This is a genomic window from Leifsonia sp. LS1 (genome assembly GCF_020521355.1).
In the GTDB taxonomy this organism is placed as follows: Bacteria; Actinomycetota; Actinomycetes; order Actinomycetales; family Microbacteriaceae; genus Leifsonia.
Window position 1 is genome coordinate 561,402 of record NZ_BPER01000001.1, and the last position, 55,865, is coordinate 617,266.

General features: G+C 70.7%; 58 protein-coding genes (2 of these 58 cut by a window edge). 22 read left to right on the plus strand and 36 right to left on the minus strand.

Annotated features, from left to right (window positions below):
* Together LLS1_RS02690 and LLS1_RS02695 are read right to left on the minus strand one after the other, a co-directional pair.
* Positions 1–329: the 5' portion of a DUF4303 domain-containing protein gene (locus LLS1_RS02690; protein ID WP_226653481.1), read on the minus strand. It extends 223 nt beyond the left edge of the window; the window shows 329 of its 552 coding nt (coding positions 1–329); its start codon is at positions 327–329; its stop codon lies beyond the left edge, outside the window.
* Positions 330–333: 4 nt separating this feature from the next.
* Entirely contained in the window at positions 334–1,134 is an 801-nt protein-coding gene (locus tag LLS1_RS02695; protein WP_223358293.1) for an HAD-IIA family hydrolase, read from the minus strand.
* Positions 1,135–1,327: 193 nt separating this feature from the next.
* Here LLS1_RS02695 and LLS1_RS02700 point away from each other — a divergent pair, with 193 nt between their 5' ends.
* Positions 1,328–2,005 carry a TrmH family RNA methyltransferase gene (locus tag LLS1_RS02700; RefSeq protein ID WP_374758229.1) on the plus strand — a complete coding sequence of 226 codons (678 nt, stop codon included), beginning with the start codon at positions 1,328–1,330 and terminating at the stop codon, positions 2,003–2,005.
* Between the two features lie 178 nt (positions 2,006–2,183).
* Here LLS1_RS02700 and LLS1_RS02705 read toward each other — a convergent pair whose 3' ends face one another.
* From LLS1_RS02705 to LLS1_RS02730, 6 genes are all read right to left on the minus strand, one after another.
* A complete protein-coding gene (locus LLS1_RS02705) occupies positions 2,184–2,606 on the minus strand; it encodes a DUF3052 domain-containing protein (RefSeq protein WP_226653483.1) in 423 nt (140 codons plus the stop codon).
* Positions 2,603–3,448, minus strand: a complete 846-nt coding sequence (locus LLS1_RS02710; RefSeq protein ID WP_226653484.1) for a metallophosphoesterase — start codon at positions 3,446–3,448, stop codon at positions 2,603–2,605. Before LLS1_RS02710 ends, LLS1_RS02705 begins: the two co-directional genes overlap by 4 nt.
* Positions 3,449–3,515: 67 nt before the next feature.
* A complete protein-coding gene (locus LLS1_RS02715) occupies positions 3,516–5,369 on the minus strand; it encodes a YhgE/Pip family protein (RefSeq protein ID WP_226653485.1) in 1,854 nt (617 codons plus the stop codon).
* Entirely contained in the window at positions 5,366–6,070 is a 705-nt protein-coding gene (locus tag LLS1_RS02720) for a hypothetical protein (RefSeq protein WP_226653486.1), read from the minus strand. The genes LLS1_RS02715 and LLS1_RS02720 overlap by 4 nt, the downstream gene beginning before the upstream one ends.
* Positions 6,067–6,744, minus strand: coding sequence for a TetR/AcrR family transcriptional regulator (locus LLS1_RS02725; protein WP_226653487.1), 678 nt, complete (start codon positions 6,742–6,744; stop codon positions 6,067–6,069). The genes LLS1_RS02720 and LLS1_RS02725 overlap by 4 nt, the downstream gene beginning before the upstream one ends.
* 167 nt (positions 6,745–6,911) lie before the next feature.
* Positions 6,912–7,889: a LacI family DNA-binding transcriptional regulator gene (locus tag LLS1_RS02730; protein WP_226653488.1), complete on the minus strand. Its 978-nt coding sequence runs from the start codon at positions 7,887–7,889 to the stop codon at positions 6,912–6,914.
* A gap of 133 nt (positions 7,890–8,022) precedes the next feature.
* Here LLS1_RS02730 and LLS1_RS02735 point away from each other — a divergent pair, with 133 nt between their 5' ends.
* The 5 genes from LLS1_RS02735 (at position 8,023) to LLS1_RS02755 (ending at position 14,134) form a co-directional block, all read left to right on the plus strand.
* Complete coding sequence (locus tag LLS1_RS02735; RefSeq protein WP_226653489.1) at positions 8,023–9,531, plus strand: ADP-ribosylglycohydrolase family protein; 1,509 nt, start codon at positions 8,023–8,025, stop codon at positions 9,529–9,531.
* A gap of 45 nt (positions 9,532–9,576) precedes the next feature.
* The gene (locus LLS1_RS02740) at positions 9,577–10,917 is read left to right on the plus strand and encodes an ABC transporter substrate-binding protein (protein ID WP_226653490.1); all 1,341 of its coding nucleotides are present in this window, start codon (positions 9,577–9,579) and stop codon (positions 10,915–10,917) included.
* Positions 10,918–10,977: 60 nt separating this feature from the next.
* Positions 10,978–11,943: a carbohydrate ABC transporter permease gene (locus LLS1_RS02745; RefSeq protein WP_226653491.1), complete on the plus strand. Its 966-nt coding sequence runs from the start codon at positions 10,978–10,980 to the stop codon at positions 11,941–11,943.
* A 1-nt stretch (position 11,944) separates the two neighbouring features.
* Positions 11,945–12,736 carry a carbohydrate ABC transporter permease gene (locus tag LLS1_RS02750; RefSeq protein ID WP_226653492.1) on the plus strand — a complete coding sequence of 264 codons (792 nt, stop codon included), beginning with the start codon at positions 11,945–11,947 and terminating at the stop codon, positions 12,734–12,736.
* Between the two features lie 111 nt (positions 12,737–12,847).
* Positions 12,848–14,134 (plus strand): adenylosuccinate synthase, encoded by a 1,287-nt coding sequence (locus tag LLS1_RS02755; RefSeq protein ID WP_226653493.1) that lies wholly within the window; start codon positions 12,848–12,850, stop codon positions 14,132–14,134.
* A 320-nt stretch (positions 14,135–14,454) separates the two neighbouring features.
* On the opposite strand, the gene LLS1_RS02760 is transcribed toward LLS1_RS02755, so the two are convergent.
* Positions 14,455–15,741 (minus strand): GNAT family N-acetyltransferase, encoded by a 1,287-nt coding sequence (locus LLS1_RS02760; protein ID WP_226653494.1) that lies wholly within the window; start codon positions 15,739–15,741, stop codon positions 14,455–14,457.
* A 148-nt stretch (positions 15,742–15,889) separates the two neighbouring features.
* Here LLS1_RS02760 and LLS1_RS02765 point away from each other — a divergent pair, with 148 nt between their 5' ends.
* The 4 genes from LLS1_RS02765 to LLS1_RS02780 are packed head-to-tail and all read left to right on the plus strand — an operon-like array spanning position 15,890 to position 19,228.
* Positions 15,890–16,627 (plus strand): ABC transporter ATP-binding protein, encoded by a 738-nt coding sequence (locus LLS1_RS02765; RefSeq protein ID WP_223358278.1) that lies wholly within the window; start codon positions 15,890–15,892, stop codon positions 16,625–16,627.
* Positions 16,624–17,937, plus strand: coding sequence for an FtsX-like permease family protein (locus tag LLS1_RS02770; protein ID WP_226653495.1), 1,314 nt, complete (start codon positions 16,624–16,626; stop codon positions 17,935–17,937). Before LLS1_RS02765 ends, LLS1_RS02770 begins: the two co-directional genes overlap by 4 nt.
* 53 nt (positions 17,938–17,990) lie before the next feature.
* Positions 17,991–18,302: a chorismate mutase gene (locus LLS1_RS02775; RefSeq protein ID WP_223358276.1), complete on the plus strand. Its 312-nt coding sequence runs from the start codon at positions 17,991–17,993 to the stop codon at positions 18,300–18,302.
* A 5-nt stretch (positions 18,303–18,307) separates the two neighbouring features.
* The gene (locus LLS1_RS02780; RefSeq protein WP_226653496.1) at positions 18,308–19,228 is read left to right on the plus strand and encodes an SDR family NAD(P)-dependent oxidoreductase; all 921 of its coding nucleotides are present in this window, start codon (positions 18,308–18,310) and stop codon (positions 19,226–19,228) included.
* A 36-nt stretch (positions 19,229–19,264) separates the two neighbouring features.
* On the opposite strand, the gene LLS1_RS02785 is transcribed toward LLS1_RS02780, so the two are convergent.
* Positions 19,265–19,561: a hypothetical protein gene (locus LLS1_RS02785; RefSeq protein WP_226653497.1), complete on the minus strand. Its 297-nt coding sequence runs from the start codon at positions 19,559–19,561 to the stop codon at positions 19,265–19,267.
* Positions 19,562–19,643: 82 nt separating this feature from the next.
* Between LLS1_RS02785 and LLS1_RS02790 the strand changes: the two genes are divergently transcribed.
* The gene (locus LLS1_RS02790) at positions 19,644–20,063 is read left to right on the plus strand and encodes an organic hydroperoxide resistance protein (protein ID WP_226653498.1); all 420 of its coding nucleotides are present in this window, start codon (positions 19,644–19,646) and stop codon (positions 20,061–20,063) included.
* A 91-nt stretch (positions 20,064–20,154) separates the two neighbouring features.
* On the opposite strand, the gene LLS1_RS02795 is transcribed toward LLS1_RS02790, so the two are convergent.
* The 3 genes from LLS1_RS02795 to LLS1_RS02805 all read right to left on the minus strand — a co-directional run bounded on the left by LLS1_RS02795 (position 20,155) and on the right by LLS1_RS02805 (position 23,664).
* Complete coding sequence (locus LLS1_RS02795) at positions 20,155–21,648, minus strand: glycosyltransferase (protein WP_226653499.1); 1,494 nt, start codon at positions 21,646–21,648, stop codon at positions 20,155–20,157.
* 100 nt (positions 21,649–21,748) lie between these two features.
* Entirely contained in the window at positions 21,749–22,441 is a 693-nt protein-coding gene (locus LLS1_RS02800) for a CE1759 family FMN reductase (RefSeq protein ID WP_226653500.1), read from the minus strand.
* Between the two features lie 35 nt (positions 22,442–22,476).
* A complete protein-coding gene (locus LLS1_RS02805) occupies positions 22,477–23,664 on the minus strand; it encodes an LLM class flavin-dependent oxidoreductase (RefSeq protein WP_223358270.1) in 1,188 nt (395 codons plus the stop codon).
* 196 nt (positions 23,665–23,860) lie between these two features.
* Between LLS1_RS02805 and LLS1_RS02810 the strand changes: the two genes are divergently transcribed.
* Positions 23,861–24,775 (plus strand): DMT family transporter, encoded by a 915-nt coding sequence (locus LLS1_RS02810; protein WP_226653501.1) that lies wholly within the window; start codon positions 23,861–23,863, stop codon positions 24,773–24,775.
* A gap of 100 nt (positions 24,776–24,875) precedes the next feature.
* Here LLS1_RS02810 and purL read toward each other — a convergent pair whose 3' ends face one another.
* The 6 genes from purL to ilvD all read right to left on the minus strand — a co-directional run bounded on the left by purL (position 24,876) and on the right by ilvD (position 31,508).
* Positions 24,876–27,194, minus strand: coding sequence for a phosphoribosylformylglycinamidine synthase subunit PurL (gene purL, locus LLS1_RS02815; protein ID WP_226653502.1), 2,319 nt, complete (start codon positions 27,192–27,194; stop codon positions 24,876–24,878).
* A 54-nt stretch (positions 27,195–27,248) separates the two neighbouring features.
* On the minus strand, positions 27,249–28,019 hold the full coding sequence (locus LLS1_RS02820; protein ID WP_226653503.1) for a hypothetical protein: 771 nt from the start codon (positions 28,017–28,019) through the stop codon (positions 27,249–27,251).
* Positions 28,016–28,615 (minus strand): RNA polymerase sigma factor, encoded by a 600-nt coding sequence (locus LLS1_RS02825; RefSeq protein WP_226653504.1) that lies wholly within the window; start codon positions 28,613–28,615, stop codon positions 28,016–28,018. Before LLS1_RS02825 ends, LLS1_RS02820 begins: the two co-directional genes overlap by 4 nt.
* A 275-nt stretch (positions 28,616–28,890) precedes the next feature.
* On the minus strand, positions 28,891–29,073 hold the full coding sequence (locus tag LLS1_RS02830) for a YegP family protein (RefSeq protein WP_226653505.1): 183 nt from the start codon (positions 29,071–29,073) through the stop codon (positions 28,891–28,893).
* A 76-nt stretch (positions 29,074–29,149) separates the two neighbouring features.
* A complete protein-coding gene (locus LLS1_RS02835) occupies positions 29,150–29,608 on the minus strand; it encodes a DUF3817 domain-containing protein (RefSeq protein WP_226653506.1) in 459 nt (152 codons plus the stop codon).
* 34 nt (positions 29,609–29,642) lie between these two features.
* On the minus strand, positions 29,643–31,508 hold the full coding sequence (ilvD, locus tag LLS1_RS02840) for a dihydroxy-acid dehydratase (RefSeq protein WP_226653507.1): 1,866 nt from the start codon (positions 31,506–31,508) through the stop codon (positions 29,643–29,645).
* Between the two features lie 77 nt (positions 31,509–31,585).
* Between ilvD and LLS1_RS02845 the strand changes: the two genes are divergently transcribed.
* The gene (locus LLS1_RS02845) at positions 31,586–32,380 is read left to right on the plus strand and encodes a helix-turn-helix transcriptional regulator (RefSeq protein ID WP_226653508.1); all 795 of its coding nucleotides are present in this window, start codon (positions 31,586–31,588) and stop codon (positions 32,378–32,380) included.
* Positions 32,381–32,463: 83 nt separating this feature from the next.
* Here LLS1_RS02845 and purQ read toward each other — a convergent pair whose 3' ends face one another.
* From purQ to LLS1_RS02885, 8 genes are all read right to left on the minus strand, one after another.
* Positions 32,464–33,162, minus strand: coding sequence for a phosphoribosylformylglycinamidine synthase subunit PurQ (purQ, locus tag LLS1_RS02850; protein WP_223358263.1), 699 nt, complete (start codon positions 33,160–33,162; stop codon positions 32,464–32,466).
* Positions 33,162–33,422, minus strand: a complete 261-nt coding sequence (gene purS / locus LLS1_RS02855; RefSeq protein WP_226653509.1) for a phosphoribosylformylglycinamidine synthase subunit PurS — start codon at positions 33,420–33,422, stop codon at positions 33,162–33,164. Before purS ends, purQ begins: the two co-directional genes overlap by 1 nt.
* Positions 33,423–33,467: 45 nt before the next feature.
* A complete protein-coding gene (locus LLS1_RS02860; RefSeq protein ID WP_226653510.1) occupies positions 33,468–34,325 on the minus strand; it encodes a PaaX family transcriptional regulator C-terminal domain-containing protein in 858 nt (285 codons plus the stop codon).
* Entirely contained in the window at positions 34,318–35,583 is a 1,266-nt protein-coding gene (locus LLS1_RS02865; protein ID WP_226653511.1) for a kynureninase, read from the minus strand. Before LLS1_RS02865 ends, LLS1_RS02860 begins: the two co-directional genes overlap by 8 nt.
* Positions 35,580–36,722 carry an amidohydrolase family protein gene (locus tag LLS1_RS02870; protein ID WP_226653512.1) on the minus strand — a complete coding sequence of 381 codons (1,143 nt, stop codon included), beginning with the start codon at positions 36,720–36,722 and terminating at the stop codon, positions 35,580–35,582. Before LLS1_RS02870 ends, LLS1_RS02865 begins: the two co-directional genes overlap by 4 nt.
* A complete protein-coding gene (gene kynA / locus LLS1_RS02875) occupies positions 36,719–37,579 on the minus strand; it encodes a tryptophan 2,3-dioxygenase (protein ID WP_226653513.1) in 861 nt (286 codons plus the stop codon). Before kynA ends, LLS1_RS02870 begins: the two co-directional genes overlap by 4 nt.
* 70 nt (positions 37,580–37,649) lie before the next feature.
* A complete protein-coding gene (locus LLS1_RS02880) occupies positions 37,650–38,555 on the minus strand; it encodes an alpha/beta fold hydrolase (RefSeq protein ID WP_226653514.1) in 906 nt (301 codons plus the stop codon).
* On the minus strand, positions 38,548–38,967 hold the full coding sequence (locus LLS1_RS02885; RefSeq protein ID WP_226653515.1) for a helix-turn-helix domain-containing protein: 420 nt from the start codon (positions 38,965–38,967) through the stop codon (positions 38,548–38,550). Before LLS1_RS02885 ends, LLS1_RS02880 begins: the two co-directional genes overlap by 8 nt.
* Before the next feature lie 230 nt (positions 38,968–39,197).
* On the opposite strand from LLS1_RS02885, the gene LLS1_RS02890 reads away from it, so the two are divergent.
* The 5 genes from LLS1_RS02890 to LLS1_RS02910 all read left to right on the plus strand — a co-directional run bounded on the left by LLS1_RS02890 (position 39,198) and on the right by LLS1_RS02910 (position 45,455).
* Positions 39,198–41,420: a sigma-70 family RNA polymerase sigma factor gene (locus tag LLS1_RS02890; protein ID WP_226653516.1), complete on the plus strand. Its 2,223-nt coding sequence runs from the start codon at positions 39,198–39,200 to the stop codon at positions 41,418–41,420.
* Between the two features lie 131 nt (positions 41,421–41,551).
* The gene (locus LLS1_RS02895) at positions 41,552–42,706 is read left to right on the plus strand and encodes a TIGR03364 family FAD-dependent oxidoreductase (protein WP_226653517.1); all 1,155 of its coding nucleotides are present in this window, start codon (positions 41,552–41,554) and stop codon (positions 42,704–42,706) included.
* A gap of 33 nt (positions 42,707–42,739) precedes the next feature.
* Positions 42,740–43,567, plus strand: coding sequence for a phosphonatase-like hydrolase (locus tag LLS1_RS02900; RefSeq protein ID WP_226653518.1), 828 nt, complete (start codon positions 42,740–42,742; stop codon positions 43,565–43,567).
* An 11-nt stretch (positions 43,568–43,578) separates the two neighbouring features.
* Positions 43,579–44,739, plus strand: coding sequence for an alcohol dehydrogenase catalytic domain-containing protein (locus LLS1_RS02905; protein WP_226653519.1), 1,161 nt, complete (start codon positions 43,579–43,581; stop codon positions 44,737–44,739).
* A 56-nt stretch (positions 44,740–44,795) separates the two neighbouring features.
* Positions 44,796–45,455 (plus strand): TIGR00645 family protein, encoded by a 660-nt coding sequence (locus LLS1_RS02910; RefSeq protein ID WP_226653520.1) that lies wholly within the window; start codon positions 44,796–44,798, stop codon positions 45,453–45,455.
* Here the strand turns inward: LLS1_RS02910 and LLS1_RS02915 are convergent.
* The 6 genes from LLS1_RS02915 to LLS1_RS02940 form a co-directional block, all read right to left on the minus strand.
* Complete coding sequence (locus LLS1_RS02915; RefSeq protein WP_226653521.1) at positions 45,452–46,486, minus strand: hypothetical protein; 1,035 nt, start codon at positions 46,484–46,486, stop codon at positions 45,452–45,454. The two genes, LLS1_RS02910 and LLS1_RS02915, sit on opposite strands and share 4 nt — an antisense overlap.
* Positions 46,483–47,106, minus strand: a complete 624-nt coding sequence (locus LLS1_RS02920) for an ATP-binding cassette domain-containing protein (RefSeq protein ID WP_308443774.1) — start codon at positions 47,104–47,106, stop codon at positions 46,483–46,485. Before LLS1_RS02920 ends, LLS1_RS02915 begins: the two co-directional genes overlap by 4 nt.
* Positions 47,097–48,254: a peptidoglycan-binding protein gene (locus LLS1_RS02925; RefSeq protein ID WP_226653522.1), complete on the minus strand. Its 1,158-nt coding sequence runs from the start codon at positions 48,252–48,254 to the stop codon at positions 47,097–47,099. Before LLS1_RS02925 ends, LLS1_RS02920 begins: the two co-directional genes overlap by 10 nt.
* On the minus strand, positions 48,247–48,708 hold the full coding sequence (locus LLS1_RS02930) for a hypothetical protein (protein ID WP_226653523.1): 462 nt from the start codon (positions 48,706–48,708) through the stop codon (positions 48,247–48,249). Before LLS1_RS02930 ends, LLS1_RS02925 begins: the two co-directional genes overlap by 8 nt.
* A gap of 23 nt (positions 48,709–48,731) precedes the next feature.
* Positions 48,732–49,091, minus strand: a complete 360-nt coding sequence (locus LLS1_RS02935) for a hypothetical protein (protein WP_226653524.1) — start codon at positions 49,089–49,091, stop codon at positions 48,732–48,734.
* Between the two features lie 186 nt (positions 49,092–49,277).
* Positions 49,278–49,823: an NUDIX hydrolase gene (locus LLS1_RS02940; protein WP_226653525.1), complete on the minus strand. Its 546-nt coding sequence runs from the start codon at positions 49,821–49,823 to the stop codon at positions 49,278–49,280.
* A 56-nt stretch (positions 49,824–49,879) separates the two neighbouring features.
* Here LLS1_RS02940 and LLS1_RS02945 point away from each other — a divergent pair, with 56 nt between their 5' ends.
* The 3 genes from LLS1_RS02945 (at position 49,880) to LLS1_RS02955 (ending at position 52,884) form a co-directional block, all read left to right on the plus strand.
* The gene (locus LLS1_RS02945) at positions 49,880–50,500 is read left to right on the plus strand and encodes a uracil-DNA glycosylase family protein (protein WP_226653526.1); all 621 of its coding nucleotides are present in this window, start codon (positions 49,880–49,882) and stop codon (positions 50,498–50,500) included.
* A gap of 99 nt (positions 50,501–50,599) precedes the next feature.
* The gene (locus LLS1_RS02950; RefSeq protein ID WP_226653527.1) at positions 50,600–51,181 is read left to right on the plus strand and encodes a PadR family transcriptional regulator; all 582 of its coding nucleotides are present in this window, start codon (positions 50,600–50,602) and stop codon (positions 51,179–51,181) included.
* Between the two features lie 11 nt (positions 51,182–51,192).
* Positions 51,193–52,884 (plus strand): DHA2 family efflux MFS transporter permease subunit, encoded by a 1,692-nt coding sequence (locus LLS1_RS02955; RefSeq protein WP_226653528.1) that lies wholly within the window; start codon positions 51,193–51,195, stop codon positions 52,882–52,884.
* 99 nt (positions 52,885–52,983) lie between these two features.
* Here the strand turns inward: LLS1_RS02955 and LLS1_RS02960 are convergent, their stop codons facing one another.
* Together LLS1_RS02960 and LLS1_RS02965 are read right to left on the minus strand one after the other, a co-directional pair.
* Positions 52,984–53,898: a phosphoribosylaminoimidazolesuccinocarboxamide synthase gene (locus tag LLS1_RS02960; RefSeq protein WP_226653529.1), complete on the minus strand. Its 915-nt coding sequence runs from the start codon at positions 53,896–53,898 to the stop codon at positions 52,984–52,986.
* 41 nt (positions 53,899–53,939) lie between these two features.
* Complete coding sequence (locus LLS1_RS02965; RefSeq protein WP_226653530.1) at positions 53,940–54,098, minus strand: hypothetical protein; 159 nt, start codon at positions 54,096–54,098, stop codon at positions 53,940–53,942.
* Positions 54,099–54,223: 125 nt separating this feature from the next.
* Here LLS1_RS02965 and LLS1_RS02970 point away from each other — a divergent pair, with 125 nt between their 5' ends.
* Positions 54,224–55,468 carry an FAD-binding protein gene (locus LLS1_RS02970; RefSeq protein WP_226653531.1) on the plus strand — a complete coding sequence of 415 codons (1,245 nt, stop codon included), beginning with the start codon at positions 54,224–54,226 and terminating at the stop codon, positions 55,466–55,468.
* A gap of 90 nt (positions 55,469–55,558) precedes the next feature.
* Here the strand turns inward: LLS1_RS02970 and purD are convergent, their stop codons facing one another.
* On the minus strand, positions 55,559–55,865 hold the final stretch of the coding sequence (gene purD, locus LLS1_RS02975) for a phosphoribosylamine--glycine ligase (protein ID WP_226653532.1). It continues 947 nt past the right edge of the window; only the last 307 of its 1,254 coding nucleotides appear in the window; its start codon lies beyond the right edge, outside the window — the gene reads right to left on this strand; the stop codon is at positions 55,559–55,561.

Consider the following 55,865-nt stretch of genomic DNA (forward strand, 5'->3'; position numbering starts at 1 on the left):
TAGGGGTTGCCGAACGCGTCGAAGAGCTCCTCGACCTCGGCGAAGCCTGCGTCACCGAAGAGGTCGAAGGGCGAGTCGTTCTCCGCCCAGCGCAGCTCGTCCTCGGTGACGGTCATGCCGCGCGCGCCGTAGTGGTCGACCGTTCGACGGAGTCCCTCCACCGAAAGAGCCGTGGGGGCCGGGCGGTGCGCGAGCGGCGTCGTCCACAGCCCGAAGTAGTAGAACGACTCGGGGTGCTCACGCCGCAGCTCGGTCCACGCGCGGCGGGCGGCCTCCCGGATCGCGGAGCGGACGCGCGCGTAGGCGGCGGGGTGGTGCTCGAGGGTCACGCCGTCAAAGATCCGATTCCACGGGCTCGGTGGAGAGCAGTTCGCTGACGCCGCTCAGGATCTCGTCGGGCCGGAACGGGTAGCGGTCGATCTCGGCCTGATCGCTGATGCCGGTCAGCACCAGGATGGTGTGCAGTCCTGCCTCGATGCCCGCGACGACGTCGGTGTCCATCCGGTCGCCGATCATCGCCGTGTTCTCGGAGTGCGCGCCGATGCGGTTGAGGGCCGAGCGGAACATCATAGGGTTGGGCTTGCCCACGACGTAGGGCTCCATGCCGCCGGTCGCTTTGGTGATCATGGCGGTCACGGCTCCGGTCGCGGGCAGCGGGCCCTCGGCGCTCGGGCCGGTCGCGTCGGGGTTGGTCGAGATGAACCGCGCTCCGGCGCCGATGAGGCGGATGGCCTTGGTGATCGCGTCGAACGAGTAGCTGCGTGTCTCGCCGACGACGACGTAGTCGGGGTTCGTGTCGGTCATGATGAAGCCGGCCTCGTGCAGAGCGGTCGTCAGACCCGCCTCGCCGATCACGTAGGCGCTGCCGCCCGGCTTCTGCGACTTGAGGAAGTCGGCCGTGGCGAGGGCGGAGGTCCAGATCGACTCCTCCGGAACGTCCAGCCCGGAGGCGCGGAGACGGGCGGCGAGGTCGCGCGGGGTGTAGATGGAGTTGTTCGTGAGCACGAGGAACGGCGTGCCCCTGTCGCGCCACTGCTGGATCAGCTCGGAGGCGCCCGGCAGCGCCTTGTTTTCATGGACGAGCACACCATCCATGTCGGTGAGCCAGCATTCGATCTCGTCGCGTCGAGCCACGCAAACCCCTTTCGATGGACCGGACGCCACCAGCTTAGAGGTCGGGGCCGGGCGGCGGGCGGGCACTCAGCCTGTTCACGCCCGCCGCGGGGCGCGTTGCACGGATGCGCCGGGCGGACGGGTCGGGCGGACGGGTCAGGCGGACGCGTCGGGCCAGAGCCTTCGCCGTGAGCGGCGCGAACCCGTCCGGGCGATGGCGCCTCTGTCGAGCAGATGCGTGGCGCGCGACTACGCTGGCGGGGTGGATCAGCCCGGACCGTCGCACGAGCTCAGCACGCACGGCGTGGGCCCCTGGCCCGGCGACTGGCCGGCGGGCGAGCACTATGACCCCGAGCTGCTGCGCCACGGCGACACCCGCAATGTGATCGACCGCTACCGCTACTGGCGGATGGAGGCCATCGTCGCCGACCTCGACGAGCACCGGCATCCGTTCCATGTCGCCATCGAGAACTGGCAGCACGACATGAACATCGGCTCGATCGTGCGCAGCGCCAACGCGTTCGCCGCCGACACCGTGCACATCATCGGACGTCGGCGCTGGAACAAGCGCGGTGCCATGGTGACCGACAGGTACCAGCACGTCCGCCACCATGAGGACGTGGAGGGGTTCGTCGCCTGGACGCGGGAGGCCGGCCTCCCGATCATCGCGATTGACAACGTGCCCGGGTCGGTGCTCATCGAGACCTTCGCGCTCCCGCGGGAGTGCGTGCTGCTCTTCGGGCAGGAGGGCCCGGGGCTCTCGCAGCCCGCGATCGACGCGGCGGACGCCGTGGTCGAGATCTCGCAGTTCGGCTCCACCCGCTCGATCAACGCGTCGGCGGCGGCCGCCGTGGCCATGCACGCCTGGATCCTGCAGCACGTGCGCTTCTGACCTCCCACCCGCGTTTTGGTCCAAGAGTCGGGAATGGCGCGCCCTTTCCCGCGATTCGGTCCAAATCGCACGAGGCGAGGTGCGGCGCGTTTTGGTCCAAGAGTCGCGAATGGCGCGCCCGTTCCCGCGTTTTGGTCCAAATGTCGTGAGGAGGGCGGGCGCGCGCGAGAGGAGGGGGTCACCGGTTCTCGCGGCGCCAGACGATCTTGAGGCCGGACCAATCGGTCGAGAGGGCGGCGACCTTCACGTCGACAAGCCCGCGGTCGAGTGCGGCGTCGCGCAGGAGGTTCTCGTCGATGTCGCTCACGTGCCCGGCGGCCTTGCGCGGCCACGCCGCCCACAGCATCCCGTCCGGCCGGATGCGCGCGCCGAGCGCGTCGAGTTCGGCCAGGTACTCCGCCGCCTCGCGGTAGAACGCGAGCACCAGCCCGGCCGGGCCGTCATCGCGCGGAGGGAGCCATTCGATCGGTGCGGGGGCGTCCGGTGCGTCGAGGGGGATGCGCCAGCCGGCGTCCGCGTGCAGCAGCTGGGCGCGCATCCCGGGCTTCAGCCCGAGCTTCTTCCACAGCGGCGTGCCGGAGTAGCCGGCCGGGGTGCTCATCCCTCGCCCCGCCACCCCGAAGCCTCGGCGATGCGCTCGACGTCCGCCGGGCTGAGCACGTAGACCGGATCGCCGTCGTCCCCGGCGGGCGCCGTCACGAAGTGCGCGCGCACAGGCTCGTCGTCCGGGAGGTCGACCACCGCGAATCCCGAACCGCGAACCGCACGGTCGCCGGGCTCGGACCAGAGCACGTCGACGGTGTTCGCGACGGCCGGGGCGACGACGAGCGGGATGTACCCCGGGTCCGTCTCGGTCGCGAGCGCGTGGTGGTAGTGGCCGGCCAGGATCGCGCGGACGTCGCCGTCGCGGCACGCCTCCAGGAGGGGGTCCGGGTCCACCAGCCGCAGGCTCTCGAAGAGCCCGGTCGTCGGCGGCGTCGGCGGGTGGTGCAGCACGACGACGGTTCCGTGCTCGGCCGACTCCGACAGGACCTCGCGCAGCCGCTCCAGCTGCTCCTCGTCGATCGACCCGTACCCGGCGCCCGTCACCGTGGAGTCGACGGTCACGATCCGCAGCCCGCGCACCTCCACGACGGTCTCGCGCTCCCCGAGGACCTCCTCGAACGGCTCCGGGAGGTCGTGGTTGCCGATCGCGTACACGACCTGCGCACCCCGCTCGGCCGCCCACGGCTCGAGCATCCCGGAGAGGATCCGGTACGACTCGGCCGACCCGTCGTCGGAGAGGTCGCCGGAGACGACGACCGCATCGACAGCGCCCAGCGACCCCGCGCGCTCGAGCACCCGCTCGAGCGCGATGCGCGTGTCCACGAGGCCGTAGTGCAGGGTCCCGTCGCCGAAGAGGTGGGTATCGCTGAGGTGCAGGATGCGGTGGGAGGCGGTCACGCGCCGAGCCTAGCGCGCACCGGTGACGGGGCCGGGCGACCGGCGGACCGTCAGCGGATCGGCGCGCCTACCCGATCAGCGACGGCCGCAGGTCGCGCAGCGTGCGGAAGTGCGTCATCCGCGTCACCCCGATCGCCGCCAGCAGCAGAGCGATCAGCAGCCAGAGACCGAGCACGCCCGCGTCCGCCCAGGCCGTCGCCGGGTTGCCGCCGTACATCAGCTGGCGTATCCCGTCGACGGCGTAGGACATCGGGAGCACGTGGTGCAGCGCGGCCAACGGCCCGGGCAGCGTCTGCCAGGGGAATGTGCCTCCGGCGGTCACCAGCTGGAGCACCATCAGCACCAGGCCGAGGAACTGTCCGACGCTGCCCAGCCACACGTTGAGCGTCAGGATGATCGCCGCGAAGGTCAGGGACGCCAGCGCCATCAGCCCGTACATCCCGACCGGGTTGTCGATGCGGAAGCCGAGCGCCCCCGCGACGATCGCGAACAGGCCGACCATCTGGATCGCGCCCAGCAGGCCCGGCGTGAGCCAGCCCGCGAGCGTGATCTTGACCGGCGAGTGGAGGGCCGTGATCGCCCGGCGCGAGACGGGCTTCACGATCAGGAACAGCGCGTAGATGCCGATCCAGCCGGCCAGGGCGACGAAGAACGGCGCGAGCCCGGCACCGTAGGTCCCGGCGGAGGTGATGCTGTCGTTCTTGAGGTTGACCGGGTCGGAGATGGTCGACGCCTGCTTCTTCTGCAGCTCGGGGGAGTTGTCCGGGATCTGCTTCACGCCGTCCTGGAGGCCGTTGCTCAGTGTCGTGGTGCCGTCGTGGAGTGTCGTGAGGCCGTCGCGCAGCTGGGCGGCGCCGGAGGCCGCGGAGCCGGCGCCGGTCGCCAGCTGCTCGGCACCGGCCTGCGCCTGGGCGGATCCGCTGGCGACCTGGGAGGCGCCGCTCGCGACTTGGTCGGCTCCGGCGGAGAGCTGGTTCACCTGCCCGACTGCTGCCTGGATCTGGCTGTTGCCCGACTGCACCTTGGTGTCGATGTCGCCGAGGGCGGTCTGCACCTGCTGGATGATGGCCGGGTCGACGCCGTCGGCCTGGAGCTGGGCGATCAGCTTCTGGCCGACCGCGGGGGCGTCCGCCGCGAGCTGCGCGGCGGCCTGCCCGGCTTCGTTGGCCTTGGCCGCGAGCTGCTGGTTGCCGGCAGCGACCTGCGCCGCCCCGTCACTCACCTTCTGGGCGCCGGAGGTGAGCTGCCCGAGGGATCCGGCCAGGGTCTGCGACCCGCTCGACAGCTGCGCCGTGCCGTCCGCGAGCGCGGAAGCCCCCGACTGCGCGGTGGCGCTGCCGTCCACGAGCTGGTTGGCGCCGTCCGCCGCCTTCACGAGACTCGAGCGGATGTCCGCGAGGCCGAGGAGGAACTGCTCCGCCGCCTGCTGGTTCACCTGCTTGACGATGGAGGTGCGGATCTTCTCGGCCGCCTGTGTGCCGATCGTCGACGCCAGGTAGCTGTTGGTGTCGTTGGTCGTCAGCGTGACGATTGCGCGGCGCGGGCTGTCGCCCGAGGCGGAGGCGAGCGCCTCGGAGAAGTCGGACGGGAACGTGATGCTGAAGTCGTACTTCGAGTCGTCGACACCGCTCGCCGCGGATCCCGACTCCACGCGCTTCCAGTCGAACGAGCCGTCCTCGATGAGCTGGTCGGCCACCTGGTCGCCGTAATTGACAGTCTTGCCGTCGACGCTCGCGCCGGTGTCGTCCACGACGATCGCCGCCGGGATCTTGTTGAGGTTGGCGTACGGGTTCTGGTTGGCCCACAGGTACAGGCCGCCGTAGAGCACGGGCACGGCCATGAGCGCGATGAGCGCCACGATGGCCATCGGGTTGGCCGTCAGGCGGCGGAACTCCGCCGCGATCATCTGCGGGATCTTCATGCGTTCTCCACGATCAGGTCGGGAAGGTCGTCGGTGTCGTCGTGGCCCGGGTCCTCGTCGAAGGTCGCGGGGCCGGTCGTCGGAGCGGTCTCGTCGAGTCGCGAGACGAGGGAGGCGGCGGCGATGGCCGCGGCGGACGCGTCGCCCGCCACCACGAGCACGGCGATGCCGCGACCGGCGAGTTCGCGCGCGAACGTCCACCATTCGGTCGGGTCGCCGCCGTGCCGGTCGGGTGAGACGATCACGAGACCGTCCACCCCCTCCCGCATCAGCGCCAGCTCGGCGAGGAGGCGGATGCGCACGGTGGGCGGCACCGTGCCGATCGCCCAGCGCGCGTACTCGGAGGCGCCGAGCTCGTTCAGCCGCTTGTTGGCGGCGATCGGGTGGGAGGCGCGTCCCGCGAACATCAGCTCCTCCGCCACGATTCCGGCGACGGTGACGTCGGCGGCGGGCTCGCAGACGTCGGGGGCGTCGATGAGGGCGATCCGGCGCCGCATGGTGCGGTAGTCCGTCGTTCCGTCGATGGTCACCACCCCGGCGTCCGGGCGCATCCGGCCCGAGGCGATCAGCCCGAGCACGGTGGGGCGCTGCTCGGTCTCGGCGCGGGCGAGCACGGCCTGACCGGTGGCGTAGGCGACGGTGGTCGGCGGGAGGGCGGCGTTGCGCGGCCCCTTCGCGACGGAGTCGAGTGCGATCTTCAACGGGTCTCCTCGGGTGCCGCGTCCTGTTCGGGTGTGCCGCCCTGCTCCGGGACGAACGCGAGTTCGGGTGTGCTGTCGATGAGTGCGTCGGCCTCCTGCCAGCCCAGCCCGGCGGCGCCGAGGCCGGCGAGCATGACCAGCCGGTGCCCGGCGGCGCGGGAGAGTCCGGCGCGGGTGGCCTCGTCGAGCACGGCGACGGCCGCGTTCTCGATGAGCCGGGTGACGGTCTCGCGGTCGAGGTCGGTGCGCACCTGACCGGCGGCCATCCCCCGCTCGACCGTGGAGCGGAGGCGCTCGCGGGCCGGGTCGAGGGCGGTGGCGACCATGTGCCGGTGCGGCCCGCGCACGGCGAGAGCCGCGCTGACCCGGATGTGCTCGACCTCGGCCCACAGGGTCGCTCCGAACAGCGCGATCTCGACGCGGGCGTCGGGATGCGACACCGGGTCGAGCAGCGCCGCCAGCCGGGCGGCGCCGCGCGTGAACACGTCGACCAGCAGGTCGTCGCGGTTGGCGAAGTGCCCGTAGAGCGCGCGGCGGCTGAGGCCGGCGCGCGCGGCGATGGTCTCGAGGGAGGCGTCGATGTCCTCGTTCAGGGCCGCCGCCGCGGCGACGAGGAGGGCCTCCCGATTCGCGGCGGCATCGCGTCGCGGCGCGCGGGTGGAGGGAGCGGACATGCGCCCATCCTACGCTTCTTGCACACCACTGTGCAACTTATCGCGCTGCATCCGCCCGCCGAAGTTCACGACGGTGCGCTCATTTCGCCGAAATGAGCGCAAGAACGTGAACTTCGGCGCACGGGCTACGCGGGGGGAGCGGGGGTGGGGGTGCGGGGGCGGGGGTGTCAGGTCGACGCGCGCACGACCAGGCGGGGAGGGGAGACGGGGAGCAGCCCGTGATCGAGGCCGAGGGCGAGGGCGGCGGCGTGGGCACCCAGCTCGCGGCCCGAATGGTGGACGGAGGTGAGGGGCACGACCGCCGAGATCGCATCGTCGATATCGTCGTATCCGATGATCGCGAGGTCCTGAGGGATGCGGAGGCCGCGGCGGAGTGCCGCCGTCTGGAGCGCCAGCGCCAGGAGATCGTTGGCGCAGATCGCAGCGGTCGCGCCGCCGAGATCGTCGAGCAGTTGCTCGGCGGCCCGGAGGCGTGAGGCCATGTCGTTGCCCGCTGCGTCGAAGCGCACGATCTCGATCGCGATGCCCGCGTCTCGGGCGGCCTCCTGGATGCCGTCGAGGCGCTCCGCGATCTGGGGCGCGGCGCCCGGGCCCCCGAAGAACACGCAGTGCCGGTGCCCTCGGTCGAGCAGATGCTGCATGGCGAGATACCCGGCGAGCGGGTTGTCGATGTTCACCGAGATGTACTCGTCCGAGTGCGAGCCGACGAGGACCACTCGTGCGCCGCTGTCCTTGACCAGCTGCAACGGCTCCCCTTCGGCGGTCATCGCCATCGTGATCGCGCCGGCCACGCGCATCTCGGCGAGCACCTGGGCGAAGCGCTGTTCACGGTCGAGGTCGCCGTCGGTGTTGCAGGTGATCACGATGTGGCCGTGCTCCAGTGCCACGTCCTCGATGCCTCGGCTCACCTCTGCGAGGAACGGGTTGGACAGATCGGGCACGAGGAACGCCAATGCGGGGCTCCGCGCGCCTTGCATCACCCGCACGGCTGCGTTCGGGATGAAGCCGAGCTCGTCGATCGCGGCGCGGATCCGTTCCGCGGTGGCGGGCGCGATCGGCTTCGTGTCGTTGAGGAAGTTCGACACCGTGCCGATGGAGACGGCCGCGCGCTCGGCGACGTCGCGGATGCTGGATCGTGCCGACACGTGGCCCCCTCTCTGCGGCGGGCCCGTTCCGAGCATCCGCACGTTGACAGGATAGCCGCCTCGGTGAAATGATTCACCACATCGTCGGTGAAATGGTTCACCGTCGCACGCGCAGTCCGTTCGAAGGAGAACAATGACGACACTCGCCCCGACCGATCTGACCCCCTCGGTGCGTGACCGCATCCAGGGCTGCTGGCTCGGCAAAGCCGTGGGAGGAACCCTCGGGCAGACCTTCGAAGGGCTGTCCGGGCCGATCGACGCCGACTTCTACTTCCCGGTGCCGGACGAGATGGTCCCGAACGACGACCTCGACCTGCAGGTCGTCTATGCGGCGGTGCTCGACGCGCTGGAGGAGCCCCGCGTCGACCGTCACATCCTCGCCGACGCCTGGCGCAAGCACGTGCTCTTCCCCTGGAACGAGTACGGCGTCGCGGTGCGCAACCTCGCGGAAGGGCTGGAGCCGCCCTACACCGGCTCCTACGACAACTGGTTCACCTGCGGAGAGGGTGCGGCGATCCGGTCGGAGATCTGGGCCTGCCTGGCGCCCGGCGACCCCGATCTCGCGGCCGCCTACGCCTACGAGGACGCCTGCTTCGACCACGACGGCGACGGTGTCTACGCGGCCCAGTTCCTCGCCCGCCTCCAGTCGCTCGCCTTCGTCGAGTCCGACACCGACGCGCTCATCGACGGCGCCCTCGCCGGAATCCCCGCCGACAGCGGCATCGCCGCCGTCGTCGTCGACACGCGACGCTGGGCGCGGGAGCACGACGACTGGCGCGATGTCCGTGCGCTCATCGTCGAGAAGTACGGCAGCCAGGACTTCACCGACGTGCGCCAGAACACGGGCTTCGTCATCCTGGGCTGGCTGCACGGCCGCGACTTCTCGGAGGCCATCCTCATCACCAACAACTGCGGCGAGGACTGCGACAGCTCGACGGCCTCGGTGGGCGCGCTGCTCGGCATCCTGGACCCCGGCGGTATCGACGATCGCTGGCTCGCGCCGATCGGCAGCGACCTCGTGCTCAACTCGGAGATCGTCGACCTGGAGCACCCCTCCACCCTCGACGACTTCACCGATCTGGTCCTCAGGCTCGGACGCCGTCTCGGTGGCGTCGCACCCCGTGCGACGAGCGCACCGTTCGACCCGGCGACCCACCGCATCCCCGTGCGCCTCTCTCACTTCAACACGGTGTACTCACCGGAGCGGTGGAACCAGCGCGACCAGTCCGAGCTGCCGCAGATCGGTGGGCCTCTCCCCGCACTCGACTATGCGGACGGAAGCCTTCCGGGCACTTGGGTGCGCAAGCCCCGGACCGAGTTCGACGACCGCCTCCTCATGGTCGAGTACGCGCTCGACGGGCGCGGCCGGCGGGACGTGCGACTGATGGTCAACAGCACCGAGGACTACCGCGTGTGGATCGACGGCGAGTTCCTCCACGGAGCGCAAGGCAGCGTGTTGTTCTTCCCTGCACCCCACATGGCGCCCGTCGGCCAGTATGTCGACTTCGAGCTCGCGGAGGGCGCGCACACCCTCTCGATCGCGTTCAAGCGCCCGCCGCAGCATCGGGACGCCGCCGAATGGGTGGTCGCCCTCGTCGAGCGCCCGAGCATGCTCTGGATCGAGAACGCGCTCCGCCCCTGAACCGACCCCTCGCACCATCCCCTACAACGAAGTAATGGAGACAGCATGGAATCCCGCACCCGCAAGTGGCTCACCCGGGCGGTCGCGGCCGCCGCAGCGGCGACCGTGGCGATCGGCGGCATGACCGCCTGCTCGTCGAGCGGATCGTCCGACGGCTCCGGAGGCAAGACGACCGTCAACTGGTGGTCGTGGAACCCGGACGACACCCAGGACAAGCAGTGGATCACGGCGTTCGAGAAGGAGCACCCGGACATCACGATCAAGCACCGCTTCATCCAGTACAGCGACTACGTCAACGCCGTTCGCCTTGCCGCGACCAGCAACTCCGGCCCTGACGTGTTCGGCCTGCAGGTCGGGGCGCTGACCACGCAGTTCGCCCCGCTCGCCTCCGACCTCGCCCCGCTCGCCGCCAAGAACATCGGGGCCGACTGGAAGGACCGACTGCTCGAGACCCAGCAGCTCGCCGTCGACGGCAAGCAGGTCGGCCTCCCGTGGATGATCACCGGAGGAGGCCTCCTCTGGTACAACAAGGGCATCCTCGACCAGGCCGGGGTGCAGCCGCCCACCACGCTCGCCGAGTGGAAGGACGCCTGCGCGAAGATCACCCAGCTCGGCAAGACCTGCTTCGTCCAGGGCGCGAAAGACGATTGGGTCAACATCGACGTCTATCAGTCGATCGTCAACCAGATCACGCCCGGCACCTTCTACAAGGCCGTCCTGGGCACGGCGAAGTTCGACAGCGCCGATTTCGTGAAGGCGTTCGAGGTCTGGAAGCAGCTCTTCGACGACGGCATCGTCCAGCCGGGCGCCCTCGGCCAGACCGAGTACCCGGACGTGAACGACATGTTCAGCAAGGGCGACGCGGCGATGATCGCACTGGGCACGTGGAACGACGACCACATGACGAAGCCGACCCTCGCCTCCCTCGCGCCGACGTACGGCGATCAGATCACGTCCCAGGTGTTCGTGCCCACCGCCTTCCCCGACGTGGTCGGCGGCGCCAAGGAGACCGGCCGGCTCTTCGGCGGGCCGGACGTCGGCTGGGCCATCTCGGCCAAGAGCAAGGTCAAGGATGCGGCCTTCGCACTCGTGCAGTGGCTGACCTCGAGCAAGACGGCCCAGACCATGATCGCGAAGACCCTGCAGACCCCGGCGCTGAAGTCGGTGCCCGTCGACGCGAGCGAGCTGGCGGCGCCCGATGTGCAGAAGCCCGCGCTGGAGGATCAGGCGAAGCAGATCACGAACCTGATCGGCGCTCGGCAGATCCAGGACGCCGACGTGCAGACAGCACTCGGCCAGGCGCTCTCGTCCGTCGCAAGCGGTCAGATGAGCCCGGAGGACGCTGCGGCCAGCGTCCAGAAGGCCATCGACGCCATCGCGAAATAGTCGTCACCGGATCAGGAAGGACGGGGTGCCCGCGCAGGCGGGCACCCCTCGGAAAAGCACATGACAACGAGGACCGTCATCGAACGCCCGCCCCGCGCCGAACCGGCGCCTCCGGATGGCTCGCGGGCGCCCAAGCGCCGCACGGCCGCGGTCCGCACCATCGGGCAGCGTCCGCTCACACCCTGGCTGTACATCCTTCCCGCGCTCCTCCTGGTGGTCGGGATCATCTATGTCGGCATCGGCTACACGGGATGGGTCTCCACCCTCGACTGGAACGGCATCGACGACAGCCAGAAGCAGGTCGGCTTCGGCAACTATGTCGCCATCGCGCAGGATCCGGTGTTCTGGACCGCTGTCGGCCACGTCGCGATCTTCGGCGTGATCACCGTGCTCGTCCAGATGGTGCTGGGACTCACGATGGCCGTTCTGCTCGCCAGCGATTCCGTGCGGGGCCGCGCCCTCTACAAGATCGTGATGTTCCTCCCGGTCGTGCTCGCTCCCGCTGCCGTTGCGACCGCGTTCCGCGAGATCATGAGCCCGGACGGTGCGCTCAATCAGCTCCTCCGGTCGGTCGGCATCGACGCGCACACGGCCTGGCTGGCCGATCCGAACATCGCGCTCTACTCGATCGCCGCCATCAACATCTGGCAGTGGACGGGCTTCAGCTTCCTGCTCTATCAGGCCGCCATCTCGCAGCTGGACCAGAGCCTGTTCGAGGCGGCGGCCATCGACGGTGCGGGTGGCCTGCAGATCGTCCGGCGGATCCTGCTTCCGCAGCTCAAGGGCACGCACGCGACCCTGGCGTTGACGGGGTGCATCGGTGCGTTGAAGACCTTCGACCTGGTGTATCTGACAACCGGGGGAGGTCCCGGTCGCAGCACCGAGTTCCTCACCACCTACATCTACAAGCAGGTCGTGGAGCAGTACCACGCGGGTTACTCCGCGGCGCTCTCGATCCTCCTGCTCGTGATCGCCCTCATCCTCACCTCGATCCAGATCCGCGCCTACCGCTTCGGAGAGGACTGACATGTTCGGACGCCCCACCACACTCTCCCGCGTCGTCTGCCAGCTCGCGGCGACCCTGATCGCCCTCCCCTTCCTCCTGCCGCTCGTGGCCATCGTCGCGAAGTCGTTCGACGGGGAGGGTGCGGCGGCGAACTATCTGGCCGTTCTGACCAAGACGCCGTTCCTGCAATCGATGGGCAACAGCCTCGTCATCTCGGCGGGGGTCATCGTGCTCGTCTACGTCTTCACGATGCTCGCCGCGTACGCCTTCGGCAAGATGCAGTTCCCGGCCAAGAAGCTCGTCTTCAATGCCATCCTGGTCGGGCTCGTCCTCCCGACGATCGCGCTGATCGTGCCGCTGTTCGTCATGGTCCAGCGACTGGACCTGTTCAACAACTATCTGGCGGTCATCATCCCTCTGGCGACGACGATCGTGCCGTTCACCCTCCTGCTGACCCGCAACTACATCGCCGGGATCCCCGAGGAGGTGCTCGAGGCCGCTCGCATCGACGGCTGCAACAGCTTCTCGGCGCTGGTCAGGATCGTCCTACCTCTCGCGAAGCCGATCACAGCGGTCCTGATCGTGTGGACCTTCCTGCAGGCATGGAACGAGTTCTTCCTTCCCCTGCTCTTCCTGCCGGATCCGTCCATGCAGACCGTGACGACGATCCCGCTCTACTTCACGAGCACCTACGGTTCGGATCAGCCCAAGATCTTCGCCGCCCTCGTGCTGATCTGCCTCCCGATCGTGATCGCCTACCTGAGCCTGCAGAAGTTCTTCGAGAAGGGACTGTCGGCGGGGGCGATCAAATAGGCCGCCCCGCAGACCCCTCCGACGGCCCCCGCACACGGGTCGCGATAGGATCGAGTGCAGCGGTCGTCCTGTGACGCACCGGTGCGCCCATCCATCGAGAGGACGTGGACAGTGCCCGCGATCGTGATCATCGGCGCCCAGTGGGGCGACGAAGGCAAAGGCAAAGCGACCGACCTCCTCGGCAGCCGCATCGACTACGTGGTCAAGTTCAACGGCGGCAACAACGCCGGGCACACGGTCGTCGTCGGGAACGAGAAGTACGCGCTTCACCTGCTGCCGTCGGGGATCCTGACCGAGGGTGTCACCCCGGTCATCGCCAACGGCGTGGTGGTCGACATCGAGGTGCTCTTCGAGGAGCTGGACGGGCTCATCGCCCGCGGGGTCGACGTGTCGCGGCTCAAGGTGTCCTCCAATGCCCACGTGATCACGCAGTACCACCGCACCATCGACAAGGTGACCGAGCGCTTCCTCGGCAAGCGCCAGATCGGCACGACGGGTCGCGGCATCGGACCGACCTACGCCGACAAGATCAACCGTGTCGGCATCCGCATCCAGGACCTCTTCGACGAGAACATCCTGCGCCAGAAGGTCGAGGGCGCCCTCGACCAGAAGAACCACCTGCTGGTGAAGGTGTACAACCGTCGCGCGATCTCGGTGGACGAGATCGTGGAGCAGCTGCTGAGCTACGCCGAGCGCCTGCGCCCCATGGTCGTGGACTCCTCCCTGCTGCTGCACCGCGCGCTGGAGGACGGCAAATACGTGCTCTTCGAGGGCGGCCAGGCCACCATGCTCGACGTCGACCACGGCACCTACCCGTTCGTCACCTCCTCCAGTTCGACCTCGGGAGGCGCGGCCATCGGCTCCGGCATCGGCCCGAACCGCATCGACCGCGTCATCGGCATCGTCAAGGCGTACACGACCCGCGTCGGTGCGGGTCCGTTCCCGACCGAGCTGTTCGACGAGTGGGGCGAGTTCCTGCGCGAGCGCGGATTCGAGTTCGGCACCACGACCGGCCGCCCGCGCCGCACCGGCTGGTACGACGCGCCCGTCGCGCGCTACACCGCCCGCATCAACGGTGTGACGGATTTCGTTCTGACCAAGCTCGATACGCTCACCGGCATCGAGCGCATCCCGGTCTGCGTCGCTTACGACGTCGACGGCGTGCGCGTGGACGAGGTCCCCGCGTCGCAGAGCGACTTCCACCACGCCACCCCGATCTACGAGGAGTTCCCGGGCTGGACCGAGGACATCAGCGGTGCCCGCACTTTCGAGGAGCTGCCGAAGAACGCCCAGGACTACGTCCTCGCGCTCGAGAAGATGTCCGGCGCCCGCATCTCGGCGATCGGCGTCGGCCCGGCGCGCGACGAGATCGTCGTCCGCCACGACCTGATCGACTGAGCGCCGCGCTCAATCGGCGGCAGCGCCCACCTCGCCGGGCAATTCCGGAGATCCTTGCCGCCCGCGGCGATGCCTCCGGAGTTCCGGTGACGTGAGTGGCGTGTCGGTCGGTGTCTCCGGAGTTACGGATCGGCCTGGCTGTGTGTGAGCCGGCCGCGGTGCGGTGACAGAGGACTCCGGAATTCCGGAGGCTCAGGTCGACACGCCGCTCAGTACTCCGTCCGCACGGAGATCGAGGTCGGCCGAGCAAACATCTCCGGATCTGCTCGGTCGGGCGGGTGAGTAGGTGGGCGCGCGGACGGGACGGCGCGCGCGGCGCGTCAGAACCAGGTGCTGAGGCGCGGCGGCACCGCCGTGCGGAACAGCGCGTCCAGCGCGGCGACGTCGCCCTCGATGCGGCCGGCGACGGCGAGCGCGCGGGCGAAGTCGTGCCCGAGGTACACGCTGCCGAGGGAGGCCACCGGCAGGGTGACGTCGGGGGCGTCGCTGGTCTCGCTGACGGTCGCGGCGCCGTCCGTCACCGTGAGACGGTAGCGGCCGGCGGCGAAACCGAGGTCATCCGTCACGTCGAGCACCAGCTCGCCGTCGCGCTCGTACCGGCGGGCGGTCAGAGCGGCGGGGACGTCGAGGATGCGCACCCAGAGGTGGTCCTGCACGCTGGCGACCGCCGCGCCGCGCAGATCGGACACGAGGGCGGGCAGGGGCTCGTCGACACCTCGTGTCCAGGCGCGGACCTCCGAGACGAGGTCCATCTCGAGGAGGAACCGCCACAGCGCCCTGAGAGCCGCGTCGGTCGTCGCTGCGAGGTGGTTGACCTCCACGGTGTGCCGCACGAAGTCGTCGTGCGCCTTCAGCGCGAAGCTGACGAAGCCCTCCGGGTCTCCCGACGGGGAGTCGTAGCGGACGAGGCGGAAGCGGTCGGGGTGGTCGCTGCCCTTCAGCGGGCCGATCAGACGCTCGGCCAGGTACGGCGAGAGGCCGATCTCACCGGGGCGCGCGGCCATCGCGGCGTCGAGGACGGCGAGACCGGTCTCGCGGTACGCGTCGGGCTCGGTGAACGAGAGGCGTCCGCCGGTCGCGCCGCCCGCCCAGCGCACGCGCTTGGTGTCGACGCGCCACTCGGCGGAGAAGGTGGCCGGGCCGAAGCCCCAGCGGCCGTAGATCACCGACTCCGAGACGGTGAGGATCGCGAGCGGGACGCCGAGACGGTGCGCGGTGCGCAGCTCGCCGCCGAGCAGGGCGCGGGCGATGCCGCGGCGCCGGTGAGTGGGCGAGACCGTCACCGAGCTGATGGCCCAGCTGTCGAGGCGCACGCCGCCGGGCACGGTCAGCGGGGCGATCCACGAGTTCACGGTCCCGACGGGCTCGGCCGTCGGAGCGTCGTCGTCGTACACCGCGGTGGTGCGCCGGTCGGCCAGGTGCCCGCGCGACTCCTCCAGCACCTCCTTCGAGGGCGCGCCGCCGTGGAAGCCGCGGAAGTCGGCACGGATCCAGCCGTCGAACGCGTCGGCGTCGGAGGTGTCGACGAGCGCCAGGCGCAGACCAGCATCCTCGACCTCGTGGGCGGACTGCTCGTCGACGGGCGCGTTCTCGTAGCTCTGGTTCACCTCTCCACCGTACTCACCGGGCCCGGGAGGCCGCGAGGGGCGCCCTCCGCCGGTCCGACCTCCTCCTCCATCGCGAGGATGACCTCCATCGACCGGGATGACGCCGTCGTCCGATGCGCATCCGCCGCACGCTGACGAGCATGGAGACATGACCGCATCGCCCTCCGCCTCCCCTCCGGCCTCCTCGCCCGCGCTCAGCGCCGCGGGCCTCACCAAGTCGTACGGCTCCGCCATCGCGCTCGCCGGAGTCGACGTCGCCATCGCATTCGGCGAGTCCGTCGCGATCATGGGGGCGTCCGGTTCGGGCAAGACCACCCTGCTGCACTGCCTCGCCGGCATCGTACGGCCGGACGCGGGATCGGTGGTGCTCTCCACCCCGCACGGACCGCTCCAGGTGACGGGCCTGGGCGACGCCGAGCGTTCCCGGCTGCGGCGCGAGGCGTTCGGCTTCGTCTTCCAGCAGGGGCTGCTGCTGCCCGAGCTCACGGCGATCGAGAACGTCGCCCTCCCGCTCATGCTCGCCGGGGTCCCGCGCGCCGGCGCCGAGCAGAACGCCGCTAACTGGCTCGCCGCCCTGGGGTTGGCGGGCCTCGAGCAGCGTCGGATCGGCCAGCTGTCCGGCGGTCAGGCGCAGCGCGTCGCGATCGCGCGCTCCCAGGTGGGCGGTGCCGCCGTCGTGTTCGCCGACGAGCCGACCGGCGCGCTCGACTCCCGCACCTCCGCCGAGGTGATGGATGCGCTCATCGGCTCCACGACCGGCCGGGGGCGCAGCCTCGTCGTCGTCACGCACGACGACGAGGTGGCGGCCCGGTGCTCGCGGGTGCTGCGGCTGGCGGACGGTCGCATCGTCGACGAGGTGCGCACGCCTACGGAGGGATCCCGATGACCACCCTCCGCCTCGCGTGGCTGTTCGCCCGCCGCGGCGCCACGGACCGCTCCACCATCCTGCTGCCCATCATCGCCTTCGCCGTGGTGACGGCGTTGCTGCTGATCGTCGCGGGCGGCGCGCAGACCTTCCTGTCCGACCCGCTCTATCTGGCGCTCGCGGTCATCGCGCTCGCCCTGCTGGTCGTCCCGCTGATCGCGCTGGGCGGCTCGGCGGCCCGCCTCTCCGCGCGTCGCCGCGACGACCGCCTCGCCGGTCTCCGCCTGCTCGGCGCGACGACCGCCACCGTCGCGGCGCTGACCGTCATCGAGTCGACCGTGCTCGCCGTGGCCGGTGCGCTCGTCGGCGTGGTGCTCGCGCTGGTCACCGCACCGCTCGTCGGGCTCATCCCGTTCCGCGGCGAGCCGCTCGGGATGTCCGTGCTGCTCGCCCCGGGCTGGATCGCGCTCGCCGTCGCGGGCGTCGGCGTGCTGGCCGCGCTCAGCGCCGTGGTCGGCCTGCGGCAGGTGGTGCTCTCGCCCCTCGGCGTGCGCACCCGGCAGGACGCACCGCGCATGCACTGGCTGCGTGCCGTGATCGCGGTCGCCGTCGTCGCTGCGGTGTACGCCGCGATGAGCGCTCTCGGCGCGCTGGACGGCATGGCGATCATCATCGCCGTGCTCGGCGCCGGCTTCGGCGGGACGATCGCGGTGCTCAACCTGGTCGGCCCGTGGGCGCTGCGCCTGCTCGCCACGCGCCAGGCCCGCCGCGCGCGAACCCCGCGCCGCCTCCTCGCCGCCCGCACCGTGCTGGAGTCGCCGAAGGCGGCGTGGCGGCAGGTCTCCGGCGTCGCGATGACGAGCTTCATGGCGGTGTTCGCGGGGGTCGGCGTCGCCCTGCTCGGCTCCGTCGGCGACGCGGATCCCGAGACGCTCCAGCTCGCGACGGATGTGCGCACGGGCGTCCTCATCACCGTGATCGCGTCCTTCCTCATGGTCGCGTGCTCGGCGGGCGTCAACCAGGCGGCGGCCATCCTCGACCGACGGGACCTCTACGTGAGCCTCGACCGGCTCGGGATGCCGGTGAGCGAGATGAACGCCGCCCGCGGCCGCGCGGTGCTGTCGCCGCTGCGCATCACGACGGTGGGCTCCGCGCTCGTCGCCGGGGTCGTGGTCTTCCCGCTCGCCGGCCTCAGCCTGCTGATCGCACCCGCGAGCATCGCGGTGATCGTCGGGTGCCTCGCCGCGGGTTTCGCGCTGGTCTGGCTTGCTCTCCTCGCGACCCGGCCCGTGCTCACCCGGGTGCTCGCCGAGCCGTCGCCGAGTCTCTGAGCGGAGTCGTGGGGCGCGCTCGGTCTCAGCCCGCGAACCGGTAGGGTCGGAGCATGGGTGACACAGAGTCCGACGCGGCCGTCGAGCGGCTGCGCAGCATCCGGCAGAGCATCGACAACATCGACGCGGCGGTCATCCACATGCTGGCGGAACGCTTCAAGTTCACCCAGCAGGTCGGCGCGCTGAAGGCCGAGCACGGGCTCCCCCCGGCCGACCCGGAACGTGAGCGCGAGCAGATCCAGAGGCTGCGCGCCCTTGCGGAGGAGAGCCACCTCGACCCGGCGTTCGCGGAGAAGTTCCTGGGCTTCATCATCGCCGAGGTCATCCACCACCACGAGCGCATCGCGACCGAGAACGGCCGCTGACCGTGGTGTGGGATCCGACAGCGCTGCCGGACGCCCTCGGCCGCACCATCGTCATCACCGGCGGCAACGCCGGCGTCGGGTACTTCACGGGCGAGCAACTGGCCAGGGCCGGAGCGCGGGTCGTGCTCGCCTGCCGTGACCCCGAGCGCGCGGAGGCCGCCGTCTCCGCCATCCGGCGCCGCGTGCCGGGCTCCCGCGTGGAGGCCATGCCTCTCGATCTGACCGACCGCGGCTCGATCGACGCGGCCGCCGAGCAGCTGCGCGAGCGGGAGCGGGTGGATGCGCTGGTCCTGAACGCCGGCATCGTGCACCCGCCCCGGGAGCGGCAGACCGATGCGGTCGGCAACGAACTCGTGCTCTCCACCAACGTGATCGGCCACGTCCGCCTCGTGGCGGGCGTGCTCTCGGCTCTGCAGCGCACGGGCGGAGCGCGCATCGTCTCGCTCGGGTCGCTCGCCACCCGCTTGGGCCGCCTCCGGCTGGACGACCTCCAGCTGGAGCGCTCCTACACTTCATGGCGGGCGTACGCCGGCTCGAAGATCGCCGGGCAGGCCTTCGGCTTCGAGCTGGACCGGAGGCTGCGGGCATCCGGCAGCGACGTGACCAGCCTGGTTGTCCATCCCGGATACTCGACCTCCGGCCGCACGCCGGGCATCCGCGGGGTCAATCAGCCGAGCCGCGCCACGCGGTTCGTCGACAACCTGCAGGCGGCGTGGACGCAGGGCAAGGATCACGGCGCCTGGGCGCCGGTGCGGGCCGTGCTCGATCCGCAGCTCACCGGCGAGGACTACCTCGGACCGGTCGGCCGTACGAAGGGCATCCCGACCCACGCGCATCCCACGCGCGAATCCCGCTCGCCGCGGGTGGGCACCCGGCTGTGGCCCCTGTTGGAGCAGGCCGCCGGTGTGGAACTGGGGCTCGGCTGAGGGCGGTGGAGGCTCCGCGCTGACGCGCGGTGGCGGCTACTCGCCGACGATGGTGATCGACAGCAACCGCTGACCGTCGGGCACCGCCGCTCGGAGCGCGTCCCGCGCGGACGCGTAGTCCGCGCCGTCCGCCTCGATCTCGCTCACGGCGGCGAGGCGGATCTTCGCTGTGGCGATGACCCGGCCGCCGCGCGGCATCGCGTTGTGCACCTGGAGAAGCTCGTAGCCCTCGGGGACCTGCTCCTCGACCAGCGCCCGCGCGGTCTCGGCGTCGTCCGCCTCGGCCGTGAGGTCGCTGGTCTCGCTGCTCTGCACCATTCCGCGGACCTTCATGTCTCCACGCTAGCGCCTTATACACCCGCACTGTTCACGCGGCTCCCAGTCGCCGTTCAGACGGGAGGAGTGGGCTGAGCTCATGGAAATCGCATACACCGCCATCGCCCACGCCTCCGGAGGCGGACGCGACGGACACGTCCGCAGCGAGGACGACCTGATCGATCTCGACACCCGCCCGCCGCGTGAGCTCGGCGGCTCCGGCGAGGGCACCAACCCCGAGCAGCTCTTCGCCGCCGGCTTCGCCGCCTGCTTCCTCAGCGCCCTGCACGCCGTCGGCCGCGCCGAGAAGCAGAACACCACCGACGCGGGCGTCTCGGCCAGCGTCGGCATCGGCCCCAACGGGGAGGGCGGCTACGGCCTGGAGGTCGAGCTCGACGTCTACGTGCCGAACGTGAGCCGCGAGGTCGCCGAGCAGCTCGGGGAGAAGGCCCACCACGTGTGCCCGTACTCCAACGCCACCCGTGGCAACATCCCCGTCACGATCACCATCGTCGACTGACGGACCGTTCGCCGCCGCCGCCCGCCGAAGTTCACGTCGTTGCGCTTATTTCGCGCTTGTGGTGACCACAACGTGAACTTCGGCGGGGCGGTCAGACGGTGACGCGGCCGACCTTCTCCGTCTTGTCCCAGCGGGCCTCAGCGCCCGCGAGCTCCTTGAAGTAGGAGTCGAACGTGATGGCGCACAGCAGCGAGCCGTACCCGGCGAGGTAGATGAGGATGGGGGCCAGCCAGCGGAGCGGCCTGCGCTTCTCGACCACGCGCGCGAGCCACGCGACGAGCATCGAGAACGGGATCCAGATGTAGATCAGGAGGGTGAGGACGAAGACGGTCGAGTCGCTTAGTTTTGCACCGAACGCGCCGGGCAGCCACACCAGCATGAGCGTCGGGAACAGAGCGGTGACCATGACCAGCATGTTGATGATCCCCGGGAACAAGAGGACATGGCCGAGCGCGTGCAGGGAGGTGCGGCTGTCGGTCTGCGATCCGAGTATCAGCACGAAGAGGTACGCGAGCGCGGCGCTGATCCACAGTGCCCGGAACACCCCCGTCGCGAACGGGAACTGCAGGAACAGCAGCCCGGCGAGCCCGATCGCCGACAGGATCATGATGAGGGGCAGCAGCCACAGGCTGAACCAGACGATCCCGAAGGTCCAGGCGCCGAGGTGGTGCACCTTCGACGGGCGGAACCAGACCTTCGAGTAGCGGGCGGTCACGGTCACGTTGCCGCGCGCCCAGCGCAGCCGCTGCTTCCACAGTGCGTCGACCCGGCTCGGCTCCTCGGCGAGCACGTGCGCGTGCGGCTCGAAGACCACTTTGCGCCCCTTGAGCTGCGTCTCGAACGTGGTGATGGTGTCCTCGGCGAGTGAGGAGGTGTCGATGCGGCCGCCGATAGCCACGAGGTTCTCGCGCGAGTGCAGCTGCGCGCCGCCCGCGAGGCACGCCTGGGCGCCGAGCACGTTCTGAGCCCGGCGCGCGGCGGGCTGCGACAGCACGTATTCGACGCCGATGAACTTGGTGAGGTAGTTGCGGCCCTGGGTGCTGCCCTCGCGGATGTACGCGGAGACGGCGCCCACCTCGGGGTCGGCGAGGTGCCGGGTCATGCGGCGCAGGGAGTCGGGGAGGTAGATGACGTCGGCGTCCATCACCAGGAGCGCCTCCATCCAGTCCTCGTCGAGGATGCGGCTGATCCCGTGGTTGAGCGTGTGCGCCTTGCCTTGCCCGCCCTGGTCGCGCCGGAGCAGGAACACGTTGCCCGGGTACTGGGCCTCGCGGCTGCGCACGACGTCGGGGGTGTCGTCGGTGGAGGCATCGTCGACCACGTAGATGCGCAGCGCCTCCTTCGGGTAGTCGAGCTTCATGAGACGGTCGATGGAGGCGCCGATCACGGCGCCCTCGTTCCAGGCCGGCACGACGATCGCGACTCGCGGCAGGAAGGGGGCGGCCTTCTTGTAGTGGTTGAACCACGCGTGGAACGGGATGACGAAGAACGTGGCCGCGGCTGCGATCACGGGGATGAATCCCGTCAGCGCCAGGATCAGGCAGACGACGACGCCGATCCACTGCAGGACGCTCAATACATCCACCCGGAAACTCCCCTCGTCTACCCGCAACCCTACAGCGGGGCATGCGGAGCGGACAGAAGCGGGCCCCCGCCTGTGGAGGGGGCCCGCTTCTGTACAGGGGCTAGGAGCGGGGTGCTCCGAGCGTGCCGCCGGCCGCCAGCTTCATGAGGTCGGAGTCCAGGTCGATCCCGAGCTCGTTGCCGCCCGCCGAGCCGAACTCGTGCTGGTAGTGATCCCACGAGGCATCGGTGATCTTGGCCTCCACCTCGCTCTCCATGAGCACGACCAGCTCGCGCGCGGCCCGGTCGATGCGCTTGCCGAGCGACTTGTCCTGCCAGTCCTCCGTCGACGCGAACACCGATGTGGGCGTGGTCATCGTGCGGAGGAAGGCGAACATCGAGCGCATCTGCTCGTCGACGACGAGCGCGTGCCGGGCGGTGCCGGCGGTCGCGCCGAGCACCACGGGCTTCGCGATCAGGAGGTCGTTGTCCAGCACCTGGAAGAACGAGCTGAACAGCCCGCTCGGGCCCGCCTTGTAGACGGGTGCCGTTGCGATGATGCCATCCGCCGCCTTCAGTGCCTCGACCGCCTTCGTGAACTTCGGTCCGAGGTGACCGGAGGCGAGTGCCGCCGGCAGCTCGGGCAGCAGCTCGCGCAGGTCGAGGTGCTGCGTCTCCACGGTGCGGCCGTCACGCTGGGCGGCGGCCTCCACCCGCAGGGCCAGCCGGTCCGCCAGCATCTTGGTGGACGACGGGTCGCTCACGCCGGCGTTGACCACCACCACGAGGAACGGGCGCTGCTCGCTGTTCGTCATCATGTCCTTCTCTCGGTTCCGGTCCGCCTCGCCCCTCAGAGGGAGGGGAAGGTGGCCTGGAACTGCTCTTCGGTGTCTTGGTAGGGGGAGGCGCCGGTCACGTTGTCGCCGCGGTTCGCGTTCGGGCGCGGCTGGCGCGGCTCGGCGTCGCCGTACTTCGCGGCCACCAGGGAGGCGTGGGTCGGGGCCTCGGGGGCCTCCGGGTCCTTGCGGGCCTCGGTCTCCTTGCGGAGCACGGGGATGACCTCCTCGCCCAGCAGGTCGAGCTGCTTGAGCACGGTGCTGAGCGGCAGGCCGGCGTGGTCCATCAGGAACAGCTGGCGCTGGTAGTCGCCCGCCCACTCGCGGAAGGTCAGCGTCTTGTCGATGACCTCCTGCGGGCTGCCGACGGTCAGCGGCGTCGCCTCGGTGAACTCCTCCATGGTCGGGCCGTTGCCGTAGACGGGCGCCTCGTTGAAGTAGGGGCGGAACTGGTCCTTGGCGTCCTGCGAGTTCTTCGCGATGAAGGCCTGGCCGCCGAGGCCGACGATCGCCTCCTTCGCGGTCCCGTGGCCGTAGTGCTCGAAGCGCTCGCGGTAGAAGGCGATCAGCCGCTGGTAGTGCTCCTTGGGCCAGAAGATGTTGTTCGCGAAGAAGCCGTCGCCGTAGTACGCGGCCTGCTCGGCGATCTCAGGGGTGCGGATGCTGCCGTGCCAGACGAACGGCGGCACGTCGTCGAGCGGGCGCGGGGTGGAGGTGAAGCCCTGCAGCGGAGTGCGGAACCGTCCCTCCCAGTCCACGACATCCTCTCGCCACAGGCGGTGCAGGAGGTTGTAGTTCTCGAGCGCGAGGGGCAGGCTCTGGCGGATGTCCTTGCCGAACCACGGGTACACCGGGCCGGTGTTGCCACGGCCGAGCATCAGGTCCATGCGGCCCTTGGAGAGGTGCTGCAGCATCGCGTACTCCTCGGCGATGCGCACCGGGTCGTTCGTGGTGATGAGGGTCGTGGAGGTGGTGACCGTCAGGGTCTTCGTCAGGGCCGCGATGTGCGAGAGCAGGGTCGTGGGCGACGAGGAGAAGAACGGCGGGTTGTGGTGCTCGCCGATCGCGAACACGTCGAGCCCGACCTCCTCCGCGTGGGTCGCGATCTTCACGATCGCGTCGATCCGCTCGGCCTCGCTCGGGGTGTGGCCCGAGACCGGGTCACGGGTGATGTCGCTGACGGAGAAGAGTCCGTACTGCATGGCTGGCTCCTTGTGGGTTTCGTCTCGCCGTTTCTATGCAAACGCATATAACGCGGAGGCTGCCGAAGTATTCCCGACCCCCAGTCTGGCCTCCAGAAGGGAGATCCGGCCAGCTTTCGAAAAGCTGCGGACAGAGTGCGACGCCGCGTCCGATTCCCGCGAGCCGGCGTCGGCGGCATTCGCTACTGTCGCTTTCGTGAAGGTCGCTCTGCAGTTCGTCGCCATGGGGCTCATCTGGGGCGCCAGCTTCCTGTTCATGAAGGTCGCGCTCGAGGGCGTCTCCTTCGGCCAGGTCGCCTGGGCGCGGCTCGTGTTCGGAGCGATCACGCTCGGAGTCATCGTGCTCGTCGCGCGGAGCCGGCTGCCGCGGGAGCCGATCGTCTGGCTGCACTTCACGGTGGTCGCGATCACCTACTGCGTGGTCCCGTTCCTGCTCTTCGCCTGGGCGGAGCAGTATGTGTCGTCCAGTCTGGCCAGCATCTACAACGCGGTCACGCCGATCACCACCGCCATCCTGGCGACCGCCGCCTTCCGTGTGGAGAAGCTCAACCGCGACCAGGTGCTCGGCGTCGCGATCGGCGTGGTCGGGGTCGTGGTGGTCGTCGGCCCGTGGACCGTCGCCGCGCTCAGCGGCAGCCTGTGGGGCCAGCTCGCGTGCCTGGCCGCGGTCACCTGCTACGGCTTCAGCTTCGGCTACATCCGACGGTTCATCAGCCACCGGGCCATCTCCGCCACGACGACGGCGTTCCTCAACATCGGGATCGCCGCGGTCATCATGGTCCTCCTGACGCCCGTCGTCGCGTGGGGACCGGTCGAGTTCAGCTGGCCGGTGCTGCTCAGCCTGCTGGCCCTCGGGATGCTGGGCACCGGCGTCGTCTACATCTGGAACATGAATGTGCTGCGCGCGTGGGGACCGACGGCCACCTCGGGCGTGACCTACGTGACACCCGTCGTCGGCGTCGCACTGGGCATCCTCGTGCTCGGGGAGCACCTCAGCTGGAACGAGCCCGTCGGCGCGCTGATCGTGCTCGCCGGAATCCTGCTCACGCAGCAGCGAGTGCGCATCTTCTCGCGCAGGCAGGCCGAACTGGCCGGTCAGCGCAACGCGTAGGGATTCGTGTGACCGAACGTGAACAGCGGGGTCGCATCCTGTCGCTCCGGAGGCTCCAGAGCGACAGAGTGCGACCCCGCTGCTCAGAGGCCGGGGGACGTCAGGCGACGACCGGGCCGAAACGCTCGGGGAGGGTGGAGCGGTGCGTCGCGCGCAGCTCCTCCAGGCCGATCGTGAACTGGTCCTGCACCTCGAGCACGGGCTGAGTGCCCACCTCGGCGTCCGTGACGCCGATGCGCAGGAGCGGCACGCCGCGGCCCTCGCAGAGCCCGCGGAACTTCACGTCGTCCTCGCGCGGCACGGAGACGATCACGCGCGCGGTGGACTCGCTGAACAGTGCGGTCGCCGCATCCACGCCATCGCGCTCGGCGATCTCGCCCAGCCAGACGCGGGCACCGACGCCGAAGCGCATGACGCTCTCGGCGAGGGCCTGCGCGAGGCCGCCGTCGGCGAGGTCGTGCGCGGAGGAGACGAGCCCCTCCACCGACGCGGCGTGCAGCGTCTCGGCGAGCGTGCGCTCGGCGGCGAGGTCGACCGCGGGCGGGCGTCCGCCGAGGTGGCCGTGCACGGTGCCGGCCCAGGCCGAGCCGTCGAGCTCCTCGCGGGTGATGCCCAGCAGGTAGATGTTCTCGCCCTCGTCCTGCCATCCGGCGGGGATGCGGCGCGCGACGTCGTCGATCACGCCGAGGACGCCGACGACCGGGGTCGGGAAGATGGGGACGTCGCCGGTCTGGTTGTAGAAGGAGACGTTGCCGCCGGTGACCGGGATCTCGAGCTCGAGGCAGGCGTCGGACAGGCCCTCGACGGCCTGCGAGAACTGCCACATGACCTCCGGGTTCTCCGGGCTGCCGAAGTTGAGGCAGTCGGTGACCGCGGCGGGCACGGCGCCGGACGCGGCGACGTTGCGGTAGGCCTCGGCGAGGGCGAGCTTGGCGCCCTCCTTCGGGTCGAGCTGGCAGTAGCGGCCGTTCGCGTCGGTCGCGATGGCGAAGCCGAGGCCGCTCTCCTCGTCGACGCGGACCATACCGGCGTCGTCGGGGAAGGCGAGCGCGGTGTTGCCGCCGACGAAGTAGTCGTACTGGTCGGTGATCCAGCCCTTGTCGGCCAGGTTGGCGGAGCCGAGCAGCGCCAGCACCTGCTCACGGAGGGCGTCGCCGTCCTGCGGGCGCGGGAGGCGGGAGGCCGAGTCGGCCTGCAGTGCGTCGATCCAGGCCGGGTAGGCGACGGGGCGCTCGTAGACCGGTCCGTCGACGGCGACGGTGCGCGGGTCGACGTTGACGATCTCCTCGCCCTTCCAGTTGATGACCAGGCGGCCGGTCTCGGTGACCTCGCCCAGCACGCTGGTCTCGACATCCCACTTGGCGGTGACGGCGAGGAAGGCGTCGAGCAGCTCGGGCTTGACGACCGCCATCATGCGCTCCTGGCTCTCCGACATGAGGATCTCCTCGGCGGTGAGCGACGGATCGCGCAGCAGGACCTTGTCGAGCTCGACGTACATGCCGCCGTCGCCGTTGGAGGCGAGCTCGCTGGTCGCACAGGAGATGCCGGCCGCACCGAGGTCCTGGATGCCCTCGACGAGCTTGTCGCGGAACAGCTCCAGGCAGCACTCGATGAGCACCTTCTCGGCGAACGGGTCGCCGACCTGCACGGCCGGCCGCTTGGTCGGACCGCCGGCGGAGAACGTGTCGGACGCGAGGATGCTGGCGCCGCCGATCCCGTCGCCGCCGGTGCGGGCGCCGAAGAGCACGACCTTGTTGCCGGCGCCGGACGCGTTGGCGAGGTGGAGGTCCTCGTGGCGCAGCACGCCGACCGAGAGCGCGTTGACCAACGGGTTGCCCTGGTAGATCGGGTCGAAGTAGGTCTCGCCGCCGATGTTCGGCAGGCCGAGGCAGTTGCCGTAGAACGAGATGCCGGAGACGACGCCGTGCACCACGCGGGCGGTGTCCGTCTCGTCGATCGCGCCGAAGCGCAGCTGGTCCATCACGGCGACCGGGCGCGCGCCCATCGAGATGATGTCGCGCACGATGCCGCCGACTCCGGTCGCGGCGCCCTGGAACGGCTCGATGTAGGAGGGGTGGTTGTGCGACTCGACCTTGAAGGTGACCGCCCAGCCCTCGCCCACGTCGACCACGCCGGCGTTCTCGCCCATACCGACCATGAGATTCTTCTTCATGGCGGGGGAGACCTTCTGGCCGAACTGGCGCAGATAGATCTTCGACGACTTGTAGGAGCAGTGCTCCGACCACATCACCGAGTACATCGCCAGCTCGCCGCTGGTGGGGCGGCGGCCGAGGATCTCGCGGATCTTGGCGTACTCGTCCTCCTTGAGGCCGAGGGCCGCGAACGGCTGCTCCTTCTCGGGAGTCTCGATCGCGTTCGCGACGGTGTCGACGACGTGCTGGGCGGTGGTCTCGGTCACGCGGGCACTCCAGGCTGCAGGCGGAAGCGGGGGATGGAGGCCAGTCTACCGGCGTTAGGCGGGACAGTATTCGGAGGGGATCGTGGACGACGGGCCGACGGTGATCGCATTCACCTTGTCGTGGAGCGTGCCGAACACGATCCAGGTGCCGTGACCCCCGTCGATGCCGTAGTAGTTGGCGACGTCACCGTACGATCCGGTCAACGGGATCCCTGGATACGCCGCGAGAAGCTCCGCGGTCGTCGAGCCGATTCCAATACCGCGGTCCGTACGCGGTGTCGCCAGGGTCTTGTCTCCGCCGACATCGAAATTGAAGCCGACATGGATGTTGCCAACCTGATCGCCGCTCGCGGTGGTCTCGAACGCGGTGAGTGACAGGCCGTCCGGCGCGACGAGATCCAGCTGGGCCGGGCGGCAGATGTCGTACGTCTCGTCGGACATCGTGGGTGTGACGCCGTTCACTTCCGTCAGGGGCAAGCCGAGCTTCACCGGCCCGACACCGTCGAATCCGATCGTCCAGGTGGCGGGGTCGGCCGGATCGAGCGTTGACGTGGGGGTGGGTGTCGGGGTGGGGGTGGGCGTCTCGGTCGGAGTCGGGGTCGGCACGAGGGTCGGGGTGGGGCTTGCCACGGGCACCGGGTCGAGGAGGCCGGTGCTGAGCGCGTAGGCCACGCCGCCACCGGAGATGCCGACGGCCAGGAGCACGAGGGTCACCACGAATGCCGTGCGCTTGCGGCCGCGGCCGGCGCGCTGCGTGGCGGCCGTGGTCACGATGAGGTCGCGGATCGCCGCCTTGCGGCGTGGGTCGAAGGTGGGCTCGGTCATCGCTCTCCTCCGTTCTTCCGGTCGTTCGTATCGGTGGCGCCGTTCTCGCCGAGCAGCTCTGCGAGGCGCGACTTGGCGCGGGACAGACGGGATTTCACCGTCCCGGGGGCGACCCCGAGGGCCTCGGCGGCGTCCGTCGTGCTCAGCTCCTCGAACACGCAGAGCGTGATGATGTCCTGGTCGCGCTTCGGGAGGCGGGCGAGCGCGGCGCGCACGGAAGCGCGGCGCGCGTCGGTGTCGAGCCGGTCGTCAACCACCCCGGAATGGTCGGGGGTGTTCTCGGGTGCGGGGAGGGTGCCGAGCGCCTCCCGGTAGCGTCGCGATGAGCGCAGATGGTTGCGGTGCACGTTGTTCGCCGTCACGAGCAGCCAGCCGATGACCGACCCGTTGACCACGCGCATCGCATCGCGTCGCCGCCATGCCTCCAGGAAGACGATCGCAGTGACGTCTTCGGCGTCGTGCACCGACGACGTCAGCCGCAGGGCCTGCCGGAACACGCGGTCGTGGTGCAGATCGAACAGCGCGCCGAACGCGTCGGCGTCGCCGTCATGGATGCGATCGAGCACTGCGGGCTCGTCGAGCAGGAATCCCCTCACATTCTTATAGTGTCCGAAACCCCGCGCGTGGTTCCCGAACGGCCTCCCGTCGCATTACCTTGACGCTCGAGGAGGCCCGCCATGCCTGTGCCACGGCCGTCGCAGGAGACACTGGCGTTGTTCCGCTCGGTCGTCCCCGAGGCGCCCGGCGTCACCGTCAGGCCGATGTTCGGGAACGTCGCGGCGTTCGTCAACGGCGCCATGTTCGCCGAAGTCGCCGAAATCGCGGAAGCGCGCGGACTAGCGGGCGCCACGCGCCCGCGCGGCGCCCAGCGTCAGGTGTCGAGCTCCACGATCTCCGCGGTCGGGGCGTTGCGCTGCACGGACTCGATGCCGTTCTTCGCGCCGGACTTGCTGGCGTAGCCCTCGGAGGTCGCGATCGTCTCCCCGTTCGCGGCCTTCAGCCGGAAGCGGTACTCGCCCGCCTTGTCTTTGTAGAGCTCGAAGCTGCCTGCCATGGTGCCCTCCGTCGTCGATGATCGGTGCGGACAGGCGACACGGTAGCGGGTCGAGCGGCGCGCGGGGAGTCCCGATTCAGGACAGCTTCGGAGGTCCGATCACGAGCAGGGCCGCCATGATGACGACGGCGAGGACCGCGAGGGAGGTGGCCAGCACGGCGACGTGGGTCAGCATCCAGCGGAACAGCCTCCCGAACCAGGTGTGATCGCGCGGGTCGTCCGTCGGCGTCGTGCGCCAGCCGCCGTCGAGCCGGCCGGTGCGGTCGGCCCAGAGATCGAACGGGACGGTGGCGTACGGGATGACGGCGGTCGCGACGGCGAGCACGATGAGTCCCGGTCGCCAGCGCTGGTTGACACCGATGAGGGCGGCCGTGATCGCGTAGGCGATGAACACGAAGCCGTGGATCGGGCCGGCCACCGCGACGGGCCAATCGCCGACCCCGACCGCGTACTTCAGCAGCATCCCCGCGAGGAGGAGGGTCCAGGTGATCGCCTCGGCGACGGCGAGGATGCGGTAGAGCAGGCGGGGAGTCATCCCTCCAGCCTGGCCGCTCCCCGCCGCCGGCGAATCACCCGAAAGTACGAACGCGCTCCTCGAGCTGGTCGACGTCGCGCGCGGCGCCCTTGTCGGCGGAGAGCGCCATCGCCGCGTACGCGCGGAGCGCCGCCGACACCGGGCGGTCGCGGTCGAGGGGCCGGTAGCCGCGGCCGGCCTCGAGTGCATCGCGGCGGGCGTCGAGCACGGCGTCCGGCACATCGAGGCGCAGGGCGCGGGTGTGCACGTCGATGCTGATGATGTCGCCGTCCTCGACGAGGGCGATCAGGCCGCCCGCCGCCGCTTCGGGGGAGACATGCCCGATGGACAGGCCGGAGGTGCCGCCGGAGAAGCGGCCGTCGGTGATGAGCGCGCACTTCGCGCCCAGTCCGCGCCCCTTCAGGAACGACGTCGGGTACAGCATCTCCTGCATCCCGGGACCGCCGCGCGGCCCCTCGTAGCGGATGACGACGACGTCGCCCTCCTTCACGCGCTTGCCGAGGATCGCCTCGACCGCGGCCTCCTGCGAGTCCACCACGACGGCGGGTCCGGAGAAGGTGAGGATGCTCTCGTCCACGCCGGCGGTCTTCACCACGGCGCCGTCCGGCGCGAGGTTGCCGCGCAGGATGGCCAGGCCGCCGTCCTTCGAGTACGCGTGCGCCACATCGCGAATCACGCCGGTCGACGCGTCGAGGTCGAGCTCGTGCCAGCGCTCGGACTGCGAGAAAGCGGACGACGAGCGCACCCCGCCGGGAGCCGCGTGGAACAGCTCGATCGCTTCGGGGGTCGCGGAGCCGCCGCGGATGTCCCAGTCGGCCAGCCAGTCCTCGAGTGTCGCGGCGTGCACGCTGTGGACGCCGCGATCGAGCAGGCCGGCGCGGTCCAGCTCGCCGAGAAGGGCCGGGACGCCTCCGGCACGGTGCACGTCCTCCACCAGCGCGGCGCCGTTGGGGGCGACCTTCGACAGGCACGGCACGCGACGCGAGAGGGCGTCGATGTCGGTCAGGTCGTAGTCGATCCCGCCTTCGCGCGCGGCGGCCAGCAGATGGAGGATCGTGTTGGTCGACCCGCCCATCGCGATGTCGAGGGCCATGGCGTTGCCGAAGGCGGCGCTGGTCGCGATCGAGCGCGGCAGCACGGACACGTCGTCCTGGTCGTAGTAGCGGTGGGCGAGCTCGACGGCGGTCGCGCCGGCCTTCTCGTAGAGAGCGCGTCGCGCGGTGTGGGTCGCCAGCGTCGAGCCGTTGCCGGGCAGCGCGAGGCCGAGCGCCTCCGTGAGGAAGTTCATCGAGTTGGCGGTGAACATCCCGGAGCACGAACCGCAGGTCGGGCAGGCGTTCTCCTCGATGCGGAACAGATCGGTGTCGCTCACGCTGTCGTTCGCGGAGTCGGCGATGGCCGAGATGAGATCGAGCGTGCGTACGGTCCCGTCGACGAGCGTGGTGCGGCCGCCCTCCATCGGGCCGCCGGAGACGAAGACGACCGGGATGTTGAGGCGCAGCGCCGCGAGCAGCATGCCCGGCGTGATCTTGTCGCAGTTGGAGACGCAGACGATCGCATCGGCGCAGTGCGCGTTGACCATGTACTCGACCGAGTCGGCGATCAGCTCGCGCGAGGGCAGCGAGTACAGCATCCCGCCGTGGCCCATCGCGATGCCGTCGTCGACCGCGATCGTGTTGAACTCGCGGGCGATGCCGCCGGCGTCGTGGATGGCCTGCGAGACGATGCGGCCGACCGGCTGGAGGTGCGTGTGGCCGGGGACGAACTCGGTGAAGCTGTTCGCGACCGCGATGATCGGCTTGCCGAAGTCTTCGCGGGCGACGCCGGCGGCGCGCAGCAGTGCGCGGGCGCCGGCCATGTTGCGGCCGTGCGTGACAGTGCGTGAACGGAGCGGAGGCATACCCCCATCCTTCGGTCGTCCGAGCGGGAGGGGAAGTCAGCATCGCTCCTAGTAGTGGGAGCACTAGTATCGACGCCATGCCGGAGACCGAGGACCGCCGCCGTGAGCTCGGGCGCTTCCTGCGCTCCCGCCGTGAGCAGGCGCCACGCGCCGACTACGGCCTGCCACCGGTGGGGCGCACGCGCGACCGCGGCCTGCGGCGGGAGGAGGTCGCCTACCTCTCCGGCGTCAGCGTCACCTGGTACACGTGGCTCGAACAGGGGCGCCCGATCAACCCGTCGCGGTCGGTGCTCGACGCGGTCGCCCGCACGCTCCGCCTCCCGCCGCCGGAGCAGGAGCTCGTGCTCTCGCTCGCCGGGTTCGGCCTGACGCCGACGGTCGCGGCGCGCGCGGTGGAGGACGCGCCTCCCCACCTGCAGCGCCTGCTCGACGCGATCGACCCGAATCCGGCGTTCGCGCTCGCTCCCGACTGGGGGATCGCGGGCTGGAACGCGGCCTATGAGCGCCTGTACCCGCGGGTCGGTGCCGTGCCTCCCGAAGACCGCAATCTGCTCTGGCTGGTCTACACGGACGACGCCGTGCGCGACCTGCTGCCGGACTGGGATGTGACCAGCGCGCGCTTCCTCGCCGAGTTCCGGGCGGAGACCGGCGCGCGGGCCGGGGATCCGGGCGTGCGGGCGCTCGTGGAACGGTTGCGTGCGGCGAGCCCGGAGTTCCGCGCCGCGTGGGAGCACTACGACATCAGCGGGTTCGCATCCCGTGAGCGCTTGTTCCGCCTCCCGGACGGCGTGAGCGCGCGGTACGAGCACCACCAGCTCACCCCGACCGACCACCCCGAGCTGCGCCTGGTGATCTACACCCCGCTGGCGTAACATCGCCGCTCCGGGCGCGAGGCGGCCCAGAGTCGGCCGCCTCGGTGCGAGACGGCCCAGAGTCGGCCGCCTCGGTGCCCCGGCTACGCCTCGACGAGGGCGGAGCGGATGACCGAGGTGAAGAAGGTGAGGCCGTCGACACCGGAACGCATCGCGTCGCGGGTGTCGGGGCCGAAGCCGGGCTCGACCGCGTGCTCGGGGTGCGGCATGAGGCCGACCACGTTGCCGCGCTCGTTGCGGACGCCCGCGATGTCGTTGAGCGACCCGTTCGGGTTGACGCCCCGGTAGCGGAACGCCACCAGTCCCTCGCCCTCGAGGCGCTTCAGCTCCTCGGCCGACGCGATGAACCCGCCCTCGCCGTTCTTGAGCGGGATGACGATCTCCTGGCCCTGCTCGAAACCGTTCGTCCACGGGGTGTCCGTGTTCTCGACGGTCAGCGCCTGGTCGCGGCGGATGAAGTTGCCGTGGTCATTGCGGATGAGGCCGCCGGAGACGAGGTGCGCCTCGGCGAGCATCTGGAATCCGTTGCAGATGCCGAGCACGGGCATCCCCGTGCCCGCGGCGTCGACGACCTCGGTCATGATCGGCGAGAGGCTCGCGATCGCGCCGCAGCGCAGGTAGTCGCCGTAGCTGAAACCGCCCGGGAGGACGAGGGCGTCGACGCCCTGGAGGTCGTGCTCGCCGTGCCACAGCGCGACGGCCTCGGCCCCGGCGAGCCGCACGGCGCGCAGGGCGTCGCGGTCGTCGAGCGAACCGGGGAAGGTGATGACGCCGATGCGCATCAGGCGTCCGCCTCGTCGGGGTAGTGGATGCCCACGACGTCCTCGATGACGGAGTTGGAGAGGATCTCGTCGGCGATCTCCTGGACCGCGGTGCGGGTGGCCTCGTCGATCGGGCCCTCGACGGTCAGCTCGAACCGCTTGCCGACGCGGACGCCGGAGAACTGGCCCTTCCCGATGCGCGCGAGGGCGCCGGCCACGGCCTTCCCCTGCGGGTCGAGCAGCTCCGCCTTCGGCATGACTTCCACAACGATCGTCGACAAAGGTGCGCTCCTGCTCGCTCGCGGTCGGGGGGTTCGCCAGCGATTCTACCGTGCGCCGACGGCGGCTCGGTCCGGACCGGCGACGCGGGAGGCGTAGTGGACGGCCCGCTGCTCGAGCGCCGAGCGCAGCCGGGCGAAGAGGGCGGCCGACGCGTCGCCCGGCCAGTCGGGCGGCAGTGCTGCGGGCGGCAGGCCGGGGTCTCGGTAGGGGACGACGCGCCACTCGTCGAGTGCGCGCACCCAGAGCGCGAACGCCTCCTCGTCTCCGATCGCTGCGGAGGCGTCCGCGTCGCCGAAGCGATCGAGGAACGACTCGTGGACGCGCCGGATCGCCGGGAGGTCGTACCAGCGCGCGAGGCCGTCGACGAGATCGCCGCGGACGCCGGCGTCCACGAACAGCACGGCGTCGAACTCGGCGACCACCTCGGCGAGCTCCTCCTCGAGGGCCGCCGGGCCGATCCAGAGACCGTCCGCGACGGTCCCGCAGCCGATCGCCGCCAGTCGGCGACGCAGCTGGTGGCGCAGGGCGCGCTGCCGTTCCGGGAAGGAGTAGGACACCAGGCACCAGGCGGTGGCCGCGCGGCGCTCGCCGAAGATGCGTGCGTCGCCGCGCTCCAGCATCGGGAGGGCGTCGGGGTCGAGCGCATAGCCCAGAGCTCCTGCGGGGCCGGTCTCGCGGCGGAGCACTCCGCGCGCGACGAGCCGCGCGATGCTCGACCGGGCCGTCGCGGGCGGGATGCCCAGCGAGCCGAGCAGCTGCACCGCCCCGGCGGCGGACATCCAGCCGCCGAGCGGGCGCAGCGTGTTGCCGACGAGCGTGCGCAGCAGAGCCGTGGCGCTTCCGCTGGTCGCCTCGAGATCCTCGCGGACGGCGACGGAGGGCGCCGCCTCCCGGTCAGTCATGCGTCAGCTCGCCCAGGACGTCGCGCACGGCGGCCATTCCGCGGCACGTCTCCTCGAAGCTGGTGCTCAGCGGCGAGAGGCCGATGCGGAGGCCGTCGGGGTCGCGGTAGTCGGGGATGACGTCCTGCTTCCACAGAGTCGCGGTCACCTGGCGCATCGCCGGGTGGTTGAGCGTCACGTGACCGCCGCGCCGATCCGCGTCGCGCGGACTCGCGAGCGTCGCGCCGAGCGGGGCGAGCCACTCGTCCGCGAGCGCGATCGCGAACTCGGTGAGGGCGACCGACTTGGCGCGCACCGCGTCGATCCCGGCGTCCGCGATCATCCCGATCGTGTCCTGCATCGCCAGCATGCCGACGATCGGCGGCGTGCCGCTGATGAAACGGCGGATGCCGTCCGCCGGCCGGTACTCCGGGCCCATCGCGAAGACGTCGCTCGCACCCATCCAGCCCTGGATCGGCTGGGTCAGCTGCTCCTGCAGGCCCGCGGCGACGTAGCCGAACGCGGGCGAGCCGGGCCCGCCGTTGAGGTACTTGTAGGTGCAGCCCGCGGCGAGGTCGACGCCCCACTCGTCGAGCCGCGCCGGCACGGACCCCGCCGAGTGGCAGAGGTCCCACAGCACGAGGGCGCCCGCATCGTGGGCGATGCGCGTGATGGCCGGCACGTCGGCGAGGTAGCCGGAGCGGTAGGCCACATGACTGAGCACGACGAGCGCCGTCTGCGGGCCGACCGCCGCGCCGACCTGCTCCGGAGTGACGCCGGCCTCGGTGTCCGCCTCGATCCAGACCAGGTCGAGGCCGCGCTCCCGCGCGATCCCATCGAGCAGGTAGCGGTCGGTGGGGAAGTTGTCGGTGTCGAGCACGATCTGCGAGCGGCCCGGCCGGGCGTCGACGGCGGCGCGGGCGAGTTTGTAGAGGACGACCGTGGTGGAGTCGCCGATGAACGTCTGCCCGGCGGCGGCGCCGAGCGCGGCGTCGGCGAGGGCGTCGCCGATGGTGAACGGCAGCTCCATCCACTCCTCGTCCCAGCCGCGGATGAGCCGCCCTCCCCATCCCTCGACCAGGAATCGCTGCACCCGGTCGATGCTCGCCAGGGTGGGACGGCCGAGGGAGTTGCCGTCGAAGTAGGCGGAGACGCCGGAGCCGTCCGCCACGCCGACGAAGCGGTCGCGGTACCCGGCGAGGGCGTCCGCGGCGTCCAGGGCGCGCGCGGCGGTGAACGGGTCGGGGGAGAGGAGTGTCGGAACGGTGAGGTCGGTCATCGGTGCGGTCCTTCGGTGGAGATGGTGGTGCGTGTGGTGCTGTCGGTCGTGTCGGTGTCGGTCGTGTCGGGGGAGGCGGGGGCGGGGAGGTCGGCGACGGCGCGCGGGCGGGCGGTGGCGATCCAGGCGGCGAGATCTGCCGGATCGGCGGGCGGTGGCGCGGGGGTCCAGGCGAAGCGCGGGCCGATGGAGGCGTTCGGCGCGAGGTGGGCGGCGCTCCCGTCGCCCGCGATGGAGCGCAGCGTCTCGACCGCGGTGAGACCGGCGGTGAGCAGATCGGCGATCTCGCGGGCGTTCACGCCGACGGCGAGCGGGCCGTTCCCGAGGTCGGTGCCGTAGAGCACCCGCCCGCCCGCGGCGTGGAAGCGGCGGAGGTTGTCGATCGCGATCGCGTGCTGCGCGGTGGGGTGCCCCCAGCCGTGGATGTCGAGCGTCGAGATCCAGGTGGCGCCGCGATCCGCCATCTCGGCGAGCACGGCGTCGTCGACTCGCTCGTCGAAGGGCGTGTGCGCGAGGTGCGTGGCACCCGCGGTGATCGCGCGAGCGGGCTGTCCCGGGCCTTGCGCGTGCACGATGACGGGCAGCCCGGCCGTCACGGCCTCATCCACGATCGCGCGCAGCGTCGCGTCGTCCACAGTTTCGCCGGCGGCGCTGTTGAGCGCGACCTTGATGCGGGAGGCTCCTGCCATGACTTGTTCGCGCACCGCCTCCCTCCCGTCGCGAGGCCCGCCCACCTCGCGCGCGGCGCCGGGGGGAGCCCAGGTGGACCGTGCGGGGTAGCCGCCGGGGGCGGTGAGGAGGGCGCCGGCGATCGTGGTCGTCGGGCCCGGGGCTTCTGCCGCCAGCCAGCCGGTGGCGACGGAGGGGATCCAACCGAGGTCGTGGGCGTGGGTGATCCCTCCGGCGAGGAGCGCCGCGGGGTCGATCAGGCCGAGGTGCACGTGGTGGTCGGTGAGCCGGGGGAAGAGCGTGCCGCCGATGTGGTGCGGCCGGAGGTCGGTGCGGGCGGTCGGGGTCAGCAGGTCGCCCCGCACCTCGAACGTGGCGGGGGTGCGGAAACCGTCCCCGGTCCAGGCGGCGTCGACCCGGACGGCATCGAGCCGGACGGCATCGAGCCGGACGGCATCGAGCCGGGTCACCGCGGGGCGCCGATCTCGGTGCGGACGGCGTACAGCTCGGGGAAGAAGGTGAGGTCGAGCGCCTTCTGCAGGAAAGTGACGCCGGACGATCCTCCGGTGCCGACCTTCATCCCGATGGTGCGCTGGACGGTCTTGAGGTGACGGAACCGCCAGAGCTGGAAGTTGTCCTCGAGGTCCACGAACTCTTCACAGGCCTCGTACTCGGACCAGTGGGTGTCGGCGTTCTCGTAGATGCCGCGGAACACCGGCACCAGCTCCGGCGTGTAGACGTGGGCTTGAGTGACGTCTCGGTCGAGCACGGCGGCGGGGATGTCGTGGCCGGCGCGGGCGAGGTAGTGCAGGAACTCGTCGTACACGCTCGGCGCTTCGAGGAGACTCTCGAGCAGTGCGTGCGCCTCGGGATCGGCGGCGAACACCGAGAGCATGCGGCGGTTCCTGTTCCCCAGCACGAACTCCACCGCGCGGTACTGGTACGACTGGAAGCCGGAGGAGTTGCCGAGGAACCCGCGGAACTGCGCGTACTCGGTCGGCGTCAGGGTGGCGAGCACCGACCACTGCTCGGTCAGCGTCTTCTGGATGTGCTTGACGCGGGCGATCCGCTTGAGCGCCTGCGGCAGCTCGTCGGCACGCAGCAGGTCGCGCGCGGATTCGAGCTCGTGGAGCACCAGCTTCAGCCAGAGCTCGGTGGTCTGGTGCTGCACGATGAACAGCAGCTCGTCATGGTGCTCGGGCCGGCTGACGGGGTGCTGCGCGCTCAGAAGGGTCGCCAGGTCGAGGTAGGAGCCGTACGACATCCGCTCGCGGAAGTCCGTCACGATGTCCGGCTCGAGATCCCGCGTGTTCCCGTCGACGCTCATGCTGCAATTCTGCGCCGATCGTCACGAAAACGCAACATCGAGACGCCGGAGATTTCGAGGACCCCGGTGATCAGCCGCGCTCCGAGCCGGCCTCCGCATCGCGGACGGCGCGCTCGACGCGGGATGCCCGCCCGGGCAGCAGGTGTCCCGCGCCGCTGATGAGCTCCACGTGCCCTCCGGCGAGCGCGATGTCGGCGCGGCGGGCGGCGGCGGGTGCGTCGAGCATTCGGTCGCGCGCGCCGTACAGCGCCCAGACCGGGGCGGCGATCGCGGACAGCGCGGCGTCATCGAAGACCGGCAGCGGATCGGTGCGCGGAGCGAAGTGGGCGAACGTCGTGAGAGCGAGGGTGGCGAGCGGGCTGGGCCCGGTCGTGCCCGACGTGGGGTGCGGACCGGTCAGATAGGAGAGCGCGCGGGCGCGGCCACTGCGGCCGGCGACGGCGAGGAGCCCGGCCACGAGAAGCGGTGCCGTGCGGCGGGGCCCGATGCCGCTCGACGAGACCAGCACGACGGCGCGCGGGAGGTGCGGAGCCGCCGACGCGGCGTCGAGGGCAACCCAGCCGCCGAGGGATTCGCCCACGAGGACGGGGCGCTCGACGCCGAGCTCGCGGACGACGGCGCCCAGCCACGATGCATGGACTCCCGGACTCAGGGGAAGCCGTGTTCCGCTCGGGTCGCCCGGCTCTCCAGGGAGGTCGAGGGCGAGTACGCGATGGTCGGCGCTCAGCCCCGTCAGCTCCGCGGCCCACCCTGCTGCCGTCGCGCCGGATCCGTGCAGGAGCACGACGGGCGGTGCGTCGAGCGGTCCTGCGGCAAGGGCGTGGACGGTCATGGCCGGTCTCGAGCTGCTCGACGGCAGTCCGATTCGGATGTGCTCGACGTCCGGCAGGAGTGCTCGCACGGTCTCGTCGTAGGCGTCCTGCACTGTCCGTGCGCCCGCGGGGGAGCGGAAGGCGGTCGTTGCGTCCTCACGCATGGATGGCCTCCACCGCGCGATGGATGGTGGACGCCGCCTCGAGCACGTTCCCCGCGGAACCGCTCAGGATGACCCGGAGCGTTCGCGAGCCGGCAGCGCGCGACAGATGAGCGTCGACCCCTGACACGAATCCCTGTGCGGTCACGAGCGTGGTCAGGCGCTCCGCGATCGAGCTGTCGTGGGCGTCGATGTCGAGGATCACCGTCGCTGTCGCGGGTGCACCGTCGCCCGGCATGGTGGTCGGGGCGGAGGCGGGCGCCCCGGTGAGAAGGCGCAGATCCTCCACGCGGATGCGGTACTGCTTGCCGATCCGGGTGGCGGCGAGGCGCCCCGATCGGATGTAGTCGCGCACGGTGCGCGGCTGTACGCGGAGCTCGTCGGCTGCTTCGTTCACGCTGAGAAATGACCTCATGCGACAACTATATACGTATCCAAACAGCTACAAACGCATATATCGAGCAGGGGTTCGACGCCGTCGCGTCATGGAACGCCCGGCGCTGCGTCTCTTTGGACGCGACCAGTCGGAGCGGTCGTACCCGAAACCCCGAACTCCCGAACTCCCGAACCCGAACCCGAACCCCGAACCCGAACGCAGCCGGCCGTACGCCCGTCGGTCGCTGCCCCTCCCGAATGAGCGTTCCGATGACCCCTCGCGACACGCGACCCACCCCGCAGCACCGGAAGCCCTCCCGCCGCCGTGGGGGCCGAACCGACCCCGAGGAGCTCTCCGACAGCGACCTCGTCGAGCGGTCGCGCGCCGGTGACGAGCTCGCGTACGCGGAGCTGTGGCGTCGGCATGCCCGCGCGGGTCTGACCGTGGCACGCTCCGCGAGCTCGACGCTCGACCCCGACGACCTCGTGGCCGAGGCGTTCTTGAAGATCCTGCAGGCGGTGCAGAGCGGCAAGGGGCCCCAGGTGGGGTTCCGCCCGTATCTCTTCACGACGATCCGCAACGTCGCCGCGTCCTGGGGCCGCGATCGACGGGAGTCGCCGCTGGAGGACGCGGAGGCGGTCCCCGATCCCGAGACGACGGAGTCGACCACGCTGAAGGCGCTCGAACGCTCCCTCACCGCGCAGGCGTTCCGCTCCCTCCCCGATCGCTGGCAGGAGGTGCTCTGGTACTGCGACGTCGAGCAGCTGAGCCCGGCCTCGGTCGCCCCTCTGCTGGGGCTCAGCCCGAACGGCGTCTCAGCGCTCGCCTACCGGGCGCGGGAGGGACTCCGCCAGGCGTGGATCCAGGTGCACCTCCAGTCCCTCGAGGCGGACTCCGAGTGCCGCTGGGTGACGGATCGCATGGGCGCCTACTCCCGCGGCAGGCTCGCCGCGCGCGAGACGAAGCGGTTCGAGGCGCATCTGCTCACCTGCGCCCGCTGCACGATCGTGCTCGGCGAAGCCCGCGACGTCGGGTCGCGGCTGGCCCTGATCGTCCTGCCTCTGACGGTGGGCACGGGAGCCGCGGCCGCCTACGCCGCGTGGATCCAGGGTGGACACAACGCGGTCCTGGCCTCGGCCGGGTCCACGGCGGCGGCTCCGCTTCCGGCGTCCGTCTCGACCGCGATCTCGCCGGCGGGTCCGGCGGGTGGTGCAGCCGGTGGTGCAGGAGCGATCGCGGGCGGGGTCACCGTGGCCGCCTGGACGGGCGGCGGACTCCTCGCCGCTGCCGCGGTCGCCGGGGTCCTCGTGCTCGGCCCGCAGCTCCTCACATCCGGCGGCGACGGTCCGACCGCCGACGTGCCGGTCGCGACGGCGCCGCGCGCGCTGGGCGAGGACGGGACGAGGGGCTCCGCGACATCCGGCCCCCTCGCCGACGCTCCGGTGGCCGAGCCGCCGGCCTCGCCGCGACCCGGACCCTCCACGCCGCCTGTCCCTCCGGGCACCGGCCGCGAAACGGGCCAGAGCGACGGCGCCGCGCCGTCGCGACCCGGGGTGCCCGCCGACCCGGCCGCGACGGAGCCGGCGACGCCCAGCGCCCCGACGGGCCCGACCACGCCGACGGGCCCGACCGCCCCGGCCGATCCGCAGCCCCTGGCCGCGCCCGTGGTCACCTCGCCCTGGGAGTCCGACCGCGCCACCTCCGCCACCGCCGTGGACCTCGCCGGCACCGGCACTCCCGGCGCCATCGTCGGTGTTGCGGCCCGACCGTCGGCGACCTCCTCGGCTGCCGCGACCGCGAGCACACCGGCCTCCCCGCTCCTCGCCTCGACCATCGTCTCCGGCACGGGGGCATGGTCGCTCGCCGTCGATCTCTCCTCCCTCGCCGACGGATCGTGGCTTCTCGACGTCGACCAGCGCACGTCCGCCCGCACCTCGGCGCCGACGACGCTGGGCCTCCTGGTCGACCGCACTGCTCTGCCTCCCGTGATCGCCGCGGTCGACACCGGCACCGGAGCCCTGGCCGGGCGGGCGGCCCCGATCGTGTCCGGGACGGCGGAGCCGGGAGCCTCTGTCGTGGTGTCGGACGGCGACCGCGCGCTGACGACGGTCACCGCCGACGGGTCGGGATCCTGGAGCACCGGGGAGCTCATGCTCGCGTCCCCCTCCTACGCGCTCACCGCCCGTCAGACGGACGAGGCCGGCAACGTCTCCCCGCCCTCCGCGGCGGTGACGGGCATCGCGACCGCACCGGACGTGTTCGCGATCGGGTCCCCGTTCGCCGCCCTCCTGGTGGTGCACGGCGAGCCCGGTGACACGGTCGAGGTGTGGCTCGACGGTGCGGAGACGGGCCACACCCTGGCTCTCGACTCCACGGGCTATGGTGCGGTGCTCCTCGTCGTCGCGCCGGGCGACCACCGCGTCGGCGCGACCGTGGTCGTGGACGGGCGGCACGGTGTGCTCGCCGACACGGCCGTGTCGGCGCCGTCCTGAGCGGATCCGCCGGCCCGCCAGCGACGGGGTCCGCGTCTCCTCCACCCCACCCGTCGTTCACCTCCCGGTTACCCGGCCGTCGCGCCGCCGTCGTCCCCGCCGCCTAGCGTGTGCGCTACAGGAGGAGTGCTATGGGCAGGCATTACGATCTCGCCATCGTCGGCAGCGGCATCGTCGGCCTCGGCCATGCTGTCGCGGCGTTGCGCCGGGGCCTGACCGTCGCCGTCGTGGACCGCGCCGCGGCTCCCTTCGGCGCGTCCGTGCGCAACTTCGGGCACCTCCACGTGACGGGCCAGGACGGTGAGGCGCGGGCCTACGCCGAGCTGGCACGGGAGCTATGGCTCACGCTCGCCCCCGAGGCCGGGTTCTGGCTGCGGGAGTCGGGCACCGTCGTCGTCGCGCAGGCCCCGGACGAGCTGGCCGTGCTGGAGGAGTTCCGCGCGCAGCGCGGAGGCCGTCAGGTGCGCATGCTGACACCGGCGGAGGTGCGCGAGCGCATCCCCGTCGCCGACGGCGTCGCCGTGGGCGGTGCGTTCCTCCCCGCCGACCTGCAAGTGGACCCGCGGGAGGCGGCTCCCGCGATCGTGCGCTGGCTCGATGCGCACGGCGTCGACTTCTACTGGCAGACCGCGGTGGGCGGGGTGCAGACCGGAACGGTCCACACGTCGCGCGGCCGGCTTGCCGCCGACGCGGTCGTCGTCGCCGTCAACCATGACGTCGAGCAGCTGTTCCCGGGCGTCGCAGAGGCCCACGGCATGGTCCGCTGCGTGCTCGACATGATGCTGGTGGAGGCGGAGCTCGACCATCCCCTCGCCGCCCCGCTGCTCACCGGCTGGTCGCTCGTCCGGTATCCGGGATTCGCACGCACGCCGAGCGCGGAGGCCGTGCGCGAGCGCCTGGCGGCCGAGCACCCCGCTCTGGCCGCGCTCGACGTGAACCAGATGTACACGCAGCGTCCCGACGGCTCGCTGCTCGTCGGCGACACCCACCGGCTCGGCCCGGATGTCCCTCCGTTCCAATCGGAGGAGGCGTTCGAGCTGCTCCTGGAGCGTGCGCGGGCTCTCTTCGGCACCGGCCGGCTCCGGGTGCGCGAGCGTTGGCAGGGCGTCTACGCTTCCGCTCCCGACGAGTTCCTGGTCGCCGCTCCGCAGCCCGACGTCCGCGTGGTTTCGGTGATGACCGGCATCGGGATGACCACCGGGCTGGGCTTGGCCGATCGCGTGGTCGACGAGCTGTTCGCCTCCGCTCCCGGCGTGCTGGCGACTGCCGCGGGCCGGGCCCACTGACACGTCTGCACGAGACAGGAGAAAGGCATCCCCATGACCCCTGACGGCCGCATCACCAGCGAGTTCGACGACACCGCGATCATCGAGCCCGAGGAGGACGACGAGCTCGCCGACCTCGAGCTCGTGGTGCTCGACCTCGTCGGCACGACCGTCGTCGACGACGGTCTCGTCGAGCGTGCGTTCGTCCGGGCCGTCGACATCGCCGGCCTGGCCGGGTCGGAGGGCGACCGCGAGCGCTCCCTCGCCTTCGTACGCCGCACCATGGGCCAGGAGAAGGCCGCCGTGTTCCGCGCCCTGACCGGTGACGACGACCAGGCGCAGCACGCCACCGCCGTCTTCGAATCGGCGTATGCCGAGCTCGTCGCCGCGGAGGGCGTCCGCGCGGTTCCGGGCGCCGAGGAGCTGGTGCGGCTGCTCCGCGATGCCGGCGTCGCCGTGGCGCTCACGACCGGGCTCTCACGGGCGACGCTTGACGTCGTCCTCGACGCCCTCGGCTGGGACGACCTCGCCGACGTGACGCTGACCGCGGACGAGGCGGGTCGCGGCCGCCCGTACCCCGACCTCCCCCTCACCGCACTGCTGCGCACCGGCGCGACCTCCGTCGACGGGATGGTCGTCGTCGGAGACACCGCGAGCGACATCGCCTCCGGCATCGCGGCGGGCGCCGGTCTCGTGGTGGGTGTGCTCTCGGGCTCCCACGACGAGCGCGACCTGCTCGACGCGGGAGCGGACGCGGTCGTGCACAGTGTGGCCGACCTCGCCGAGCTGCTCGGCTTCGACGACGAGGACGAGCCGGCCGACGAGGGCCGCTTCGCGGGGGACGCTGTGCTCGCGCCTGCCGAGGGACCGGCCGGCCGGTGACGATAAGGGCGGTGACACCGCGCGTCGTCGCGCCGCCGGCGAGCCTGGGGATGGGGGTCAGCGTGTATCCGTCGGCGACGGCGATGGTGTGGCCCGGGGAGGGGCACCGGCACGAGGCCGTCGCCGTGCCCGGCGTGCGCCTGGCTCCCGGGGACGTGCTGGTGGAGATCGAGCTCGCGACCGTCTGCGGCTCCGATGTTCACACGGTGCTCGGACACCGCTCGGCGCCGACGCCGCTGGTGCTCGGCCACGAGCAGGTCGGCCGTGTCGTCGCGCTCGGCCGGGGCGGCGCCAAGACGACCGACGGCCACCGGGTCGCCCTGGGCGAGCGCGTCGTCTGGTCGGTCGCCGTGCCGTGCGGGCGCTGCGTGCGGTGCCGCCGCGGCCTCCCGCAGAAGTGCCTCACCGTCCAGAAATACGGCCACGAGCGCATGCGCCGCGGCTGGGAGCTCTCGGGCGGGTTCGCGACGCACACGCACATCCTCGACGGCACGCCCATCGTGGCCGCCCCGGACGACCTGCCCGCAGCAGTGCTCGCCCCCGCCTCCTGCTCCACCGCCACCGTCGCCGCCGCCCTCGAGGCGGCGTCCGAGATCGTCCCCCTGGACGGAGCACTGGTGCTGATCGCGGGCGCGGGGATGCTCGGACTCACCGCCACCGCGATGGCGACGGAGGCGGGGGCGCGCGTCGTCGTCAGCGATCCGGTGCCCGCCCGTCGGGAGGCCGCCCTCGCGTTCGGCGCCGCGGCCGTCGCCGATCCGCGCGCCGCAGCGGACGCCCCCGCCGGTCTCGCGACAGCGCTCGGCAGGGCGGGCGGTCGCGCCGCCGCACCCACCATCGCGCTGGAGCTCTCCGGCACGGCCGCGGCCCTCCGTTCGCTCCTGACCGCCGTCGACGTGGGCGGGGTGCTCGTCCTGGTCGGGTCCGCCTTCCCCGGCCCCGACCTGACTGTCTCGCCGGAGCAGCTGGCCCGTCGCCTGCTCACGATCCGAGGCGTGCACAATTACGCGCCGCGGCACCTCGAGCAGGCGGTCCGCTTCCTCGCCGGGGGCGGCCGCGCCTATCCGTTCGCGGAGCAGGTCGGGATGATCTTCCCCCTCGCCGAGGTGGACGCTGCGCTGCAGGCGACCGGGCACTCGCGGGTGGGCGTGCGGCCATCGTCTGTTTCCTGAGCGTTCTCACATGTTCGGTTCTCTAGGATCGAGCTCCCGAACCCGTGAGGAATCCCGTGATCGAGACGACCGACCCGACCACCCGTCCCCGCAGCACCGATGACCAGGCCGCGCCGCCCGAGCCGCCGGCTCCCGCGGCGCCTCGGCAGCATCGGCAGCCCGGCCCGGCCAGCCGCGCCATCGGCTCGCTGATCTTCTTCAGCCGCTGGCTGCAGGCTCCGCTCTACCTCGGCCTGATCGTCGCCCAGGCGATCTACGTCTGGGTGTTCATCGTCGAGCTGTGGCATCTGGGCGAGAAGGTGGTCATCCACGGCGAGATCAAAGAGGCGGAGGTCATGCTCGCCGTCCTCGGCCTGATCGACGTCGTGATGATCGCCAACCTGCTCATCATGGTCATCATCGGCGGGTACGAGACGTTCGTCTCCCGCGTCAACACCGACGGCCACCCCGACCAGCCCGAGTGGCTCTCCCACGTGAACGCCAACGTGCTCAAGGTCAAGCTGGCGATGGCGATCATCGGGATCTCGTCCATCCACCTCCTCAAGACGTTCATCGAGGTGGGCGACCTCGGCGCCCCGGGCGCGACGAACGTGACCGGCGCCGTCTACACGCCGCAGGGCGTGCTCTGGCAGGTCGTCATCCACTGCGTCTTCATCCTCTCGGCCGTCGCGCTCGCGGCGATCGACCGGATGTCGCGCAAGGCGGGCGCGCACTAGCGTTCCCTCGTCAGCGACGCGGGCGAGGCGAGCACCGACCGCAGCGTCCCAGGCAATGCGCTCACGAGCCAGGTGCTGCTTCCGGCCACGAGCCAGAGCTGAAGCTCAGTGGAACTGATGAGCATTCCCTGAAGCGCCACGACTGCGGACGCTCCGGAGAGGAAGAACGCTCCTGCGAGGAACAGGCTCTCGATCGTGAGGATGAGTCCCAGCGAGTGCGGTGAAGTGCCGGACAAGCGGTAGGCAGCGACCTCGCTCGACCGAGTCCAGACCAGAACCGAATTCAGGATCCCGCCGACGGCTCCCAGCACGACGGGCAGGAGTTGGCCGGGGCGAGAAGTCCAGCCGGCGACGGGATCCGGCGATTCGCTGAGGTGGACCCGTCCCGCGATCGCTCCCCCGCTGACGACGAGCTGCGAGGCCAGGTTCGAACTTGCAGAACGAACGTTCGAGAATCGCGACACCTCTGCGATACAGGTTGGTGCCCACATCTCGAGTGCGTCCACGGGCACGACTACTGCCCGATTGGTCGGAATGCCTTCCGGTTGCTTCGGAGAGGACGACAATCGGCGCTGGTCTGAGGGACCGAAGGTCACCACTCGCGTGGGGGCGGCGCTGAGATCCGCCCCTATCAGGCCGTCTGCCTCAAGTAATCCGGGAAACAGGGACGAGCTGGCGGTGTAGATCGGCGTCCGGGCCCCCAGCTCCGGGAAGTCCCGAGTTCCCTCATCGATCAGCAGTCCGGCGCGGATGACGCCCGAATCGCGGGTTAACGCCTCGCACGACGCGCGCGAGATAAGGACCTCCCGCTCGGGCGACGCGGACTGAAACGAGATGAGTCTCGAGCCTTTGGCCTCGCCCGATGCGAGCACCGTCTGGAACTGAGTCGATTCGTAGGCGTAGAACGACGCTGCCGTCGCTCCGAGGAAGACCGCTGCGGTGCACCCCAGGATCATGCGGGAGCGGAGCGCGATGACATTGAGGGCGGCTTCCCGCAGGATGGCGGAAGATCTCCAGCGGGCGGCCCTCATGATCGCGTGCCCCTGATGGTGACGACCGTGGACGCCGATGCGATCATCACAGGATCGTGGGTTGCGATGATGATCGTGGCGGAACCGCGGGCGCGCGCGAAGAGGTGCGCCAGCTGCTGAGTGTTGTCCTCGTCCAAGGCGGCGCTCGGTTCATCGGCGAGGATGAGCGGTCGACGCGACGCCAGTGCACGCGCGACGGCGACACGTTGACGCTCTCCTCCCGACAGATTGCGGGCCGCCTCGTCGCTCCGCTCGCCGAGCCCGACATCATCGAGGGCTCGTCGTGCCCGCTCGGCGGCCGGGGCGAACGTCAGGCCCTCGCTCAGCGGTCCGAGCATGGTGTTGTCCAGCGCCGACCGCGCGCCCAGGATGTTGACGTCTTGGGTGATCCAACTCACGAATCGCGGATGGGGTGTGCGCACACCTGTGGCCGAGGCGATCTCGATACGTCCGGACGTCAGCGTCCTGAACCCGGCGATCGACGCGAGGAGCGTCGACTTCCCGCTGCCGGAAGGGCCGACGAGGGCGCTGACTTCCCTGGCCGGGAAATCCGCAGAGAGCCTGTCGAAGACGGTCCGTCGCGCGAATGACACGGTCGCCTCGACGACGGCTACCCGCACGTCAGAAGGTCCTTGGCGTCCACGGTCGACGCATCGCGAACGACAACATGTCCGATGAGGCTCGCATCGATCAGGACGTGGCCGATCTCCCCCTCGTCCGGTGTGACTTCGACGGCACGAGCGGCCGCTCGCATCGAGGGTAAAGTCTCGCCGTCCGGAATCTCGAAGACGCAGGAACGCCCCGCCGCGGTCGTGCGCACCGCGGACGCCGGCACGCTGCCGAGCGGTGTCGCGCTCTTTCGCGCGAGTAGAGCGCCCTCGAACCGGACGACGCCGCCGGAATCGTCCGTCGACCGCTGCTCCTCCAGTTCGCCAGTGTTCGAGCCCATGCGAAGGGCGGTCCAGAGTGCGTCGGCCTCGTCACCGGATGGGTTCAGCCCGGAGACGCCGATCTGCTCGGTGCCGATGAGGACGACGAGGTCGCCGCCGCCCAGCCGGGATTCCGATCCTGATCGATGGGCGCGCGTGGGTTTGATCTCGACGGAGCTCACTCGGGGCGCTCCTCTGAGAACGACCCGCTGACTCGTGAGCCGTTGCCCGACGCGGATGTCCACCGTGCTGACCTCTCCGAAATCGAGAGGTACGAAGACGACGTATGAGGAGCGGAACACTCCGTCTGGTTCGTAGCCATGACGCTTCTGGAACGCGACCGTCGCCGCCTCGTATCGTGAGCCGAAAAAGCCGTCGGATGCGCCGGGATCGAGGAACTCTGTCGCAGCGAGAAATGCCCCGAGCGCTTTCACATCGTCGCCGCTCGCTCCCCGTGCGAGGTCTCGGTGCAGAGGCGTGGCTTCAGCGAAGGCCGGAATGGGGTGTCCGTCGAGGCTGAAGAGATCCACGCCGCTCTGCACAGGTACGCCCGGCTCGACAAGCACCGCGGTCACCGTTCCCTCCGTCGTGGCCGACGCCGCGGGGGTCGTATCGAGAGTCGCCGCGATGCTCACGGGCTGGCGGTGATCGAGCTCGCGACTCCCGACCGTGACGGAGCCGGACTCCGGTTCCGTCGTCGACGTGCGCTGTGCTGTCTGGGCCCCGAACACGCTGAATCCGAGAAGCAGGACAGGAGCTCCCCAGAGGACCACGAGCGCGATCGATCCTCCGATGACCGTTTTGGCCTGCCGTGCACGACGTGGCGCCTTTTCAGCCATCTGCCGGACAGTCACCGAGCTGAATGCCGTTCCCTCTGAGGCGTTCGAGGTTCTCGGTGTATTTCTCGCTCGGGACGATGCCGTGAGAGCGAAGACATTCGGCTACGATCTGGGCAGACTCCGAGGTGTCCTCGTGGGCGATCTGCCAAGCCTGGTCGACCTGTGCCCAGTTGAATGCGTAGCACGTGTCATCGACACCCGAGTCCACGGCCGCTGAGGGGACCCCGAAGTCCATCAGATCCCCACTGATATGCGGCTGATCGAGTTCGTACCCGTGTCGCGCCAAACAGGCCTCGTATGCCTTGAAAGCAGCCTCGTACTCGTCCCAGGTCACGTCGCCGTCGTCGAGAGCCATCCTCTGCTGCGCAGAGATCGATGGTTCGACGGTGGAGCGGGCCGGCCGGTCGGCCGGCCCGCTGCACCCGACGACGCTCCCTACGACGACGGTCATCACGAGGACCGCGCGTAGGGATCGCATCAGCTGTACGCCACGGGATTGCCCAGAGAGCCGCCCGTGATCGTGTGCTGGCCACCGAACACCCGGTATCCCACCGGTCCCTGTACCACCGAGCCCGATGCTTGCTTCCACGCCGTGTACAGGGTTGAACCGCCGGAGACGGTGTATCCCACGCGGATCTTCACCGAACCGCAGATGCGCTGCTCGCCTGCGGTGTAACTATTGCCGGTCGCGGTGCTCGTTCCGACGAACGAGTCGTAGTATGTGCACTTGCCGTTGACGGTACCGACCGCGCTCGCAGGGGCCGCCGTCGCGAATCCGCCGATGAGCAGCGCCAGTGCAGGCCCGGCGGTGATGAGCATGGATCGTCTGCTTGCCATGAACTTGCCTTCCGTTCTTCGTCGAGCGGAATGGACCGTGGTCCCTCTCCCGTCGTCGGAAGGGACGAGTCCAAGACCCATGCCTGACTCTCCCAGCGATACACGGGCGGCCCGTGGTGCGCGTCTCGATTTCGGTAGACCGCGCTGCGATATCAGTAGTTCAGCGACTGACGGGGTCGGATCATCTCACCGCACCAGCAGCCCGCGCGCGACCGCAGTGTGCCACGCGATGAGCAGCGACGGGTCCACGATCTCCCCGCCGGCGACCAGAGCGGCGAGATCGGCGATCGGGATGCGCCGACACCGCACCTGCTCGAACGGGTCGTCGAGCTTCGGCGCGAGCGTCGCCGCTGCTTCGGCGAAGAAGAGGTGGACCGGCCAGGCGGATCGGCCCGGGTTGGGGTAGAAGACCTGCAGGTGTGTCAGATCGCCCGCCACGATCCCGAGCTCCTCGACTGCCTCGCGGCGTGCGGCCTCGGCCGGATGCTCGCCGACGTCGCCCGCACCGCCCGGCAGGTCGAGGATCCACCGGTCGAGGGGGAATCGGTACTGGTGCGAGAGCAGGATGTCGTCGCCGTCCCGTATCAGGACCGCGGCCCCGAACGGGACGCTCTCGTCGACCTCGTAGCGGCCGGGCGTCCCGTCGGGTAGGGCGACCGTGTGCTCGCGGATGGTCGTCCGGCCGGCGTAGACGGTCTGCGCGGAGAGGCGCGTCCATTTCTGCTCGTCCATCCCCTCATCCTCGCGCCAGGCTTCGCCGCCCGCCGAATCGGGTGCATCGTGGAGGCATGAGCGTCGACCCTCTCGCCGGCTTCTTCCGTCTGCTCCGCGCCGTGCCGGTGCCGCCCGACGCGGAGGCGCTCTACGGCGACGACCCTGAGGGTGCGCGCCGGGAGCGCAACCTGCGCCGCTACCTGGCCATGCCGCACGCGCCCGTGCTCCTGCTGGGCGAGGCGCCGGGCTGGCGGGGCATGACGGTCACCGGGGTGCCGTTCACATCGGTCCGGGAGGTGGAGGCTGCGGTCACTCCCGAGATCGCCGCCCTCGAGCTGCCCTCCGAACCGCAGGCGCCGTGGGAGGCGTCGAGCCGTGACGTCTGGGCGGCCTTCCGTGCCTGGACGGGGCCGCTGCCGCTCTCTTGGCCGGTGTACCCGCACCATCCTTTCGTCGCGGGCGACCCGCGCACGAACCGCACACCGCGTCCCGCCGAGGTGCGGGCAGGCGCTCCGGTGGCGCTCGAGCTGATCCGCGCGCTCGGCGTGGAGGTCGTGGTCGCCGTGGGCCGCAAGGCGCAGGGGGCGCTCGCCGCGGCGGGGGTCGAGGCGCCGGCCGTCCGGCATCCCGCACAGGGGGGAGCGCGGCAGTTCACCGAGCAGCTGCTGAGGCTGAACGGGAGCATGCACGGCTGAGAGCGGCCCGCAACGCCGGGGTTGACACGCGATTGATTCGCCGCGTACTATTCCACACGGAATAATCAAGACGGAATAATTGATCTCGGAACGCTCCCCATGACACCCAGCCCCTCCCTCACCCCGCTCGCCGTGGCGGCGCTCGCGCTGCTCGCCGAAGGTCCCACGCATCCGTACGAGATGTATCAGACCCTCGTGCTGCGGTCGGAGGACCGGCTCGTCAAGGTGCGCCCGGGGTCGCTCTACCACACGGTCGACCGCCTGGCCCGGCAGGGGTATGTACGGGCGACCGGCACCGAGCGCGAGGGCAACCGGCCCGAGCGCACCACCTACGAGATCACGGAGCAGGGGACGCGGGCTCTCACGGAACGGATCGCCGACATCGTCGGCACGCCCGTCAACGAGTATCCCGAGTTCCCCGTCGGGCTGGGGGAGTCGCACAACCTCCCCGTCGAGTCCGTCATCGCGCTGCTGCGGCAGCGCGTCTCCCTGATCAGGGCAGACATCGAGACGCTCGACGACGCGGAACGCTCCGTCACGGCCAAGGGCCTGCCTGCCCGGTACTGGATGGACGTGCGCTACCTGCGCGCGATGGCGGAGGCCGACGCGGCCACGCTCGAGGCCCTCATCGACGACCTCGTCTCGGGAGAGATCTCCTGGGACGACGAGAAGAAGCAGTGAGAAAGAGACCCATGGAACGCGAACTCAAGCCCTGGCCGGCCCTCTGGGCCCTGGTCGTCGGGTTCTTCATGATCCTCATCGACACCACCATCGTGTCGGTCGCGAACCCTTCGATCATGAAGGGGCTCGACCTCGGCACCGACTACAACGCCGTCATCTGGGTGACCAGTGCGTACCTCCTCGCGTACGCGGTCCCCCTCCTGATCACCGGCCGCCTCGGCGACCGCTTCGGACCGAAGAACATCTACCTCATCGGCCTCGTGATCTTCACGCTGGCCTCCGCCTGGTGCGGCTTCGCGGGGGACATGCCCGGCGGCGGCATCGGGATGCTGATCACGGCCCGTGTCGTCCAGGGTCTCGGTGCGGCGCTGATGACACCGCAGACGATGGCCGTCATCACCCGGATCTTCCCGCCGGACCGCCGAGGCGCGGCCATGGGCCTCTGGGGAGCCGTCGCCGGCGTCGCCACGCTCATCGGCCCGCTGCTCGGGGGCATCCTGGTCGACACCCTCGGCTGGGAGTGGATCTTCTTCATCAACGTTCCCGTCGGCGTCGTCGCGTTCATCCTCGCGATGCGCCTGGTGCCCGCCCTTCCGACGCACTCGCACAGCTTCGACATCCTCGGTGTGATCCTCTCGGCGGTCGGCATGTTCCTCCTCGTCTTCGGCATCCAGGAGGGCGGCACCTACGACTGGGGTGTCATCTGGGGTCCCATCAGTGTGTGGGGGCTGATCATCGCGGGCATCGTCGTCCTGATCGCGTTCGTGATCTGGCAGGCGATGAACAAGAAGGAGCCGCTGCTGCCGCTCCCGCTGTTCCGCGACCGCAACTTCTCGCTGTCGAACGGCGCGATCACGACCGTCGGGTTCGCCGTCACCTGCATGGCGCTGCCCCTGGTGTTCTACTTCCAGACCGTCCGTGGCCTCACTCCGACCGAGTCGGCTCTGATGCTCGCGCCGACCGCCGTCTTCTCCGGCGTGCTGGCGCCACTCATGGGCCGCCTGATCGACAAGATCAACCCGAAGTTCATCGCGGCCCCGGGCCTGCTGCTCTTCTCGATCGCCCTGTTCCTCTACTCGCGGATGCTCTCGCCGGACGTCACGATCTGGTGGCTGCTCATCCCGAGCGCCCTCATGGGCATCGCGATGTCGGGGGTCTGGGGACCGATCTCGGCGACGGCCACGCGCAACCTCCCGCTGAATCAGGCGGGCGCGGGATCCGGCGTCTTCAACACCACCCGCCAGATCGGCGCCGTGCTGGGCAGCGCCTCCATCGCCGCACTGATCGAGAGCCGTCTGGCGGTCGATCTGCCGAAGGTCCCCGGAGGTGCGAACGTCAGCGAAGCGAGCGCCGGCACCGAACTGCCGCAGTTCCTCCACGCCGGATTCACGCAGGCGATGGCGGAGGCGCTGCTGCTGCCGTCGGCGGTCGCCCTCCTCGGCGCGCTGATCGTGATCTGGTGGGCCAAGCCGAAGCCGCCCGCGTGGGGGCCCGGAGCTGCCGCCGCGGCCGGTCCCGGGGCCGCTGCGGGTGCGCCAGCGGGCGCTCCCGCCGAGGTCGGCGCGCACGGTTCGCACGCCGCGCCGGTCCCCGTCGACGCGGTGGCGCATGGATCGCACGCCGCCGACGTGCCTCCCGCGACCGACCTGGCCGAGGGGGAGGAGCCGCCGCACGGCCTCCACTCCGCCCCGGTCGCGGACTGACCGGCCGACCGGCGCCCGACGTCACGAAGCCCTCCTGCCGTTCGGCGGGAGGGTTTCGTCGTGCTCGGAAGTCGGAAGAGGGGAAGGAGCCGGGCGCGCTCAGGCCCCGGTCAGCCGCTCCAGCAGCTCGCGGTAGCGGGCGGTCGTGCGCTCGACGATCTCGGCGGGCAGCTCGGGAGGGGTGCCGGACTTGTCCCAGTGCGCCGCGAGCCAGTCGCGGACGATCTGCTTGTCGAAGCTCGCCATGCGCTCCTCGGCGGTCGCCGCCGTCGCGTAGACCCGCGCGTCCCAGTACCGGCTCGAGTCGCTCGTCAGCACCTCGTCCGCGAGGGTGATCTCGCCGGTGGTGCGGTCGGCGCCGAACTCGAACTTGGTGTCCGCGATGATGACGCCGCGCTGCTCGGCGATGGCGGAGGCGCGCGCGTAGACCTCGAGGGAGAGGCGGCGCAGCTCCTCGGCGACCTCGGGGCCGACGAGCTCGACGGTGCGCTCGAAGCTGATGTTCTCGTCGTGCTCTCCGAGCGGTGCCTTCCACGCGGGAGTGTAGAGCGGCTCCGGAAGCCGGTCGCCGTTGCTCAGGCCCTCCGGCAGCGGGATGCCGCACACGCTCCGGCTGGCCTGGTACTCGGCCCACCCGCTGCCCGTCAGGTACCCGCGCACGACGCACTCGACGGGGAACATGTCGAGCGGCTTTACCAGCATGGCGCGGCCGGAGACCTCGGCGGGGATGCGCTCGACGACCCGGTCGTCCGCCCCCTCCCGGCGCAGCTCGTGATCGGGCACCAGGTGGTTCGGAACGTCGCTCAGCTGGTCGAACCACCAGAGGCTGAGCGCGGTCAGCAACTCGCCCTTGCCCGGGATGCCCGGGGACAGGACGTGGTCGAAGGCGCTCACCCGATCGCTGGCGACGACGAGCACCGCATCCGCGTCGTCGAGCCCGGAGGCGCCGTCCGGCACATAGAGGTCACGGACCTTGCCCGAATAGCTGTGGACCCATCCCGCCAGTTCGCTCACCCGTCCATCGTAGGGGCGTTCGACGGGTGCACGCGCCTCCCTCAGCCGGGCAGCGTCGCCATCGCGGCGGCGAACTCGTCGTCCGAGAGAACGCCTTGCGAACGCATCGAGGCGAGTGTTCCGTCGGCGGACCGTCTCACGAAGAGCAGATCGACGGGCCGGACGGCGGCGCTCGCGACGAGGCCGAGGATGGCCTCCACGACGCCGGGCGACGGACGGTCCCCATCGAACCGGTCGACGTCGCGATGCGCACGTTCACATCCCTAGACTGAACCGGTCGGAGGCGGCGCGGGACCGCGCGCGCCACGGTGCGAAGGAGGACCACGTGGGCGAATGGAACTGGGCCGGCAACTACGAGTACGGGGCGAGCCGCATCGCCGCTCCGGCGACCGTGGCGGAGCTGCGGGAGCTGATCGCCGGCGCCCGCACCGTGCGGGCGCTGGGGAGCCGGCACTCGTTCAACGATCTCGCCGACACCGGTGACCTCCTCGTGAGCACTGCGGCGCTCCCGGCGAAGATCCGGATCGATGCGGAGGCGCGCACGGCCACCGTCGGCGGCGGGGTGCGCTACGGCGACCTCGCGCGGGAGCTGGAGGCCGCCGGCTGGGCACTGCACAACCTCGCGTCGCTCCCTCACATCTCCGTCGCGGGCGCGATCGCGACCTCCACCCACGGGTCGGGCGACCGCAACGGCACGCTCGCGACGGCGGTCGCCGGGCTGAGCATCCTCACCGCCGACGGGGACGTCGTCGACCTGCGCCGCGGGGACGAGGGCTTCGACGGCGCCGTGGTCTCGCTCGGGGCGCTCGGCGTCGTGCTGGAGGTGACCCTCGACATCCGGCCGACCTACACCGTGCGGCAGCGACTGTTCGGCGGGGTGCCGTGGGAGGCGGTCCTCGACCGGTTCGACGAGGTGACGTCGGCGGCCTACAGCGTCTCCCTCTTCACCACGTGGGACGAGCCCACGGTGAGCCTGGGCTGGATCAAGGAGCTCGCCGACGCTCCCTCCGCCGTCGGCGACGACTTCTTCGGCGCACCCGCCCTCACCGAGGCCCGGCACATGATCGCGACCATGGATGTGCGCAACACCACCGAGCAGCTCGGAGTCGCGGGTCCGTGGAGCGAGCGGCTCGCACACTTCCGCTTCGAGTTCACGCCGTCGAACGGCGCGGAGATCCAGTCGGAGTACCTCGTGCCGCGCGCGAACGCCGTCGCCGCGATCGGCGCCGTGCGCTCCCTCGGCGCGCTGATCGCTCCGGTGCTGCAGATCAGCGAGATCCGCACCGCGGCGGCCGACGACCTCTGGCTGTCGAGCGCTTACGGCACCGACGTGGTCGGTCTCCACTTCACCTGGCTGCGCGACCAGGAGGGGGTGGAGGCGGTGCTCCCCGCGCTCGAGGACGCCCTCCTCCCGCTCGGCGCGCGCCCGCACTGGGGCAAGCTCTACCTCGACCCGGCCGGCCTCGTCCCGCACCTGTACCCGCGCCTCGACGACTTCCGCGCCCTCACCGAGCGCTTCGACCCCGCGGGCCGCTTCCGCAACCCGTTCCTCACCCGCCTCCTCGGCTGAGCCGCCGAGGCGGCCCGAAATGGGGTCGAATCCGCCCAGACGCCTGACTATCGGCCGCCTCGGTGGCCTCGCCCGCCTCGAGGCCGCGGGTCAGGAGACGCGGGCGGCGATATCCGTGCGGTGCTGGGAGCCGGGGAGGTGGATGCGGTCGACGGCGGCGTAGGCGCGTTCGCGCGCCTCGGCGAAGGTCGTGCCGCGGGCGACCACGGAGAGCACCCGGCCGCCGGTCGCGATCAGCGCGCCCGACGCGTCGAGTGCGGTCGCCGCGTGGGCGATCGTCACCTCGGGGACCTCGGCTGCCGCCTCCAGCCCGGTGATGGGGCGGCCGGTCAGCGGCGCCTCCGGGTACCCCTCGCTCGCGACCACCACGGTGACCGCCGTGTCGAGCGCGAACTCC

Coding starts and splice junctions, on each gene's coding strand:
- LLS1_RS02745 (WP_226653491.1), top strand. CDS start 10,978: ATGACAACGAGGACCGTCATCGAACGCCCGCCCCGCGCCGAACCGGCG.
- LLS1_RS02890 (WP_226653516.1), top strand. CDS start 39,198: ATGACCCCTCGCGACACGCGACCCACCCCGCAGCACCGGAAGCCCTCC.
- LLS1_RS02900 (WP_226653518.1), top strand. CDS start 42,740: ATGACCCCTGACGGCCGCATCACCAGCGAGTTCGACGACACCGCGATC.
- LLS1_RS02885 (WP_226653515.1), bottom strand. CDS start 38,967: ATGAGGTCATTTCTCAGCGTGAACGAAGCAGCCGACGAGCTCCGCGTA.
- LLS1_RS02835 (WP_226653506.1), bottom strand. CDS start 29,608: ATGACTCCCCGCCTGCTCTACCGCATCCTCGCCGTCGCCGAGGCGATC.
- LLS1_RS02945 (WP_226653526.1), top strand. CDS start 49,880: ATGAGCGTCGACCCTCTCGCCGGCTTCTTCCGTCTGCTCCGCGCCGTG.
- LLS1_RS02940 (WP_226653525.1), bottom strand. CDS start 49,823: ATGGACGAGCAGAAATGGACGCGCCTCTCCGCGCAGACCGTCTACGCC.
- LLS1_RS02790 (WP_226653498.1), top strand. CDS start 19,644: ATGGAAATCGCATACACCGCCATCGCCCACGCCTCCGGAGGCGGACGC.
- LLS1_RS02775 (WP_223358276.1), top strand. CDS start 17,991: ATGGGTGACACAGAGTCCGACGCGGCCGTCGAGCGGCTGCGCAGCATC.
- LLS1_RS02860 (WP_226653510.1), bottom strand. CDS start 34,325: ATGACTGACCGGGAGGCGGCGCCCTCCGTCGCCGTCCGCGAGGATCTC.
- LLS1_RS02845 (WP_226653508.1), top strand. CDS start 31,586: ATGCCGGAGACCGAGGACCGCCGCCGTGAGCTCGGGCGCTTCCTGCGC.
- ilvD (WP_226653507.1), bottom strand. CDS start 31,508: ATGCCTCCGCTCCGTTCACGCACTGTCACGCACGGCCGCAACATGGCC.
- LLS1_RS02915 (WP_226653521.1), bottom strand. CDS start 46,486: ATGAGGGCCGCCCGCTGGAGATCTTCCGCCATCCTGCGGGAAGCCGCC.
- LLS1_RS02950 (WP_226653527.1), top strand. CDS start 50,600: ATGACACCCAGCCCCTCCCTCACCCCGCTCGCCGTGGCGGCGCTCGCG.
- LLS1_RS02820 (WP_226653503.1), bottom strand. CDS start 28,019: ATGACCGAGCCCACCTTCGACCCACGCCGCAAGGCGGCGATCCGCGAC.
- LLS1_RS02700 (WP_374758229.1), top strand. CDS start 1,328: ATGGCGCCTCTGTCGAGCAGATGCGTGGCGCGCGACTACGCTGGCGGG.
- LLS1_RS02740 (WP_226653490.1), top strand. CDS start 9,577: ATGGAATCCCGCACCCGCAAGTGGCTCACCCGGGCGGTCGCGGCCGCC.
- LLS1_RS02725 (WP_226653487.1), bottom strand. CDS start 6,744: ATGTCCGCTCCCTCCACCCGCGCGCCGCGACGCGATGCCGCCGCGAAT.
- LLS1_RS02765 (WP_223358278.1), top strand. CDS start 15,890: ATGACCGCATCGCCCTCCGCCTCCCCTCCGGCCTCCTCGCCCGCGCTC.
- LLS1_RS02895 (WP_226653517.1), top strand. CDS start 41,552: ATGGGCAGGCATTACGATCTCGCCATCGTCGGCAGCGGCATCGTCGGC.
- LLS1_RS02955 (WP_226653528.1), top strand. CDS start 51,193: ATGGAACGCGAACTCAAGCCCTGGCCGGCCCTCTGGGCCCTGGTCGTC.
- LLS1_RS02750 (WP_226653492.1), top strand. CDS start 11,945: ATGTTCGGACGCCCCACCACACTCTCCCGCGTCGTCTGCCAGCTCGCG.
- LLS1_RS02805 (WP_223358270.1), bottom strand. CDS start 23,664: ATGCAGTACGGACTCTTCTCCGTCAGCGACATCACCCGTGACCCGGTC.
- LLS1_RS02935 (WP_226653524.1), bottom strand. CDS start 49,091: ATGGCAAGCAGACGATCCATGCTCATCACCGCCGGGCCTGCACTGGCG.
- LLS1_RS02800 (WP_226653500.1), bottom strand. CDS start 22,441: ATGACGAACAGCGAGCAGCGCCCGTTCCTCGTGGTGGTGGTCAACGCC.
- LLS1_RS02770 (WP_226653495.1), top strand. CDS start 16,624: ATGACCACCCTCCGCCTCGCGTGGCTGTTCGCCCGCCGCGGCGCCACG.
- LLS1_RS02715 (WP_226653485.1), bottom strand. CDS start 5,369: ATGAAGATCCCGCAGATGATCGCGGCGGAGTTCCGCCGCCTGACGGCC.
- LLS1_RS02830 (WP_226653505.1), bottom strand. CDS start 29,073: ATGGCAGGCAGCTTCGAGCTCTACAAAGACAAGGCGGGCGAGTACCGC.
- purQ (WP_223358263.1), bottom strand. CDS start 33,162: ATGCGCATCGGCGTCATCACCTTCCCCGGTTCGCTCGACGACCGCGAC.
- kynA (WP_226653513.1), bottom strand. CDS start 37,579: ATGAGCGTCGACGGGAACACGCGGGATCTCGAGCCGGACATCGTGACG.
- LLS1_RS02925 (WP_226653522.1), bottom strand. CDS start 48,254: ATGGCTGAAAAGGCGCCACGTCGTGCACGGCAGGCCAAAACGGTCATC.
- LLS1_RS02735 (WP_226653489.1), top strand. CDS start 8,023: ATGACGACACTCGCCCCGACCGATCTGACCCCCTCGGTGCGTGACCGC.
- LLS1_RS02880 (WP_226653514.1), bottom strand. CDS start 38,555: ATGCGTGAGGACGCAACGACCGCCTTCCGCTCCCCCGCGGGCGCACGG.
- LLS1_RS02865 (WP_226653511.1), bottom strand. CDS start 35,583: ATGACCGACCTCACCGTTCCGACACTCCTCTCCCCCGACCCGTTCACC.
- LLS1_RS02705 (WP_226653483.1), bottom strand. CDS start 2,606: ATGAGCACCCCGGCCGGCTACTCCGGCACGCCGCTGTGGAAGAAGCTC.
- LLS1_RS02785 (WP_226653497.1), bottom strand. CDS start 19,561: ATGAAGGTCCGCGGAATGGTGCAGAGCAGCGAGACCAGCGACCTCACG.